The 57,671-nt window shown below is 29.2% G+C and carries 42 protein-coding genes, 7 tRNA genes and 1 pseudogene (1 of these 50 running past the window's edge); 26 read left to right on the forward strand and 24 right to left on the reverse strand.

All coding sequences use genetic code 11. The features are described 5' to 3' along the window. Positions 1–80 precede the first annotated feature (80 nt). Entirely contained in the window at positions 81–1,970 is a 1,890-nt protein-coding gene (gene mnmG, locus CINFORN2912_RS00005; RefSeq protein ID WP_075433630.1) for a tRNA uridine-5-carboxymethylaminomethyl(34) synthesis enzyme MnmG, read from the forward strand. A 117-nt stretch (positions 1,971–2,087) separates the two neighbouring features. On the opposite strand, the gene gyrB is transcribed toward mnmG, so the two are convergent. The 3 genes and pseudogenes from gyrB to dnaA form a co-directional block, all read right to left on the reverse strand. Further along, entirely contained in the window at positions 2,088–4,499 is a 2,412-nt protein-coding gene (gyrB, locus tag CINFORN2912_RS00010; RefSeq protein WP_075433631.1) for a DNA topoisomerase (ATP-hydrolyzing) subunit B, read from the reverse strand. 103 nt (positions 4,500–4,602) lie between these two features. Further along, positions 4,603–5,709 (reverse strand): DNA polymerase III subunit beta, encoded by a 1,107-nt coding sequence (gene dnaN / locus CINFORN2912_RS00015; RefSeq protein WP_075433632.1) that lies wholly within the window; start codon positions 5,707–5,709, stop codon positions 4,603–4,605. Positions 5,710–5,712: 3 nt separating this feature from the next. Then, positions 5,713–7,069 (reverse strand): annotated as a pseudogene (dnaA, locus tag CINFORN2912_RS00020) (chromosomal replication initiator protein DnaA). Between the two features lie 304 nt (positions 7,070–7,373). Here dnaA and rpmH point away from each other — a divergent pair. The 4 genes from rpmH to mnmE all read left to right on the forward strand — a co-directional run bounded on the left by rpmH (position 7,374) and on the right by mnmE (position 11,020). Beyond that, complete coding sequence (gene rpmH, locus CINFORN2912_RS00025; protein WP_075433633.1) at positions 7,374–7,508, forward strand: 50S ribosomal protein L34; 135 nt, start codon at positions 7,374–7,376, stop codon at positions 7,506–7,508. Then, entirely contained in the window at positions 7,499–7,894 is a 396-nt protein-coding gene (rnpA, locus tag CINFORN2912_RS00030) for a ribonuclease P protein component (protein ID WP_075433634.1), read from the forward strand. Before rpmH ends, rnpA begins: the two co-directional genes overlap by 10 nt. A gap of 80 nt (positions 7,895–7,974) precedes the next feature. Next, positions 7,975–9,576, forward strand: a complete 1,602-nt coding sequence (gene yidC / locus CINFORN2912_RS00035) for a membrane protein insertase YidC (RefSeq protein WP_172800922.1) — start codon at positions 7,975–7,977, stop codon at positions 9,574–9,576. 79 nt (positions 9,577–9,655) lie between these two features. After that, on the forward strand, positions 9,656–11,020 hold the full coding sequence (gene mnmE, locus CINFORN2912_RS00040; protein WP_075433635.1) for a tRNA uridine-5-carboxymethylaminomethyl(34) synthesis GTPase MnmE: 1,365 nt from the start codon (positions 9,656–9,658) through the stop codon (positions 11,018–11,020). A gap of 43 nt (positions 11,021–11,063) precedes the next feature. On the opposite strand, the gene CINFORN2912_RS00045 is transcribed toward mnmE, so the two are convergent. Next, a tRNA-Phe gene (locus CINFORN2912_RS00045) sits at positions 11,064–11,136 on the reverse strand. Positions 11,137–11,450: 314 nt separating this feature from the next. On the opposite strand from CINFORN2912_RS00045, the gene CINFORN2912_RS00050 reads away from it, so the two are divergent. The 3 genes from CINFORN2912_RS00050 (at position 11,451) to efp (ending at position 14,172) form a co-directional block, all read left to right on the forward strand. Next, positions 11,451–11,744 (forward strand): co-chaperone GroES, encoded by a 294-nt coding sequence (locus tag CINFORN2912_RS00050; RefSeq protein ID WP_075433636.1) that lies wholly within the window; start codon positions 11,451–11,453, stop codon positions 11,742–11,744. Positions 11,745–11,791: 47 nt separating this feature from the next. Further along, positions 11,792–13,441 carry a chaperonin GroEL gene (gene groL / locus CINFORN2912_RS00055; protein WP_075433637.1) on the forward strand — a complete coding sequence of 550 codons (1,650 nt, stop codon included), beginning with the start codon at positions 11,792–11,794 and terminating at the stop codon, positions 13,439–13,441. A gap of 161 nt (positions 13,442–13,602) precedes the next feature. After that, the gene (gene efp / locus CINFORN2912_RS00060; protein WP_075433638.1) at positions 13,603–14,172 is read left to right on the forward strand and encodes an elongation factor P; all 570 of its coding nucleotides are present in this window, start codon (positions 13,603–13,605) and stop codon (positions 14,170–14,172) included. A gap of 30 nt (positions 14,173–14,202) precedes the next feature. Here efp and dnaC read toward each other — a convergent pair whose 3' ends face one another. Together dnaC and rsmD are read right to left on the reverse strand one after the other, a co-directional pair. Then, positions 14,203–14,940 (reverse strand): DNA replication protein DnaC, encoded by a 738-nt coding sequence (dnaC, locus tag CINFORN2912_RS00065; protein ID WP_075433639.1) that lies wholly within the window; start codon positions 14,938–14,940, stop codon positions 14,203–14,205. A gap of 306 nt (positions 14,941–15,246) precedes the next feature. Next, on the reverse strand, positions 15,247–15,810 hold the full coding sequence (gene rsmD / locus CINFORN2912_RS00070) for a 16S rRNA (guanine(966)-N(2))-methyltransferase RsmD (protein ID WP_075433640.1): 564 nt from the start codon (positions 15,808–15,810) through the stop codon (positions 15,247–15,249). A 176-nt stretch (positions 15,811–15,986) separates the two neighbouring features. Between rsmD and ftsY the strand changes: the two genes are divergently transcribed. The 3 genes from ftsY (at position 15,987) to metE (ending at position 21,137) form a co-directional block, all read left to right on the forward strand. Continuing rightward, positions 15,987–16,928 carry a signal recognition particle-docking protein FtsY gene (gene ftsY / locus CINFORN2912_RS00075; protein ID WP_172800923.1) on the forward strand — a complete coding sequence of 314 codons (942 nt, stop codon included), beginning with the start codon at positions 15,987–15,989 and terminating at the stop codon, positions 16,926–16,928. A gap of 82 nt (positions 16,929–17,010) precedes the next feature. Then, positions 17,011–17,877: an RNA polymerase sigma factor RpoH gene (gene rpoH / locus CINFORN2912_RS00080; RefSeq protein ID WP_432416204.1), complete on the forward strand. Its 867-nt coding sequence runs from the start codon at positions 17,011–17,013 to the stop codon at positions 17,875–17,877. Positions 17,878–18,860: 983 nt separating this feature from the next. Further along, complete coding sequence (gene metE, locus CINFORN2912_RS00085) at positions 18,861–21,137, forward strand: 5-methyltetrahydropteroyltriglutamate--homocysteine S-methyltransferase (protein ID WP_075433643.1); 2,277 nt, start codon at positions 18,861–18,863, stop codon at positions 21,135–21,137. Positions 21,138–21,313: 176 nt separating this feature from the next. Here the strand turns inward: metE and rpoC are convergent, their stop codons facing one another. From rpoC to CINFORN2912_RS00145, 12 genes are all read right to left on the reverse strand, one after another. Continuing rightward, entirely contained in the window at positions 21,314–25,549 is a 4,236-nt protein-coding gene (gene rpoC, locus CINFORN2912_RS00090) for a DNA-directed RNA polymerase subunit beta' (RefSeq protein WP_075433644.1), read from the reverse strand. Between the two features lie 89 nt (positions 25,550–25,638). Further along, on the reverse strand, positions 25,639–29,670 hold the full coding sequence (gene rpoB / locus CINFORN2912_RS00095; protein WP_075433645.1) for a DNA-directed RNA polymerase subunit beta: 4,032 nt from the start codon (positions 29,668–29,670) through the stop codon (positions 25,639–25,641). A 192-nt stretch (positions 29,671–29,862) separates the two neighbouring features. Further along, positions 29,863–30,231: a 50S ribosomal protein L7/L12 gene (rplL, locus tag CINFORN2912_RS00100; RefSeq protein ID WP_075433646.1), complete on the reverse strand. Its 369-nt coding sequence runs from the start codon at positions 30,229–30,231 to the stop codon at positions 29,863–29,865. A 53-nt stretch (positions 30,232–30,284) separates the two neighbouring features. Beyond that, positions 30,285–30,770: a 50S ribosomal protein L10 gene (gene rplJ / locus CINFORN2912_RS00105; protein ID WP_075433647.1), complete on the reverse strand. Its 486-nt coding sequence runs from the start codon at positions 30,768–30,770 to the stop codon at positions 30,285–30,287. Between the two features lie 175 nt (positions 30,771–30,945). Then, the gene (rplA, locus tag CINFORN2912_RS00110) at positions 30,946–31,632 is read right to left on the reverse strand and encodes a 50S ribosomal protein L1 (RefSeq protein ID WP_075433648.1); all 687 of its coding nucleotides are present in this window, start codon (positions 31,630–31,632) and stop codon (positions 30,946–30,948) included. 2 nt (positions 31,633–31,634) lie between these two features. Continuing rightward, positions 31,635–32,066 (reverse strand): 50S ribosomal protein L11, encoded by a 432-nt coding sequence (gene rplK, locus CINFORN2912_RS00115; RefSeq protein ID WP_075433649.1) that lies wholly within the window; start codon positions 32,064–32,066, stop codon positions 31,635–31,637. 83 nt (positions 32,067–32,149) lie between these two features. Beyond that, positions 32,150–32,692, reverse strand: a complete 543-nt coding sequence (gene nusG / locus CINFORN2912_RS00120) for a transcription termination/antitermination protein NusG (RefSeq protein WP_075433650.1) — start codon at positions 32,690–32,692, stop codon at positions 32,150–32,152. 3 nt (positions 32,693–32,695) lie between these two features. Beyond that, positions 32,696–33,073: a preprotein translocase subunit SecE gene (gene secE / locus CINFORN2912_RS02145; RefSeq protein ID WP_075433651.1), complete on the reverse strand. Its 378-nt coding sequence runs from the start codon at positions 33,071–33,073 to the stop codon at positions 32,696–32,698. A 276-nt stretch (positions 33,074–33,349) separates the two neighbouring features. Beyond that, a tRNA-Thr gene (locus CINFORN2912_RS00130) sits at positions 33,350–33,423 on the reverse strand. A 53-nt stretch (positions 33,424–33,476) separates the two neighbouring features. Continuing rightward, positions 33,477–33,548: transfer RNA gene (locus tag CINFORN2912_RS00135), tRNA-Gly, on the reverse strand. 3 nt (positions 33,549–33,551) lie between these two features. Beyond that, a tRNA-Tyr gene (locus tag CINFORN2912_RS00140) sits at positions 33,552–33,633 on the reverse strand. Between the two features lie 7 nt (positions 33,634–33,640). Further along, positions 33,641–33,713: transfer RNA gene (locus CINFORN2912_RS00145), tRNA-Thr, on the reverse strand. A 764-nt stretch (positions 33,714–34,477) separates the two neighbouring features. Between CINFORN2912_RS00145 and CINFORN2912_RS00150 the strand changes: the two genes are divergently transcribed. The 4 genes from CINFORN2912_RS00150 to argH all read left to right on the forward strand — a co-directional run bounded on the left by CINFORN2912_RS00150 (position 34,478) and on the right by argH (position 39,040). Continuing rightward, on the forward strand, positions 34,478–35,359 hold the full coding sequence (locus CINFORN2912_RS00150; protein WP_075433652.1) for a methylenetetrahydrofolate reductase: 882 nt from the start codon (positions 34,478–34,480) through the stop codon (positions 35,357–35,359). A gap of 213 nt (positions 35,360–35,572) precedes the next feature. Next, positions 35,573–36,367, forward strand: a complete 795-nt coding sequence (locus CINFORN2912_RS00155) for a hypothetical protein (RefSeq protein ID WP_075433653.1) — start codon at positions 35,573–35,575, stop codon at positions 36,365–36,367. A gap of 26 nt (positions 36,368–36,393) precedes the next feature. Continuing rightward, complete coding sequence (locus CINFORN2912_RS00160; RefSeq protein ID WP_075433654.1) at positions 36,394–37,608, forward strand: argininosuccinate synthase; 1,215 nt, start codon at positions 36,394–36,396, stop codon at positions 37,606–37,608. 46 nt (positions 37,609–37,654) lie between these two features. Beyond that, a complete protein-coding gene (argH, locus tag CINFORN2912_RS00165; RefSeq protein ID WP_075433655.1) occupies positions 37,655–39,040 on the forward strand; it encodes an argininosuccinate lyase in 1,386 nt (461 codons plus the stop codon). A gap of 572 nt (positions 39,041–39,612) precedes the next feature. Here the strand turns inward: argH and rpoD are convergent. The 3 genes from rpoD to rpsU form a co-directional block, all read right to left on the reverse strand. Beyond that, entirely contained in the window at positions 39,613–41,457 is a 1,845-nt protein-coding gene (rpoD, locus tag CINFORN2912_RS00170) for an RNA polymerase sigma factor RpoD (RefSeq protein ID WP_075433656.1), read from the reverse strand. 180 nt (positions 41,458–41,637) lie between these two features. Beyond that, a complete protein-coding gene (dnaG, locus tag CINFORN2912_RS00175; protein WP_075433657.1) occupies positions 41,638–43,392 on the reverse strand; it encodes a DNA primase in 1,755 nt (584 codons plus the stop codon). A gap of 94 nt (positions 43,393–43,486) precedes the next feature. Then, complete coding sequence (gene rpsU, locus CINFORN2912_RS00180) at positions 43,487–43,702, reverse strand: 30S ribosomal protein S21 (protein ID WP_075433658.1); 216 nt, start codon at positions 43,700–43,702, stop codon at positions 43,487–43,489. Positions 43,703–43,924: 222 nt separating this feature from the next. On the opposite strand from rpsU, the gene tsaD reads away from it, so the two are divergent. The 3 genes from tsaD (at position 43,925) to ligA (ending at position 48,765) form a co-directional block, all read left to right on the forward strand. Next, the gene (tsaD, locus tag CINFORN2912_RS00185) at positions 43,925–44,956 is read left to right on the forward strand and encodes a tRNA (adenosine(37)-N6)-threonylcarbamoyltransferase complex transferase subunit TsaD (RefSeq protein WP_075433659.1); all 1,032 of its coding nucleotides are present in this window, start codon (positions 43,925–43,927) and stop codon (positions 44,954–44,956) included. A 188-nt stretch (positions 44,957–45,144) separates the two neighbouring features. Next, on the forward strand, positions 45,145–46,368 hold the full coding sequence (locus CINFORN2912_RS00190) for a CCA-adding protein (RefSeq protein WP_075434217.1): 1,224 nt from the start codon (positions 45,145–45,147) through the stop codon (positions 46,366–46,368). Positions 46,369–46,992: 624 nt separating this feature from the next. Beyond that, complete coding sequence (ligA, locus tag CINFORN2912_RS00195; RefSeq protein WP_075433660.1) at positions 46,993–48,765, forward strand: NAD-dependent DNA ligase LigA; 1,773 nt, start codon at positions 46,993–46,995, stop codon at positions 48,763–48,765. A gap of 50 nt (positions 48,766–48,815) precedes the next feature. Here ligA and CINFORN2912_RS00200 read toward each other — a convergent pair. Together CINFORN2912_RS00200 and CINFORN2912_RS00205 are read right to left on the reverse strand one after the other, a co-directional pair. Further along, positions 48,816–48,888: transfer RNA gene (locus CINFORN2912_RS00200), tRNA-Lys, on the reverse strand. Between the two features lie 17 nt (positions 48,889–48,905). Further along, a tRNA-Val gene (locus CINFORN2912_RS00205) sits at positions 48,906–48,981 on the reverse strand. A gap of 155 nt (positions 48,982–49,136) precedes the next feature. On the opposite strand from CINFORN2912_RS00205, the gene gltX reads away from it, so the two are divergent. Further along, positions 49,137–50,552: a glutamate--tRNA ligase gene (gltX, locus tag CINFORN2912_RS00210; protein WP_075433661.1), complete on the forward strand. Its 1,416-nt coding sequence runs from the start codon at positions 49,137–49,139 to the stop codon at positions 50,550–50,552. Between the two features lie 176 nt (positions 50,553–50,728). Here the strand turns inward: gltX and CINFORN2912_RS00215 are convergent, their stop codons facing one another. Continuing rightward, entirely contained in the window at positions 50,729–51,004 is a 276-nt protein-coding gene (locus CINFORN2912_RS00215) for a hypothetical protein (protein ID WP_075433662.1), read from the reverse strand. Positions 51,005–51,179: 175 nt separating this feature from the next. On the opposite strand from CINFORN2912_RS00215, the gene fliF reads away from it, so the two are divergent. The 7 genes from fliF to fliN form a co-directional block, all read left to right on the forward strand. Beyond that, positions 51,180–52,835 (forward strand): flagellar basal-body MS-ring/collar protein FliF, encoded by a 1,656-nt coding sequence (gene fliF / locus CINFORN2912_RS00220; RefSeq protein ID WP_075433663.1) that lies wholly within the window; start codon positions 51,180–51,182, stop codon positions 52,833–52,835. Then, positions 52,832–53,809 carry a FliG C-terminal domain-containing protein gene (locus CINFORN2912_RS00225; RefSeq protein WP_082253664.1) on the forward strand — a complete coding sequence of 326 codons (978 nt, stop codon included), beginning with the start codon at positions 52,832–52,834 and terminating at the stop codon, positions 53,807–53,809. The genes fliF and CINFORN2912_RS00225 overlap by 4 nt, the downstream gene beginning before the upstream one ends. A 14-nt stretch (positions 53,810–53,823) precedes the next feature. After that, positions 53,824–54,513, forward strand: coding sequence for a FliH/SctL family protein (locus tag CINFORN2912_RS00230; RefSeq protein ID WP_075433665.1), 690 nt, complete (start codon positions 53,824–53,826; stop codon positions 54,511–54,513). Positions 54,514–54,518: 5 nt separating this feature from the next. Then, the gene (locus tag CINFORN2912_RS00235) at positions 54,519–55,892 is read left to right on the forward strand and encodes a FliI/YscN family ATPase (RefSeq protein ID WP_075433666.1); all 1,374 of its coding nucleotides are present in this window, start codon (positions 54,519–54,521) and stop codon (positions 55,890–55,892) included. A 98-nt stretch (positions 55,893–55,990) separates the two neighbouring features. After that, positions 55,991–56,356 carry a hypothetical protein gene (locus CINFORN2912_RS00240; RefSeq protein WP_075433667.1) on the forward strand — a complete coding sequence of 122 codons (366 nt, stop codon included), beginning with the start codon at positions 55,991–55,993 and terminating at the stop codon, positions 56,354–56,356. 67 nt (positions 56,357–56,423) lie between these two features. Beyond that, positions 56,424–57,128 carry a hypothetical protein gene (locus CINFORN2912_RS00245; protein ID WP_154101257.1) on the forward strand — a complete coding sequence of 235 codons (705 nt, stop codon included), beginning with the start codon at positions 56,424–56,426 and terminating at the stop codon, positions 57,126–57,128. A 239-nt stretch (positions 57,129–57,367) separates the two neighbouring features. Next, on the forward strand, positions 57,368–57,671 hold the 5' portion of the coding sequence (gene fliN / locus CINFORN2912_RS00250) for a flagellar motor switch protein FliN (RefSeq protein ID WP_075433669.1). Its footprint extends 80 nt past the window's final position; 304 of the gene's 384 nt are visible here — the first part of the coding sequence; its start codon is at positions 57,368–57,370; the stop codon falls past the right edge of the window.

Here is a 57,671-nt window from a genome sequence, read left to right on the forward strand (position 1 = left end):
TGCATTTATTTATCGAATAATTTTTTAATATTTGAAGTTTATTTTTTTTTAAAAAAAAATACAGATTAATAGGAAAAAATATGGTTTTTTATGAAAAATTTGATATTATTGTAATTGGAGCAGGACACGCTGGTACAGAAGCGGCTTCTGCTTCTTCAAGAATGGGGCATAAAACGCTATTATTAACACAAGATATTACTAAAATTGGTTCTTTATCATGTAATCCAGCTGTTGGAGGCTTGGGAAAGAGTCAATTAGTTAAAGAGATAGATGCTATGGGGGGTTTAATGGCTCGTATTTCAGATTATTCTGGAATACAGTTTAGAGTCCTTAATTTTAAAAAAGGATCCGCTGTACGTTCTACTCGGGCTCAGACTGACAGATGTTTGTATAAAAGAATAATGCAAAAATTTCTTAAAAAAGAGAAAAATTTGGTTATTATGGAGCGTGAAGTATCGGACTTAATTATTAAAAACTTGCAAATAACTGGTGTTATAACAAGTAACAGGGACTGTTTTTATAGCAAAATAGTAATATTAACTACAGGTACTTTTTTGAATGGAAAAATGTATATTGGTTCTAAAATTTTTTCGGGCGGCCGAAGAAATGGGAAGTCTTCTGATAGTTTAGCAAAAAACTTAAAAAAATATTCTTTTAGAATAGGTCGCTTAAAAACAGGTACACCTCCGCGTTTGCTGTTGAAAAGCATTAATTTTAATTTTCTTGAAAAACAATATAGTGATGTACCTACTCCTTTTTTTTCTTTTTTAGGAAATAAAATTAAGCATCCGCAACAAGTGCCTTGTTTTATTACGTATACTAATGCAAAAACACATGAATACGTAAAAAGTAATTTGTATAATGGCCCTTTATACAGCGGTGTAATTAAAGGCATAGGACCTAGATATTGTCCTTCAATTGAAGATAAAATAGTTCGTTTTCCCGATAAAAGTCGGCATCAAATATTTCTAGAACCAGAAGGACTAACTAGTGATATCATTTATCCTAACGGTATTTCAACTAGTTTACCTTTATCGGTACAAAAAAAAATCGTTCGATCTATTTATGGGCTGGAAAATGCAAAAATTGTTCACCCAGGATATGCTGTAGAGTATGATTATTTTGATCCGAGAGATTTAAAAATGACTCTTGAATCAAAAATTATTAAAAATTTATTTTTAGCTGGACAAATTAACGGCACAACTGGTTATGAAGAAGCGGCTGCTCAAGGATTGGTAGCTGGATTAAATGCTGCTTTGTCTATTCAAGAAAAAGATCCTTGGATTCCCAGAAGGGATGAAGCATATATTGGTGTGTTGCTAGATGATCTTTGCAACAAAGGAACTTCGGAGCCATATCGAATGTTTACTGCTAGAGCTGAGCATCGATTATTTTTGAGAGAAAGTAATGCAGATATACGTTTAACAGAAATAGGTTATAAGTTAGGATCTGTACATACTAAGCAATGGAAGATTTTTTCTAAAAAAAACAATACTATTCTTACAGAATGTTGTCGCTTAAATAGAACTATCCTTAAATCCAAATTTGTAAATTCTTTTTTTAAGAAAAAAAATCAGAATATTGTCTTACAGAAAGATTGTACTTCTTTTGAGTTTTTGCGTAGACCAGAAATTACATATGATATTTTAATCGATTTACTTAACGTTTATCAATCTGATAATTTTTTTATAGAAGATCCGAGAATTAAAGAAGAAATTGAGTCTCAAAGTAAATATTCTGGATATATTCAACGACAAAAAAAAGAGATAAACAAACAAACGCGCAATATACATACTAGATTGTCCGTCATTCAAGATTATAAAAATGTTACCGGTCTTTCGAATGAAGTTATTTGTATTTTAAATAAATATCGTCCAGAATCTATAGGGCAGGCTGCTTGTATTCCGGGAATTACACCGGTTGCGATTTCTATCTTGCTTGTATTTTTAAAAAAACAACATGTTAGATAATAACATTTATTTTTTTTTAAATAATTCTCTTTTTAAGAGCACTTAAAGATATTTTTGGCAGGCGTTGAGATTTATTTCCTGCCGAAATTGGTATAATTATTTTTAATTTTTTACATGTTATACATCAATATTTTTTGCATATAATGCATTTTTTTTGATAAATTTTCTTCGAGGTTCTACAGCATCCCCCATAAGAGTGCTAAATAATTCATTGGCTGAGAGAGCATCACTCATAGTGACTTGTAACATTTTCCTTGTTTTTGGATTCATTGTAGTAGTCCATAATTGTTCTGGATTCATTTCACCTAATCCTTTGTATCTTTGAATAGAGGTAAAATTTTTCGTTTCTTTGATTAATAATTCAATCATGTTGTTTAAAGTATTAAATATAAATTTTTTATTATGATATTTTATATATGCTTTTGTTTTACGCATATAGTAAATTTTTTTAATAAAGCTAATAAGTTTTTTATATTTTGAAGATAAAAAAATTTTGTTTTTTAGGTGATATGCCAAAAAATTTTTCTTGTTGCTTACATTAATTATGGGTTCATAATTACTATTATGTTTTTTTATTTGATATGAATATATAGTTAGTATATTTTTACATTGTTTTCTTTGTAATTCTTGAATTAATTTTTTTACCCATAACTTTACTTTTTGTTTTTGTTTTAAGTTTTCTAATGGACTAATATCTAGCATGGCTTTATAAATAAAAGTTGGAATACTGTTATTTTCAGAAACAAATATTTTATTTAATTGATGAAATTGATTTATGATAATAGAAAAGTTTTCTTGATTTTTTTTTTGTTTATCGTCAGAAAAATAAGTAATATAACTATCTTGTTGTATTAATTCGTTTTGATATTTATTTAGTGCTTTTGAGTTCGTTAGATATTTTTCAATCTTACCCTTTTTAATTTTAAATAAGGGTGGTTGAGCAATATATATGTGGCCGTTCTCTATAATTTCTGGCATTTGTCGAAAAAAAAATGTTAATAGCAAGGTCCGAATATGTAATCCGTCTACATCAGCGTCTGTCATGATTATGATGTGGTGATATCTTAATTTTTTAGGATCGTATTCGTCTTTTCCGAAACCACACCCCAAAGCGGTAATCAAAGTTATTAGTTCTGGTGACTTTATTATTTTTTCAAATCGAGCTTTTTCTATATTTAATATTTTTCCTTTTAAGGGTAATATTGCTTGATTTTTTCTATTTCGACCTTGTTTTGCAGATCCTCCGGCTGAGTCTCCTTCTACTAAGTAAATTTCTGATAGCAATGGATCTCTTTCTTGACAGTCTGATAATTTTCCTGGAAGACTTGTATTTTCTAAAGCTCCTTTCTTTCTAGTAATTTCCCGTGCTCTTTTAGCAGCTTCTCTTGAACGAGCTGATTGAATGACTTTTTTAATAATTATTTTTGCTTCTCTTGGATGTTCTAATAAAAAATCCATTAAATATTCATTCAAAAGTGTCTCCACAGCTGATTTTACTTCTGAAGACACTAATTTTTCTTTTGTCTGAGAGGAAAATTTTGGATTAAACATTTTAATTGATATTAAAGCAGTTAAACCTTCTCTTGCATCGTCACCGGTAATCGTGATTTTGTTCTTCTTGTTTGTTCTTTCTCGTTCAGAAAAGTAGTTCAAAGTTCTCGTTAAAGCAGATTTGAATCCTGATAAATGACTTCCGCCATCTTGCTGGGGAACATTATTAGTAAAACATAATATTTTTTCTTGAAATGTTGAATTCCATTGCATTGCGATATTTACTTCAATATTTTTTTTTTTTTTATTAAAAATAAATATTTTTTTATGTACGGGGTTTTTTTGATTGTTTAAAAATTTTATGAAAGATTTTATTCCTCCTTTGTGGTAGTAACGGAATTTTGAATGATTTCTCAAATCTTTTAATTTGATTAATAAATTGGCATTTAAAAATGATAATTCTTGCAATCTTTTTTGTAAAACTTCACGTTGAAAAATATTATGATTAGTAAAAATATTTTTATTTGGCCAAAATCGAATTTTTGTCCCTCTCCTCTTTGTTTGTCCTGTACATATTAGTTTTTTTTTTGGATTCCCAAATAGATATGTTTGTTGATATTTTTTTTTATCACGATAAATATACAGTTTTAGTCGTGATGATAACGCATTGACGACTGAAACACCTACACCATGTAGTCCCCCGGAAACCTTGTAAGCGTGTTCGTCGAATTTTCCGCCTGCGTGTAAAACGGTAAGAATGACTTCTGCTGCAGATACCCCTACTTCAGGATGAATATCAATCGGAATCCCTCTTCCGTTATCGCGAATAGAAACAGAATTATCAGTATGTATTACTACTGCAATTACATTGCAGTATCCAGCTAAAGCTTCATCTATTGAATTATCCACAACCTCGAAGACCATATGATGTAATCCAGTGCCGTCGTCAGTATCACCGATATACATGCCAGGTCGTTTTCTCACCGCATCTAATCCTTTTAAAATTTTTATATTAGATGAGGTATATAAATTAGACATTTTTTTTCCTATTTTATAAAGATATTTTTATTATCTCAATTTAGAAAAAGAATATTTATTCTTTTGTTTGTTTTATTATAATAAATTGATATTTAATGTGCGTTTATAAGTTTAAAGGCATGATTATATATAATATTTCTTTTTTTGTATTGGTTTGAATTTGAATGCTTGAAATAGGTATTTTAAATACTATGTTAATAGTATCAGCATGTAATGCGTTTAGTGAATCTAATAAATAAAAAACATTTATAGAAAATGAAATTTCTTCATGCTGATTATTGATATCAAATGCATCGGATGATTCTTCATCTTCTTGATTATTTGATGTTATTGTTAATTTATTTTTAGAAAAATTTAAACATACTCCTTTGAACGTAGTATTACATAGAATTGATGTTTTTAATAATGATTCTTTCAGTTTTTCTCTAGAAACCGATATACAAAAAGTATCGTGTTTAAGCAGCACATCTTGATAGTTAGGAAAATTATTATTGAGTAGCTTTGTTTGTAATAAAGTTTCTTGAACGTGAAAAGCGGCATAATGATTACTAATAGTTATCTGTATTTTTTCTGTTGTATCAGTAAGTAGTCTTGATAATTCTGAGATACTCTTTTTATTAATAATAAATGATATACAAGATATGTCTAAATATATTTTTTTTTTGTACATAGATAATCTATGTCCATCCGTCGTAACACTAAATAAATAATTGTTTTTGTACTCAATAAGCATTCCGTTTAGAGCAGTTCGTATATCGTTACGAGCTATTGAAAAACTTGTTAACGAAATAATTTCTTTAAGTATGCTCTGAGATAAAAAAAAAGTTTTTGTCCCTTTAATAATTTGAAATTTTGGAAAATTTTTATCGGAGCTTGTGTTTAACTTAAACAAGCTATCGAGTGCTCGAATATGTATTTTTTTCTTTATGATCTGAAAATGTAATTCGACGTTATTTTGAATATTACGACAAATGTTGAGTATTTTTTTTCCAGATATTAAACAGGATCCAGGGATATAACAAAAAAAGAATTCTTTTGCAATATATGCGTTTAATTCTATCTCTAAATTTGAGCTTGTTAATATTATTTTGTTTTTCATTACATTTAAAATAATATTTTCTAATATTGGGAATATTGGATTTTTTGTAATAATTCTATGGATTTTTTTTAAGGGATTTAAAAAATCATTTTTTTTTATTTTGAATTCCATGTTTTATGAGCTGAGTTGGTTAAATAGATATAAAAAATCATAATAGATTTCCGTTTTTTCTTTCCTTAACTGATTAATTTTTTTATAAGCATGTAACACAGTAGTATGGTCTTTTTTTCCAAACGCTTTTCCTATCTCTAAAAAGCTGCACTTGGTTAATTTTTTTGTTAGAGTCATTGCTATTTGTCTAGGCTGAACAATAGATTGAGATCTTTTTTGTGATATTAAATCCGATACAGAGATTTGAAAGTATTTAGAGACTATTTGTTGAATATTATTAATATCTATATTTTTATTTTTTCGTCCTATGATTTGATTTAACGTTTTTTTAACTAAATGTATTGTTATTTTTTCTTTTTTAAATAAAGAAACAATATGAATTTTTTTTAATATACCCTCTAGCTCTCTTACGTTAGAGTTTATTTTTTTTGCAATAAATAGAGCGACTTCATCTGACAAATTAATCTTGTTTTCTAACGCTTTGTGCAATAAGATATTGATTCTTGCGCTTAATTCAGGGGGATCAATTGATATAGTCAAACCCCATTTAAATCTAGATTTAAGTCTTTCCGCTATTCCTTTGATGTCATTTGGATAACAATCTGCTGTTAAAATAATTTTTTGTTTTTTTTCAAACAATGTATTAAATGTATTAAATAATTCTTCTTGTGAACGTTGTTTGTAAGCAAAAAACTGAATATCATCTATTAAGAGCACATCAATAGATCGATAATAATCTTTAAATTTTTCAATACAATGATTTTTTAGCGCGTTAACCATATTTTGAACAAAATTTTCTGAGTGCACATAAATAACTTTTTTTTGATAGTTTTCTGCTAAAATTTTATTAGCAATAGCATGCAGCAAATGCGTTTTACCTAAACCAGTATTGCCGTATAAAAATAATGAACTATAGAAATCATTAAAATGATTAGCAAATCTATATGATGAATAAAGAGCTAGTTGATTAGATTTTCCTTCAATAAAATTATGAAATTGGTATTTTGGATTAATTTTTGTGTGTGGACAAAAGAGCATGTTAGATTTTTTTTTTTTTAATATTTTTTTTTTTTGTTTTAATGTATACGGTATGATTATTTTGTAGAGAGGCAAAGCTTTTATGTAAGACTTGTAACATAATTAAGGGTGGTTGCGAATTACATAATTTATATAATAACTTTTTAAAATTATTGATATATTTTTTTTTCACCCATTGTAATACAAAAATATTGGGGGCATATAAATTGATTATATCATTTTTTATTATAGCTTTTAGCGGCAGTATCCACATACTGAATTCTTTCGGAGGTAATTGCGATTGTAAGCATGTTAAACATTCTTTCCAAATTGAAAATAACATATTATTAATTTCCATAAAAATATTTAAATATTTTTCTCTTGTGACGCAGCTATAATAATTATTATGTTTTTGTAACATTTAATATATATTGTTTTAAATATTCGATAATGAATTTTCTATACATTTTTTTTTAAAAACAATATAATAATGGCGTATTATGTATTTTAAGTAATTTCATGCAAATAAACTATTATTGTTAATTGCTATTTTATTATAAATTAAAGAATTTGTTTAGTTTTAAAACAATCTGTATTTAACTTTTTTAGTATTATTATCAACATGTTCGTAAAAAGGAGTAGTTTATATGAAGCGTACTTTTCAGCCATCTAACATAAAACGTCACCGGAATCACGGTTTTCGGGCTCGTATGTCTTCTAAAGGTGGACGAGCTATTTTATCTCACCGACGTTTTAAATCGCGCTCTATATTATGTGTTTAAAATGTCTTTCTACAATAAAAAATACACCTTATTTTGCTTTTAGCAAAAAATTACGCTTACTATCAAATATTGCATTTCAACGTTGTAATGACAAGAAAAATAAAGCGCATACCACGGAATTTATTAGGTTAGTTTCATTAAATCATTTGAATTTTCCTCGATTAGGTATTTCTATTTCTAAAAAAAATATAAAAAAATCTCATGAGCGTAATAGAATTAAGCGTTTAATTCGGGAAAGTTTTCGTCTATCCCAGTACACTTTGGTATCTATGGATTTTTGTATTATTGTCAAAAAAAATGTGCAGTTATTAACTAACAATATAATTTTTTCTGTTTTAAAGAAATTGTGGGTATACAAACATTACAATAAAGCTTTATCTATATAAATAGATGATAACTCAAATTAAAATACAGTATAATGATGCTATATTTTATTTTTTATTTCTTAATGACTGAGAAAAAGTTTATGATATATTTGCAACGCATTTTTTTTACAGTTTCCTGTATATTTTGTTCCTTTTTTATGTGGAACTTTCGGTATGTACGTTTTTTTACTCAAGTAAATATGCAAAACATACATAGTAACGTGAATGAAGCTTCTCGCTCAATTCACAGTGATAATAAAGATCAATTTATTAACATCAAAAATGATGTTCTATCTTTGGATATTAACTTATTAGGCGGAAATATTGAACGTGCAGATTTATTGAATTTTTATCAAGACATAAATAAGAAATCTGAGCTAACTTTGCTTAATTGGACGCCAGAACTTATGAATAAAGCGGTTAGCGGTATTTTATGCCATACCCCAACTTATCGTTTTTCACATACACACCAGCCATTATATTCAGTTAAGCATATTGCGCCTGAATTAAAACTGGAAAAAGATACAGTTCAGGCTTGTATTCAATGGACGTCGCGTGATAATATTATATATACAAAAATTTTTTCCTTGAAGAAAGGGTCTTATAATGTTAATGTAGAGTATTTAATTCAGAATAATAGTCATCGGCCAGTAAATCACTCTGTATTTAATGAATTGAAGACAACTCAAGCGCCTGTACAGGAAAAAAATTTTTTAAAAAATATTTTTAAAGCTAAAACTGCTCAAAATATCGTCTGGTCTAGCGATCAAGAAAAATATCATAAACATATCTTTCATAAAGTAAATCATAAACAAAAAACAATGGTGGTAACAAAAAAAGGCTGGATTGCTTTGTCTCAAAGATATTTTTTAACAGCTTGGATTCCTAAATTTGATGATAATTATACCATATATTCTCGTCGATTAAATGATTCAACCAGATTAATCGGTTCCGTATCTCGAGTTAAACGTATTGCTCCTAATTCTGTGGCTAGATTTCGTTCTAGTATATGGATTGGACCAAAAATAACGAGTCAATTAGAGGGTGTTGCGAAAAATTTAGAGTTAACAATAGATTATGGATTTCTAAGAGCGCTATCTCGACCTTTATTTAGATTATTAACCTTTTTTTATCTTTTTTTTCATAACTGGGGCGTAACAATTATTTTTATGACTTTTTTTATTAAAATGATGGTATACCCGCTCATAAAATTACAATATACATCCGTTTTACGGATGAACGCGTTGCATCCAAAAATAAAAAAAATAAAAGATAAATACTCAAATGATTCGAATAAGATTCAAAAAAAAATTTTATCCTTATATCAATTTAATGATGTGAATCCCTTTTATGGTTTCTTTTTAGTTCTCGTTCAAATGCCAATATTTTTAGCATTTTATCACGTATTACTCTGTTCTGTTGAGTTGCGTCACGCACCATTTTTTTTATGGATTAAAGATTTATCTAGTCAAGATCCTCATTATCTATTACCAATATTCGCTGGTTTGAGCATATTATTCGCGCAATTATATGAACCTAAGAAGAACGTTTCAAGGGCACAAAAAATATTTTCATTAGCAATCCCGTTCTTATCAACTGCTTTTTTTCTTACTTTACCATCCGGATTAGTTTTGTACTATATTACAAATAATTGGTGTACTTTTTTTCAACATTGGTTTATACGCTGGAATTTTGTTGGTTAACATAAGTAACTTACAGTAAATATAAATTTTTTTATTTTTTATTTATAGATTAATGATTGTGTTTATATGGAATATCAATATGATATTTGATAAAACGATTGTAGCCCCAGCTACGGCACCGGGTCAATCTGGTGTTGGAATTATTCGAGTGTCCGGTTCCGCTGTTATAAAAGTTATTGAAAAATTTTTAAGAATTTCTATGAAACCAAGATTTGCGCATTATACATCATTTTCAGATATAACGGGAAAAATTCTTGATTATGGTATTGCTTTGTTTTTTCCTGCCCCTTTCTCTTTTACAGGAGAAGATATATTAGAGTTTCATGGACACGGAAACTCCGTATTATTGGATTTATTAATGAAGAATATTTTATTGATTAAAAATGTTCGTATAGCTCGCCCTGGTGAGTTTTCAGAAAGAGCATTTTTAAATAATAAAATGGATTTAGTGCAAGCTGAAGGAATTAATGATTTAATAAACGCTCAGTCTGAGCTTTCAATTCAAGCATCTTTGCGTTCATTAAATGGTGATTTTTCGAAAAAGATACGAGATATTATTAGTTTATTGAAAAAATTATATGCTAGAATTGAGGCGGTTATTAATTTTCCAGATGAAATAAATGAATCATCGTTAATATCGGATATAAGAATCTGTCTCAGCGATGCCATTTATTTAATGAAAAAACTAATATTTAAGGGTTGTCAAGGTAATCTTTTATACAATGGTATTAGTATTGTAATTACCGGACCGACTAATGTCGGAAAATCGAGTTTATTTAATTACTTATCTAATCAAAAGATTTCTATTGTTACTAATATTCCTGGAACTACACGTGATGTCATGTGTAAAAACATTTGGATTAATGGAGCGCGCTATGAGCTTGTGGATACTGCGGGATTACGTAAAAGCAATGATGTTATCGAGTTAATTGGAATAAAGTTAGCAAAAAAAAATATTCAGTCTTGTCGACATATATTTTTAATATTAGATGCTTCACAAGATAAATATAGTAATAATATTTTAGTAAAAAAATATATTGATGGTTTAAGAAAAAATCAAAATATTACTATTATTTTTAATAAAATTGATTTGATTCATAAAAAACCCTGCTTAGATATTGTATTTAATCAGTTTAAATGTATTTATTTATCCATTAAATATAAAATGGGGATAAATTTTTTAAAAGATAGGATGCATGAAATATCTAGCGAGTTAAACGCAGGGGAGGATGTTTTTTTAGCTCGAAACAGACATTTATCTGCATTGAAGGCATCATTAAAATATTTAAAGCACGGAAAAGAATGGTTGAACAAAAATCTGTGCATTGAATTATTTTCGGAAGATGTTCGTTTAGCTATAGAAGCTATGCTAACGATTACAGGTAATTTTAGTAGTTCTGATTTATTAGAAAAAATTTTTTCTGATTTTTGTATTGGCAAATAAATATTTTATTACCATTTTTCTAATAAGGAATAAGTACTACTTATGCCCGGAGGCGGAATTGAACCACCGACACGGGGATTTTCAGTCCCCTGCTCTACCGACTGAGCTATCCGGGCAATAGAATTATTAAACAGTAAAATTTTAATTTTGTCAATATATTATTAATTTAACATTCTCTGTTGTGAAAAAAAATATTTTTTTTTGTGTATATATTATCTTTTCTATTTTTTGTATAGTATCTAGTTTAGCATTGTATCCATAATACATAATAAACAAAAAGTTCCTGCAAATAGTTAAATAAAAATATAGATACCCTTGAAATTTAGTGTTAAGATCCATATATTCTTAAAATAAAAGAGAACATTTAAAATATTTTTTTCTTTATTATTTAAACCTGTATTGCGGTGTTATACTTAAAGAGGGTCATTGTATGAAACTTCGTCCATTACATGATAGAGTTATTGTAAAGCGTAATGAAGTAGAATTAAAGTCAGCTGGCGGTATTGTTTTAACCGGTTCTGCTGCAGGAAAATCTACTAGAGGAGTGGTTTTATCGGTTGGAAAAGGTCGATGTTTGGACAATGGTAACATTAAGAAATTAGACGTTAAAGTAGGAGACGTTGTAATTTTTAATGAAGGCTATGGAGCTAAAACTGAAACTATAAATAACGAAGAAGTATTGATATTAACTGAAAGTGACATTTTAGCAATTGTAGAAGAGTAAAAAGATTTTTTATTTATTTTCAACGCAAATTTTGGAGGACTTTTCAAATGGCAGCGAAAGATGTAAAATTTGGTAATGAAGCTCGGATTAAAATGCTTCGAGGAGTTAATATTTTAGCTGATGCTGTAAAAGTTACCCTAGGACCTAAAGGCAGAAATGTTGTTCTAGATAAGTCCTTTGGGCCCCCTAGCATCACTAAAGACGGTGTCTCAGTCGCTAGAGAAATTGAATTAGAAGATAAGTTTGAGAATATGGGCGCGCAAATGGTAAAGGAAGTGGCGTCAAAAGCAAATGATGCTGCTGGAGATGGCACAACTACAGCTACATTATTAGCACAATCAATTGTCAATGAAGGTTTAAAGGCAGTAGCTGCTGGAATGAACCCCATGGACTTAAAGCGAGGTATTGATAAAGCTGTTATTAGCGCTGTAGATGAATTAAAAAAATTATCTGTTCCTTGTTCAGATTCTAAAGCAATTACTCAAGTGGGTACTATTTCAGCTAATGCTGACGAAAAAGTGGGTAGTTTAATTGCTGAGGCTATGGAAAAGGTTGGTAATGATGGAGTCATTACGGTTGAGGAAGGTACTGGCCTTCAAGATGAATTAGAAGTGGTTAAAGGAATGCAATTTGACCGAGGTTACTTATCGCCATATTTCATTAATAAACCCGAAACAGGTTTGGTAGAATTAGATAATCCTTATATCTTAATGGCAGATAAAAAAATTTCTAGTATCCGTGAATTATTGCCTATTCTAGAATCAGTAGCTAAATCTAGCAAGCCGTTACTAATTATCTCTGAAGACTTAGAAGGCGAAGCCTTAGCTACTTTAGTGGTTAACTCAATGAGAGGCATTGTTAAAGTTTCTGCAGTTAAAGCTCCTGGTTTTGGAGATCGCCGAAAAGCGATGTTGCAAGATATTTCTATTCTTACAGGAGGTTCTGTTATATCTGAAGAACTAGCTATGGAATTAGAAAAGTCTTCTTTAGAAGACTTAGGGCAAGCAAAACGCGTAGTAATTAGTAAAGATGCCACTACTATTATTGGTGGAAATGGAGATAAAATTTCTATTAAAAACCGTATTCAACAGATTAGACAAGAAGTGCATGAAGCAACATCAGATTATGACAAAGAAAAATTAAATGAACGTTTAGCAAAATTATCTGGCGGCGTAGCTGTTTTAAAGGTAGGGGCAGCAACTGAAGTAGAGATGAAAGAAAAGAAAGCCCGCGTTGAAGATGCATTACATGCAACTCGCGCAGCTGTGGAAGAAGGCGTTGTTCCCGGAGGGGGAGTAGCATTAGTTCGCGTAGCCGAAAAGATTTCTCGTCTTAACGGCCAAAATGAAGATCAAAACGTTGGAATACGAGTAGCATTGCGCGCAATGGAAGCTCCTTTGCGTCAAATAGTTGCTAATTCTGGCGAAGAACCATCGGTAGTAACTAACAATGTAAAAGATGGTCATGGTAATTATGGTTACAATGCAGCTACTGACGAGTATGGTGACATGATATCCTTTGGTATTTTAGATCCTACAAAAGTGACTCGTTCTGCGTTACAATATGCTGCTTCTGTAGCCGGGCTTATGATCACAACAGAATGTATGGTCACAGATTTACCAAAAGAAGAAAAATCTGCATCTGATTTAAGCTCTCCGCCAGGCGGTGGAATGGGTGGAATGGGCGGAATGATGTAGTTTTATTATCATTGACCAAGACATTTGGATTGTTATCACCGAAATAAAAAATTATTTATACTATTAAGTAATATATATTTTGCTGATCTCCTTGTTCTCTGTCTAAATTATGTTGAGAACAAGGGGTTGTTTAATAAAAAATACATTTTGAGATATACTTTATGACTGCTTATAGTGGAAATTCTTTAAAGTCCGGAATAAAAATTTTAATAAAAAAACAGCCGTATGAAGTTTATTCCAGCGAATTTATTAAACCTGGCAAAGGACAAGCTTTTGTACGGATTAAATTAAAGCAATTATTAACTGGAAAATTATTTTTTAAAACCGTAAAAGCAACAGATCTTTTTTATTCAACTGATGTTGTAGATATTGAAGCATCTTATTTATATAATAATGGCTCTATTTGGTTTTTTATGCATAAAAAGACTTTTGAACATATTTCTGTATTGAAAACGTTTTTATTTGGATACGAAAAGTGGTTAACGAATCTTTCTTCTTGCGTAATTACTTTATGGCGCGAAGCTCCTATTTCTGTTCGAATTGATAATTTTGTTCAATTAAAGGTATATGATGTGGATGCCGTTATATCGGGGGATACAATAAATTCAGATAATAAGTTAGTCACATTAGAAACAGGAGCAATAATTCGAGCTCCATTATTCATTAAAAAAGGAGATTATCTAAAAATAGATACTCGCAATGGAAAATATATTTCTCGTATAGTTAAATAATATATTTGGATAACTTAGCTATAATAATTGTTAATATTCATTTCCACGTATATTTTTTCGGTAACTCTCCCAGTCGAATGTTAACCACAGACCATTACCCAAGCGCATGCGATCGATCACTCTTTCGCCTAGAAGATTTTTCATTCCTTTAAGAGTTAAGTTAGACAACATTCCTGTAGACTTTTTAGAAGATGATCTTCTGTCTACAATTTGATTAATAATAATTTTTTCATATCTTGATTCCAGCTGCATACCAATCTCATCTATCATTAATAAGTCTACTGAACTGAAGTTATGTAATAATTTTTCTTCTGTCATCTTTGAGAGCGAATAATCATTAAAAGTTCCTTTAATGCTAGACATAAGATCAGCTACAGTAATTAGTAAAACACTATTTCCATGTAATATTAAATAATTTCCAATTGCTGATGCTAAATGGTTTTTTCCTGTTCCGGGCCGGCCAGTAAATATAAAGCTCGCAATATTATTTTTAAAATTTTCAGCATATCGACGCGCTGCATGCAATACTTTTTGATGCCCTTCGTGATTAATGCGGTAATTTTCAAATGAACAATTCATGTATAGTTCTCGTATTCCCGATCTTCCGAGAGTTCTTTGCATTTTCATAGCTTTATTTTTTTGAATAATAGATTTTGAAGATTTCTTTCCTTGTTCTTGATTCCATATTAATAGTTCTTTGTCATTATAGAATTTTGGCTGTATGTAAGAAGGTATAATTTTTTTTAGCTTGTTTAAAAAATGATTCATATATTTTTTTTCCTTGTACATATTTATACAATTAAAAAATTAATTCGATACCTTTTTAAAAATATTAATAGTATAAATATATATATTTATTTTTTAAATATGATTTATAACAATTAGAGATCAAAAATAAGCTATCAGAGATAATCCTTAGAATATTACAGTAAAAAATTTTATATCTATAATTATTGTTAAATATGAAATACGCGCCTAATTTTAGAAATTTTATTTAAAAAAAATACAATTATATATTGATATATGATATATTATTTATAATAACTACAATCGGTGCATCTAAAGATAAAATTTTTATTTATAAAATAATGAAAATGAAACAATGCCTATTTTTTTTTTTTTCATTAGCTTCCAATTGTTGGGTATATAAATATTATTGTCGATATGTTCAATATATATAATCGAATTTTTATGAACCCAATTATATTTTTCTAAATGTCTAATCGATTGATTTAATAATAATTTATTGGAAAATGGTGGATCTAAATAAATAATATCATATGGATAACCAATTTTTTTTAGCCATCGTAGTGTATGTACGCGGAACACAGAAATATTATTAATAGAAAATATTTTTAATGTATTTTTTAGTTTTTGAACTAATGTATAGTTTTTTTCTAATGCCGTTACAGATTTTGCCAATCGAGATACCGATTCTATGCTTAAACTACCGCTGCCTGAAAAACAATCTAAGCATATAGAATTTTCTATATATTGCCCTAACCAACTAAACACTATTTGTTTAATACGGTTTCTTGTAGGCCGAATATTAATCTTGTTAACTGAATGTAATACTCTGCCCTTATATAAGCCACCAATAATTCTAATTTTTTTGTTCTTATTTTTTACTTTATTCATATTGATTGATTAATAATAAAATTATTGTATTTTAATAAATTATAATATATTTTGTAATATATTTACGGGGTGTATATGGATATTAAAAAAAACAACCTTTTTTCTAGTTTCAATATTTTTCCAAAAAAAAAAAAATTTTAAAAACGGATGTTAAAGAAAAAAAAAAAAATATTTTGTTGAATAAGGATAAAAAGCATACGAAAAGTAGTATTTTTTCTTTTTTAAAAAGCTCTTTTAGCTCTGCAAAGAATATTTTTATTCATAAATTAAAAACTATATTTTCTAAAAATTGTGTAGATAAAAAAACGTTTCAGGATTTAGAATATTTATTATTATCATCAGATTTTGGTGTACATGCTACTGAAAAAATTTTACTTCAATTTAAGAGAGATATAGATAGAAAAAATATTTTTAATTCTGACTTAGCTCTTTCTTATTTTAAGAAACAGTTATTAAATATGTTAACGCCTTCTAGGCAGCCCGTTGCGCCGAATGTTTCTGCGCTACCTTTTGTTATTTTAGTTGTTGGGGTTAACGGAGTTGGAAAGACAACAACTATCATTAAATTAGCTCATTATTATAACAACTTAGGACAGTCTGTTATGCTAACAGCTGGTGATACGTTTAGGGCCGCTGCTGTTGAGCAGTTAATAGAATTGGGTGTAAAGCATCATATTCCAGTATTTTCGGGTTCGCTTGGCGCTGATTCTGCTGCTATTGTATTTGATTCTTGGAAAGAGTCAACAAAATTGAAAAAAAATATTTTAATCATTGATACAGCCGGTCGTTTGCACAACAAAGATCATTTACTTCGAGAATTACAAAAAATTAATCGAGTGATTACAAAATGTTCTCCTGCCGCACCTCATGAAATATTTTTAGTTTTAGATGCTAGCATCGGTCAAAATTCAATACAACAAGCTAAGGTTTTTTCTTCTAAAATGAATATCACGGGAATTATTTTAACAAAATTAGACAGTACAGCGAAAGGGGGTGTAATTTTTTCTATTGCTCATAATTTAATGATTCCTATTCGTTACTTATCAGCTGGAGAAAAAATAACGGACTTAGAAGTATTTAATAGCAAACGTTTTGTTGATAATTTTGTAGACATTTAAAACATCTGTTTTTTATTATTATTTTTCGATATATTTTATCAGATCAAATATTGTATATTTTACTTAGGGTCAAATGAAAAAGATAAAAAATAAAATTCATGCCATTAGTTTTCTTAATATCGGTAGTTTGGATTCATATATTCGTATGGCCAATTCTTTTTCTATTCTTTCCTTTGAAAAAGAAAAATCCCTTGCAAAAAAATTATTATTTTATAGAGAAATAGAATCTGCAAAATTATTGATTTTATCAAACTTACGATTTGTAATACACATTGCTAGGAATTATTCGGGTTATGGATTGCCTCAGGCGGATTTAATTCAAGAAGGAAATATTGGATTAATGAAAGCTATTCGGAGATTTAATCCAGATATTAACGTGCGATTGATTTCTTTTGCAGTACATTGGATTAAATCTGAAATTCACGAATATGTTTTAAAAAATTGGCGTATAGTAAAAGTTGCAACTACGAAAGCTCAACGAAAATTATTTTTCAATCTAAGAAAATCAAAAAAAAGATTAGGCTGGTTTAATCGTCAAGAAATTGAAATTGTCGCTAGTGAATTAGGGGTTAGCAGACAAGATGTAAGAGAAATGGAAGCCCGTATGTCAGCACAAGACATTACCTTAGACATTGAGGCAAAAGATTCGTTTCCAGATCATTCTACTTGCAATATTCGTTCTTCTTTTTATTTAGAAGATAAAAAATCGAATTTTGCTATAAATATAGAGCGAGATAATTGGGCCTCTCATGCTACAGCTAAATTAAGTAACGCGCTTCTTGTTTTAGATGAAAGGAGTCAACAAATCATTAAAAGACGTTGGTTAGCTCATAATAATGTAAAAATTACATTACAATCTATTGCTCGAGATTACGGAATTTCAGCAGAAAGAGTTCGTCAATTAGAAAAAAATGCTATGAAAAAGCTTAAAATAGCAATTGAAACATAAAATTATTTATTTTTTTATTTAAAATACAATTCTGAATTATTTTAATACGTTGTTATTATTTTATAAATAAACATGCAATTAATTATCTGTAAGATATCACATAGAAGAAAAAATATTTTTTTCTTTTTTTTATAAGAGCTATATATTTTATCTTTAGTTTGCCGAGTCTAAGAATCTTTTTTAATTTGTAAAATTTTAAAAATTTTCTGTCCTGATCGGTTATTTAATAATCAAAATATATTGAAAAGATATACTTTAATGAAATTAATTTTTAAAGTTTTATAATTTTTATTTCGTTTAATCAATATATTATATTAAAATATTTTTCTGTATCCACATAAAACGAATAATTCAATACAGATATAAAACTTTTTTATTTTAATATAATTTATTTAGCTTAATCGATAGAAATTTTCTTTTTACAAAGAAACCTTTTTTAAAAAAATGTTTATTATTTCTATTTGATGCAAATGAGTTGGCTTGTAAAACTATAAATATTAATAAAGTTGTGTATAAAAAGTTATTTTTATTTATATCAATGATCATAAATATATGTTTCGTATACGCGCTCTGCGAGTAAGCATTGATCTTTGTCTAGTGCTTGATTAAAATATCGAAAAAATAGAATCGTATCATTACGACATTTTAAGCGCAAAGTTGTTACAGCGGTTAATGCCTAATAAGTATATTTATATTCTGATAATGTGTATAATATTTGTTATATATTTTTTTATTTTCTTTCGTTCTTTATTGATCTTTATGCTTAAAAAGATATTTTTTAGTTTTGCGTTACTATGAGCTTTTGTTTAGTTATATAAACATTTATATTTTTAAGGTATATCGATTGTGTTAATGATGCTAGCGAACAAATAGTTCTGGAAAAACTGGTTAGCCATTGTAATACTGATAAAATAACATTGTATATATATTAAAAATTTCAAAAAAAAACATTTTAGTTACTATGACTATGGGAAAAAGTATGTATGAATATTAAAAATCATATACTAGGATTTCCTAGAATTGGTTTGCATCGTGAATTAAAAATTGCTCAAGAGAAATATTGGTCTAAAAAAATTACTTTAAGTGATTTATTATCTATAGGAAAAAAGATTAGAAAAAGTAACTGGAAGCATCAAGCTAATAGCGGATTAGATTATATAACAGTAGGTGATTTCGCTTGGTATGATCATGTTTTAAACATTAGCATGATGCTTGGCAATATACCAGATCGACATCGATTCAACGATCCAGAGGTTAATATAGATACCTTGTTTCGTGTCGCTAGAGGAGCTACTTCTACTGACAAAAATTGTTCAGCATCTGAGATGACAAAATGGTTTAATACTAATTATCATTATATTGTTCCGGAATTTACTCGCGACCATAAATTTAGTTTTTCATGGAAGCAAATTATTGAAGAAACTGACGAAGCTCTATCCTTGGGGTATTCAGTAAAGCCGGTTTTATTGGGTCCGTTAACTTATTTATGGTTAGGAAAAGTAAAAGGAAGAACCTTTAATAAATTAGATTTGTTAAATAAAATATTACCAATTTATAAACAAGTATTAGCTGAACTATATTCTAGAAATATTGAATGGATTCAGATTGATGAACCTATTTTAGTTTTAGATATTCCAGAAGAATGGAGACAAGCTTTTAAAACAACATATAGTACATTACATGGTATTATAAAAATTTTATTAACTACATATTTTGGTGATATACATCATAATTTAGATATAGTTAATACACTTCCGGTGGATGGTTTGCATCTTGACCTAGTATCCGGGAATTATAATATACCTCAATTACATGATTACATAGATAAAAAATTTTTATTATCATTAGGGATCATTAATGGACGTAATATTTGGAAATCTGATTTATTAAAGTGGTTTACTCAATTAAAGTCCTGTATAAAAACTCTCGGTACTTTTTGGCTCGGTACTTCTTGTTCTTTACTCCACACTCCTTTAGATCTCTCGTTAGAAGATAATTTAACAGATTTTGTAAAATCATGGTTTTCTTTTGGAATACAAAAATGTTTTGAATTGTCTCTTTTGTCTCAGGTTTTAAATAATAAACTTGATCAACAAGAAATATATAATTGGGTTAAACCGATTAAGGCTTATAAGTCTTCCAATCTTGTACATAATAGTCTTGTTCAGGAGCGTTTATTACAAATTTCTTCTCGGCAAATTAGAAGAAATAATGAGTTTTCTATTCGCTCTAGTATTCAGAAAAAAGCATTTAATTTTCCTATTCTCCCTACTACTACTATTGGCTCGTTCCCACAAACACAAGAGATTCGAGATTTACGTAAAAAATATAAAAATAAACAAATCAGCCAATTAAATTACGAAAAAGAAATCAAAAGACATATTAAATATAATATCGTTCAACAAGAAAAAATAGGTTTAGATGTTTTGGTTCACGGAGAGCCTGAACGTAATGATATGGTAGAATATTTTAGTGAATATTTAGAGGGTTTTGTGTTTACGCAGTATGGTTGGGTTCAAAGTTATGGGTCAAGATGTGTGAAGCCGCCAATTATTATTGGGGATATTAGTAGAATCACTCCCATGACACTAAACTATTCAAAATATGCTCAATCATTAACTCAAAAACCCGTGAAAGCAATGTTAACTGGACCTGTAACTATTTTGTGCTGGTCGTTTCCTCGAGAAGACGTTTCTAAAGAAGAGATCGCAAATCAAATTGCTTTAGCATTAAGCGACGAAGTTTTAGATTTGGAAAAATCAGGAATCCAGATTATTCAAATTGATGAACCGGCGTTAAGAGAAGGATTGCCTTTACGTAAAAAAGAATGGAATGATTATTTGCGCTGGTCTGTAAAATCATTTAAATTATGTTCTTCGGGAGTCAAAGATAGTACGCAAATTCATACTCATATGTGTTATTGTGAGTTTCATGATATTATGCCGGCTATTGTGGAGCTAGATGCAGATGTTATTACTATTGAAACATCTAGGTCAGATATGGAGCTATTAGAATTTTTTAAAACCTTTAAATATCCGAATGATATTGGTCCGGGCGTATATGATATTCATTCTCCAGGTATACCTACTGTCCAATGGATAGAATCGTTATTAATTAAGGCTTTAAAATATATTGATGCAAAACAACTATGGGTGAACCCAGATTGTGGACTCAAAACGCGTAACTGGAAAGAAACAGAGTTAGCGTTACGTCATATGATACAGGCTGTTTTAAACATTAGAAAAAATTTTAAAAAATAAATTTAAGTATTTATTCCACTCAATGCAATCTTTGTATTCACGGATTGTGTTTAGTGGCGGTATATTGCTAGTATTTGACTAGTTTTTTTATACTTTTGTGGTTGGCGTAATCATTTTTTATATTTTTTATATAAAAGTATATCGAGCTGTTAATAGTATCAGCTCGAATGGTATTTTTATATCCGATTGTTTATTTTTTCGGTAGAATTTAATAATTCAGATAAATTAGCAGCCGCTTCTTCTGCGCTAATAGAGGTAGATTTATTTTTCTTATTTAGTAAATGGTTCATTCGATTTTTAATTCTTTGCTTATGGTATTGATATCCAGTTCCTGCAGGAATTAATCTCCCTACAATAACATTTTCTTTTAATCCACGTAATTGATCTTTTTTTCCTGCTACCGCCGCTTCTGTTAAGACCCTAGTAGTTTCTTGAAAAGATGCTGCGGAAATAAATGATTCTGTAGCTAGAGATGCTTTAGTAATGCCTAATAAATCTCGAGAAAAAGTTATTATCTTTTTTTTATTTTTTTTTAATTTTTTGTTTGCGAGCATGATGCATGAGTGTTCTAGTTGTTCTCCTTGTAGGAAATTAGAATTACCCGGATTGACTACTGTAACCTTTCTAAGCATTTGTCTTATTATGACTTCAATATGTTTATTATTTATTTTTACGCCCTGTAATCGATATACCTCTTGAACTTCGTTAATGATATAATTTGTAACAGCTTGAATTCCTCTTAACCTTAAAATATCATGCGGTGATTCTGGTCCGTCTGAAATAATATCGCCTTTTTCTACTCGTTCACCTTCAAAGACATTAATCTGTCTCCACTTAGGAATCATTTCTTCATAAGCATTGTTTCCGTCAAGCGGCGTAAGAATTAGTCGTCTTTTACCTTTTGTTTCTCTTCCAAACGAAACTACTCCACTTATTTCTGCCAAAATTGCTAGCTCTTTAGGTTTTCTTGCTTCAAATAAATCAGCTACCCGAGGCAGTCCTCCAGTAATATCTTTAGTTCCTACTGATTCTTGAGGAACTCGGGCCAATATATCTCCCGAAGATACTTTCATACCGTTATCTAGTTGTAAAATAGATTTTCCGGGTAAAAAATATTGAGCCGGCATATCTGTTCCTGGTATAAATACATCTATACCAGCTTTATTAATAATTTTTAAAGATGGCTTTAAGTCTTTTCCTTGCAAGTTTCTTTCAGAGATATCCAAAACAACTATAGAAGACAAACCAGTGAGTTCATCATTTTGTTGCGTTATACTTTGGCCGTCAACCATGTCAATAAATTGAATGTATCCGCTGACTTCAGTAATAACGGGAATAGTATGCGGATCCCATCTTGCAATGATTTCTCCAGACTGTACTTTTTCTCCTTCTCCTTTTGCTAAAATTGATCCGTATGGAATTTTATAGCTTTCTTGAGTTTTTCCTAATTCATCTAACATTTTTAACTCAACGTTTCTAGAAATAATAACAATTTTTTTGTTTGAGTTTATGACTGATTTTGCTTGATTTAGATAAATAATTCCATTTTTACGAACTTGAATACTAGATTCAGAAACTATTTTTGACGCAGCTCCACCAATATGAAATGTACGCATGGTTAATTGTGTTCCAGGCTCACCAATGGATTGAGCAGCTATAACTCCAACAGCCTCTCCTTTTTTAACCAACTGCCCTCTAGCTAAATCTCGACCATAACAACAAGCACATACCCCAAAGTTGGTTTCACAATGAACTACGGATCTCACAGTAACCGCGTCAATTGAATTATACTCTAAGATATCGCACCAATTTTCATTTAATAGCGTATTTTTGGGTATCATAATTTTTTTAGAAGAGCCTGTATATAAAACATCTTCTACCGTTATTCGCCCTAAAACACGTTCTCTTAATGGCTCTTTTACATCTCCGCCTTCTATTAAAGAGCTCATAATAATGCCTTTACGAGTTTTACAATCGTTTTCTGTTACGACTAAATCTTGAGCAACATCCACTAATCTTCTAGTTAAATAACCAGAATTAGCTGTTTTTAATGCGGTATCAGCTAATCCTTTTCTGGCACCATGCGTTGAAATAAAATACTGCAGTACATTTAACCCTTCTCTAAAATTAGCCGTGATAGGAGTTTCGATAATAGAGCCGTCTGGCTTGGCCATTAAACCTCGCATGCCAGCTAATTGTCTGATTTGAGCTGCCGATCCTCTAGCCCCCGAATCAGCCATAATAAAAATGTTATTAAAAGACTTCTGTTTTTTTTTTTTATGATCACAATCATACCAGATGTCGTAAGATAAATTTTTCATCATAGCGAGCGCAATACGTTCATTGGCTGCCGCCCAAATATCTATTGTTTTATTGTATCGCTCATCTTCAGTGACAAGTCCTGTCTGAAATTGTTTATGTATTTCCTTGACATCTTTTTCGGATTCTACAATAATATCTGTTTTTTCCTTTGGTATAATGATATCATCAATTCCTACAGATACACCAGATTTTGCTGCATACGAAAACCCTATGTACATAATTTGGTCCGCTAAGTGTACAGTGTCTTTTAAGCCTAAAATCCTATAACAGGTGTTTAAAATTTTAGATATATCTGATTTTCTTAAAGTTTTATTAATAATTTCAAATGGCAGCCCCCGCGGTATAATCGTCCAAAAAATTGCTCTTCCAATTGTAGTTTGTATTATTTTAGTGTGTTTAATTAAGGTATTTTTTTCATTTTTTTTGTATTCTTTTATGCGCACTTTAATAATGGAATGTAACTCAGCTGCTCCTAACATATACATTTTTTCTGCTTCTTTTGGGTGCTTTAGCAACATGCCTGTACCTTTTCCATGATGTTTTTTTCTGGTCATGTAGTATATACCCAAAATTACATCTTGAGAAGGAACGACGATTGGCTCGCCACTTGCTGGTGAAAGTATATTTTTAGTTGACATCATTAATTTTCTTGATTCTTGTTGAGCAGATTTTGTTAAAGGAACATGAATAGCCATTTGATCGCCATCAAAATCAGCATTATAAGCAACGCATACTAAAGGATGTAACTGTATTGCTTTTCCTTCAACTAAAATAGGCTCAAAAGCTTGTATACCTAGGCGATGTAATGTCGGCGCTCGATTTAATAAAACAGGATGCTCGTGAATAATTTCATCAAGGATATCCCATACAATTGGCTCTTCTTGTTCAACCAGTTTTTTAGCGGATTTTATAGTTGTTGCTAGATTTCTTTGTTCTAATTTTCCGTATATAAATGGCTTAAAAAGCTCTAAAGCCATTTTTTTAGGTATTCCGCATTGATTTAAGTGTAAATAGGGGCCTACAGTTATCACGGATCTTCCCGAATAATCTACCCTTTTTCCTAATAAATTCTGCCTAAATCTACCTTGCTTACCTTTAATCATGTCAGCTAAAGATTTTAACGGTCTTTTATTAGAACCAGTAATAGATCTTCCTCTTCTTCCGTTATCGAGTAACGCATCAATAGCTTCTTGGAGCATTCTTTTTTCATTTCTAACGATAATGTCTGGAGCAGACAGTTCGATAAGACGTTTTAATCGGTTATTTCGATTTATAACCCGTCGGTATAGGTCATTTAAATCTGATGTTGCAAATCGCCCCCCATCTAACGGTACCAAGGGTCTTAAATCAGGAGGTAATATCGGAAGTACGGTTAAAATCATCCACTCAGGTTTATTTTGGGATAACAATAATGATTCAAGTAATTGGATTCTTTTTGTAACTTTTTTTCTTTTAGTTTCTGAGTTTGTCTTTAATATTTCTTGCTTTAATTGCTTGCATATTTTTTTTAATTCTATTTTTTTTAATAGTGCTTGTACGGCCTCAGCGCCCATTTTAGCTTCAAATTCGTCTCCACATTCATCTAAAGCTTTTATATACTGATCTTCTGTTAATATTTGACATTTTTCCAAACGCGTCATTCCAGGATCCAAAACAACATAGGACTCAAAATATAATACTCTTTCTATATCACGCAAAGGCATGTCTAATAATAAACCTATTCGTGATGGTAGGGATTTTAAAAACCAAATGTGAGCTATGGGAGCAGCTAATTCAATATGTCCCATTCTTTCTCTTCTCACTTTACTTTGAGTGACTTCAACTCCGCATTTTTCACATACTACCCCTCTATGTTTTAAGCGCTTATATTTACCGCATAAACACTCATAATCCTTTATAGGTCCGAATATACGCGAGCAAAATAACCCATCTCTTTCGGGTTTAAATGTTCTATAATTTATTGTTTCAGGTTTTTTTACTTCTCCGAAAGACCAAGATCGAATAATTTCAGGTGAGGCTAATGCAATTCTAATAGAATCAAATTCTTCAATTTTTGTTTTTTTTTTAAAAAAATTTAATATTTCTTTCATGCATCACTTCTTATAAACATACAACGGTTAGTAAATTAAAGCCTGTATATGGATTTGTATTATCAATCTTTTTATAATTGATTTATGTCTTAATCGCTATTTAGTTCAATATTTATACCTAATGAGCGTATTTCTTTGATTAACACATTGAAGGACTCCGGCATTCCGGGCTCCATTTTATGCTGACCGCTAACGATATTTTTATACATTTTTGTTCTTCCCGCTACATCGTCAGATTTTACAGTCAACATTTCTTGTAGTGTATGTGAAGCGCCATATGCTTCTAATGCCCACACTTCCATTTCACCAAACCTTTGTCCGCCAAATTGCGCCTTTCCACCTAAAGGTTGTTGAGTTATTAAGCTATATGACCCGGTTGAACGAGCGTGCATTTTATCGTCGACTAAATGATTTAGTTTTAACATATACATGTACCCTACTGTTACATCTCTTTCAAATTTTTCCCCAGTCCTGCCGTCAAATAAAGGAATTTGTCCAGATGAAGGTAGTTTACCCATTTTTAATAGTTCTTTGATTTCCGTTTCATGCGCTCCATCAAATACTGGGGTAGCCATAGGCATTCCTGAGCGTAAATTCTCAGCTAACTGGATTACTTCTTGATCAGAAAAATCGTTCAAATTGATTTTTTGATGCGTGTTATTTCCAAGGTCATATGCTTTTTGTAAAAATTGACGTATTTTATACGTTTTTTTTTGTTTTGTTATCATCTTATCGATGATATTTCCAATTCCTTTTGCCGCTAGTCCTAAATGTGTTTCTAGAATTTGACCTACATTCATACGAGAAGGAACTCCTAATGGATTTAATACTATATCAACTGGTACTCCTTCATGATCATACGGCATATCTTCTACTGGGTTAATTTTTGATACCACGCCCTTATTTCCATGACGTCCGGCCATTTTATCTCCCGGTTGTATTTTTCTTTTTACAGCAAGGTATATTTTGACTATTTTTAAAATTCCAGGAGCTAATTCGTCACCTTGGATAATTTTTCTATTTTGTTCTTTTGTTTTCTTTTTGAGTGTTTTTTTTAATTTTTTATATTGTTGTTTCAATGGATGAATTTTGTTTTTTATTTTTATAGAAGGATATACATTATTCTGAAAGTATTGGTCTAAAGAATGATTTTTAAAATTGTGCGGAGGGGCGTTCGATGATGTTAATATTTTATTTATACGCATAAAAATATTTAATTCAAAAATTTTAAATTCTTCCATTAAGTTTTTTTTAGCTTGTACTAATAACATTTCTTCTATTTCTAATGTTCGCTTGTCTTTTTTAACGCCGTCTCTAGTAAATATTTGTACATCGATGACGGTTCCGTGCACTCCGTTAGGAACGCGCAGCGACGAATCTTTTACATCTGATGCTTTTTCCCCAAAGATAGCTCTTAATAGCTTTTCTTCAGGAGTTAGCTGTGTTTCCCCTTTTGGGGTTACTTTACCTACCAGTACATTTCCGCTTGAAACCTCTGCTCCTACATAGATGATTCCGGAATCATCTAATTTAGATAGCATTGATTCACCTACATTTGGTATATCGGCTGTTATTTCTTCTATCCCTAATTTTGTATCCCGACATATACAGGACAATTCTTGAATATGAATTGTAGTAAAGCGATCATCTCTCACCACTTGCTCTGAAATTAATATAGAATCCTCAAAGTTGTATCCGTTCCAAGGCATAAAAGCTACACGCATATTTTGACCTAATGCTAATTCACCTAGATCAGTAGACGGTCCGTCCGCTAAAACATCACCTTTTTTTATCAAGTTGTTTAATTGAACGCATGGAATCTGGTTAATGCAAGTATTTTGATTTGATCGGATATATTTTTTCAAGTGATAAATATCAATCCCTAATTGGTTTTCAAATATCTTACTATCGGTAATCTGAATAACTATTTTTTCTGCATCAACATACTGAACTATACCGTCTCTTTTAGCGATAATAGTAACTCCAGAATCTACGGCTACAGATCTTTCCATGCCAGTGCCTACTAATGGTTTTTCTGACCTAATCGTCGGTACCGCTTGTCTTTGCATATTTGCGCCCATTAAGGCTCTATTAGCATCATTATGTTCTAGAAACGGTATTAAAGAAGCGCCTACAGACACGATTTGCTGAGTCGACACATCCATGTAGTGAACTTTTTTTTTGTGAAATAAACCAAATTCTCCGTGGTGCCTACAGGTTACAAATTTTTTTGAGAATTGACCGTTTTTATTGATTTTTGTGTTTGCCTGGGCAATGATGTAATTGCCTTCTTCAATAGCAGATAGATATTTAATGTCTTTAGTAACTACAGTATTAATGATCTTTCTATACGGGGTTTCTAAAAAACCATATTTATTGGTTCTTGCGTATATAGATAATGAATTAATCAATCCTATGTTAGGTCCCTCAGGAGTTTCAACAGGACAAACACGACCATAGTGCGTGGGATGCACATCTCTAACTTCAAAACCAGCTCTTTCTCTAGTTAACCCACCAACTCCTAGCGCAGAAATTCTACGTTTATGCGTGATTTCTGCCAAAGGATTGTTTTGATCCATAAACTGAGATAATTGGCTAGAACCAAAAAACTCTTTTATTGCAGAAGAAATAGGCTTGGCATTAATAATGTCTTGAGGCATAAGAGAGTCTAATTCACTAAGTGATAATCTTTCTCGTACAGTGCGCTCTACTCGGATTAATCCAATTCTAAATTGATTTTCTACCATTTCACCTACTGATCGAACGCGACGGTTACCTAAATGATCTATGTCATCTATTTCGCCTTTTCCGTTTCTGATATTAATTAATTTTTTTATTACATCGACAATATCTTGCTTACTCAATGTTCCCGGACCACTCACTTCTTTACGTGTTAAAGATTTATTAAATTTCATTCGGCCGACAGGAGAAAGATCATATCTTTCGCTAGAAAAAAATAAATTATTAAATAAATTTTCTGCAGCTTCTTTGGTAGGAGGTTCACCCGGCCTCATCATTCTATATATTTCAATTAATGCTGTAATTCGATCTTTAGTATTATCTATTTTTAATGTATCAGATATGTATGATCCGTGATCAAGATCATTGGTAAATAAAATGGATATTCTGCCATGCTCCAATTTTTTTATTTTTTTAACATCTTCTTTGGTTAACCGTGTATTTGCAGCAATTAACACTTTTCCTGTTCTGGGATCAAAATAATTTTTGCTAATTATTTTTCCATAAATATATTCTTCCGGAATAGTAATAGAAGTTATATTTTTTTTTTTTAATTCCTTAATGTTCTGAGCTGTAACCCGACTTCCTTTCGTTATATAGACTTTTTTATCTTCAATAATATTGAATGGTATGATTTCACCATGTAATCGCTCAGGATTGAGGGCCATTGTAATATTTTTTTTTTTAATACAAATAGCGTCGTGTTTAAAGAAAGTATCAAGAATTTGTTCTGTATTAAAGTTTAAAGCATGTAAGATTACGGTAACTGGAATTTTTCTCCTACGATCTATTCGTATAAATAAGTGATCTTTAGGGTCAAACTCAAAATCAAGCCACGATCCTCTATATGGAATAATTCTGGCATTATATAGTATTTTTCCTGATGAATGAGTTTTTCCTTTATCGCTATCAAAAAAAACGCCAGGACTTCTATGTAACTGTGATACTACTACCCTTTCTGTTCCGTTGATAATGAATGTCCCGTTTTTTGTCATTAACGGCAATTCACCCATATATACTTCTTGTTCTTTTATGCATTTTACTATGGAATTATTTGAATCTTTTTCATAAATGACTAATTGTAACTTAACTCTTAAAGGGATTGAATAAGTTATACCGCGCGTGTGAGATTCTTGAACGTTAAAAGTTTTTTTACCTAAAATATATGATACATACTTCAATTCAGCGCTTCCGTTATAGCTGCGAATAGGAAACACTGATTGAAAAGCGGATTCTAATCCTTGATGATTATTTTTATTAGACTGAATAAATTGCTTAAATGAATTGATTTGAATAGATAGCAGGTAAGGAATATCTAATACTTGCGGTTGTTTTCCAAAATTTTTGCGGATACGTTTTTTTTCGGTGTGAGAGTAAACCATTAGCTCCTCAGCGTTTTTCATGACAAATAAATTATATTTTTTAAAATTTTTTTGAATCTTTATTCGGTATTCAAAATAAATGGTGAAAATTATTTTTAAATATATATGTAGCTATAAGAAACTGGTGATCTGATAATCACCAGTCACTAATATATTTGTATATATTAAGATAATTTTTTAAAAAATTATGTTTTATACAATCTCTGCGGTAGCTCCGGAATCTATCAGAGATTTTTTTAAGCTATCTGCATTTTCTTTGGTAAGATTTTCTTTAACAATTGTCGGCGCTGATTCTACGAGATCTTTAGATTCTTTCAATCCTAGCCCCGTAGTACTGCGTATTATTTTGATGATTGATATCTTGTTAGGTCCTATATTTGTTAGTTTAACAGTAAATGAAACTTGTTCTTCTTTTTCAGGTTCTTTATTAGTTTGTGTAGTATGTGTTGGTGCAACAGATGAAACATTAAATTTTTTTTCTATATCCGAAATTAGTTGCATAATTTCTTGTACTGACATTTCAGAAATGGCGTGTAGCATTTCTTCTTTAGTCATAGGCATAATGATTATTCCTAAAAAGTCAAAATATATATAAAAACAATTGATTAGTTATGCTAATTGTGCTTGAGTTGATATAAAGCGCGCAGTAACTTTCCTAAAGTTATTTCTTTTAATATCCAGATAAATTTGATTATAGCTTCTTGGTGCGTTGGTAGATCAGCAAGATCATGAATTTCGTCGAGATTAAGTAATCTTCTTTCATAGACGGCATTCTTTATTTGAAATTGATTATTTTGTTTATTAAATAATTTAAATAATCTACTTGCGCTACCGGGATGGTTCATAGAGAATGCAATTAATGTAGGTCCGCTTAATACTGGCTGCAAAGTATCAAAATGAGTGTTTTCTAGAGATTTTTTTAGTAATGTATTACGTATTATATGCATTTCTACATGGGATATTTTTGCTTTCTTGCGTAGAGTATTGATTTCATTTACGGTAATTCCAGATGGATTAGCTGTTACAACTGACAATGCTTTTTTTGCAACATGATGCATTTTTTTAATTATATCTTGTTTTTTAGTGCGAGTTAATGCCATTTTTTTATCCTAGTTATGATGATGTGTACCAATAATCATAAAATTATAGATTTTGTAGATTTTACAGGATAGAAGGCGGTTAAATTAGATAGATGATATTATTTACAATGGATTTTTTTTTTAAAAAATATTATACCAATATGCGATATATATTTTTTAAAGGTATTTATCTTGTTTATAAAGATAAATAATCAATATTTATTCCAGGACTCATTGTTGTTGATATATTAATATTTTTAAAATACATTCCCTTTAATTGAGCTGGTTTAGCTTGTTTAATGGAGTTATATAATATTAAAAAATTTTCATATAAATCATTATCAGAAAAGTTTATTTTTCCGAAATTGCTGTGAATAATACCGCTTTTATCGCTGCGATAAGTTATTTTCCCTCGCCTTGCTTCTTCTACAGATTGTTTTATGTTAGTAGACACGGTGCCGAATTTTGGGTTAGGCATAATACCTCTAGGTCCTAATATAGGTCCTAACTTTTTAACAATTTCCATAGTTTCTGGTGACGCAATAACAATATCAAATTTTATTGTTTGTTTGGTTATAATATCGGCTAGATTTTCTGTGCCTACAAAATCTGCTCCTGATGTTTGAGCAATTTTAACATTATCGCCAGTAGTAAAGACTGCAATTTTTATTTTTTTGCCTGTTCCATGTGGCAATAATATAGATCCCCTAATATTGTGTTCATGTTTTTTAGGGTTAATATTTAAAGAAAAGCTGGCATCTATACTTTCTATGAATTTAGCTGGTTGTAATTTTTTTAAAATTTTTATAGCATTTTTAATGTCATAGAATTTTTTTTTTATTTGATTTTGATTTAATTGCATTTTTCTAGATTTTTTTTTCACTTTTATTCCTTGGTTACTGTTATTCCCATAGATCGTGCAGTGCCTTCAATAGTTCTAGCGATTCTTTCAATATTGGATCCGGTCATATCAATCATTTTTTGTTTTGCAATATCATATATTTGATTTTTTGTGATGTTTCCAACAATTTCATGATTTGGTCTTTTAGATCCGGTTTTAATGCCTAGACATTTTTTTAATAATATAGCCGCAGGAGGGGTTTTGATAATAAAAGTAAAGGTTTTATCGGTATACACCGTAATGATAACAGGAGTAGGAACTCCTTTCTCTAAATGGGATGTTTGTGAATTAAAGCTTTTACAAAACTCCATTATATTTATTCCTTTTTGCCCTAAAGCTGGTCCGACCGGAGGACTTGGGTTAGCCATGCCAGACAGTACTTGTAACTTAATATAAGATTGAATGTTTTTGGTCATTATATTCCTTGATTTTTTGGTATATATAATTTTTTAATTGACAAGGGTGGTAATGCAAGAGTTTATTTTTCTGTAAAGCGCTATTAGTACTTTTCTACTTGCCGAAAATCTAGTTCAACAGGGGTAGAGCGTCCAAATATAGACACGGAAACTTTTAATCTATTTTTTTCATAATCGACGGTTTCTACAATACCGTTAAAATCTGAGAATGGACCATCTTTAACGCGTACATTTTCTCCTGGTTCAAACATTTTTTTAGGTCTAGGTTTATCTCCAATTTTTTTTAGTTTTTGTATAATAAAATTTATTTCACGATCGCTAATAGGAGTTGGTTTTTCGGATGAATTACCTATAAAACCTAAGACTTTAGGCAAGCTTCTAATTAAATGCCAGCTATTATTATTCATAATCATATGAATTAAAATATATCCTGGAAAAAATTTATAATCACTTTTTTTACGTTTACCTTTTCTTATTTCAATGACTTCTTCAGAAGGAACAATCACTTGTCCAAATATATCGTTCATTTTTTTTATTTTTTCATTATTTTGTATGGATTGAGCGACCTGATTTTCAAAACCTGAAAAAGCTTGAATAACATACCATTTTTTTTTATCTACACACAATTTTTATAGCCTCGATATAAGTATTTGAGATATTATATGCAGTATAATTCCGTCTAATATCCATAAAAATATAGTTGTTAATATTATTAAAAATAATACGATGCCAGTGGTTTTTGTTGTTTCTATGTAATTTGGCCAAATAATATTAGATAATTCTGATTTAATACTTTTTATATAGGATAGAGTGTTTTTGCCTATATTAGTTCGAAAAAATATATTTAATAATATTGTCCCAAATAAACAAAAAAATATGATTTTTTTGAGAATAGAAAGTTCTTTAATAAAAAAAAAATGAATTAATGTTATTGATAAACATATTGTAATTATGCAAAACCATTTTATTTGTTTTATATGATTCATATATGTAGTATATATATGCATAATTTTCGGTTCTCTGATAAAAGAAAAATTTTTAAAAGCTACTGATAAAGTTTGTTATTTTCTTTACTCTAAATTAGTTACGATCACTGTATCCCTAGATAACAAGCAAAATAGTTAAATCTTTTTAACGATATATTTAATAATATTAATAGATATACATTAGATTGTTTGAAATAATCAAGGAAGAAAGTATTGTTTAGAGTTTTTTAATGCTTGTTAAATAAGTGAAGTTAAATTATTTTTTTTCTAAGCGAATATAATTTAAAATATCTTTTTTGCTGATACCTAGATTTGAACTAGGGACCTCATCCATACCAAGGATGTGCTCTACCGAACTAAGCTATATCAGCAGTATAATTAGAATGATTAATGATAGATGTCTATTAGACATTTTTATACATTAAGCGGTCAGCGGGAATTGAACCCGCATCATCAGCTTGGAAGGCTGAGGTAATGTCCTTTATACGATGCCCGCAGTTGGTGGGAGAAGGATTCGAACCTTCGAAGTCAATGACGGCAGATTTACAGTCTGCTCCCTTTAACCACTCGGGAACCCCACCTCTTTTTTGCCGGCTACCGGAATTGAACTGGTGACCTACTGATTACAAGTCAGTTGCTCTACCTGCTGAGCTAAGCCGGCTTTTGTTCTATTATAGAGCCAATAATCAAGATAATTAAAAAAAATTGAATTAACTTTTTTTTGATTATTATTTTAATAAAATATATAATAATATATTATATTATATATATTTATAATATTAAAAGTCAACAAATTATTTTTTAACAATTATTGATTTCTTTAGAATAACATATTTTTTATGAAAATAAAATTTTTTTTAATGTTGATTGTTCTATTACGACAAGAGCTTATTTTTTATATAAACTGGATGTTTTATATAAATTAATAAAATTTTATTTTAAGTACAAAAGACTAATATATTTGTAGAAAATGAATTAGCTGATGATTTTAATAATATTAGTTTAGTGCTATAGTTTTCAGTTTTTTAATCTTTTAATAAATGTTATACTAATGAAAAATAGTTTTTTTTAAATAAATTCGTTAGTTATCAATACTATTTATATGAAGGTATTTTTTGCTTTATTATTTTTTTGTATTGAATTTTTATAGTTTTTTATTCACAAGTGTTTATAAATTTGTTTAGTATTTGTTTTTCAGTTACTTATCTCAGCTATTGAGCTTGTTTTTCATTTTTCTAAAATATTTGTTTTTATATTTGTATGATAACTAATATTATATTGTATATAATTTGGTTTCAAATAAAGATAACGAAAATAAAATATTACTTTAATTGTATAGACGAGTCATTACTAAATAGTTACAACATTATATGTTTTTTGATTTATCGCTAGGCTATATTTGGTAACTATATTTAGGATATATATATGGTAACAATAATTAATAATGATCACGGAATATATAATACTGAATCATATAATTTAAAAAATAAAATAAAAATTTCTTTTGAAGTTTTCCCGCCAAAAGATATTTTTTTAGAAAAAAAGTTATTTAATTCAGTTCAGGTATTAAATTCTTGTTATCCTGAATTTTTTTCAGTGACCAATAGCACTCATCCTGAAAATCGCTATAAAACATTTTCTGTCATTAAAAAAATACGTTCTTTAATTAATTCTCCAGTATGTGCTCACTTGACTTCTATTGGATTTGATGAAGTCACAATAAAAGAGATTGCTGCAAAGTATTGGAAATGCGGAGTTAAGAAAATTATTGCGTTAAGAGGAGACTTACCAAATCAGTATTCTAATAATATTATATATGCAGTAGACTTAATTAAGTTGTTAAAATCTGTCAATAATTTTGAAATATTAGTTGCAGCATATCCTGAAATACATCCGGAATCACGTAGTTTACAAGAAGATTTAATAAATTTAAAAAATAAAATTCACGTAGGTGCGAAAAAAGCTATTACTCAATTTTTCTTCAGTATTGATAAATTTCTTAGTTTTCGAGATTCGTGTTTAAGCTTTGGAATAGAGATAGACTTAATACCAGGTATATTACCTATATTAAATATTGATCAGTTAAAAAAATTTGCTGCTATGACTCGAGTTTATATTCCTCGGTGGATTTTTGATGCGTTTGAGAAAAATAAAAATGATCTTGAGCAATGTCAGAACTTAAGTGTAGGAATTGCTATGAACTTAATTATTAGTTTATATCGCCAAGGCGTGACATGTTTTCATTTATATACATTAAATCAGTCATACTTAAGTTTACAAATTTGTCAAAGACTAGGTTTAGTTTAATTTTTAGGTTCTGTCGCTATAATGTAAAATTTTTATTATTTTTAATAATCGCGCATGCATTATTTATTGTTTTTACTAAATATATATGCGTTATATGTTGTTTCTATTTTTTATATTCTTATCATCAAGGTTTGTATAACATATAGAAAAATTTTGAAGCAATATATTTGATATGTCTTTACTATTGATGTATTTCCAAATAAGGCTTTAATAATGGAAAGTTTATTGATTATTAAAATAGGCGGTATTTTATTAAATAATAATGATGCCGTAAAACGTTTATTTAAAGAACTCAGTCGCCATAAACGATTAACTAGACAAAAGGTTATATTTGTTAATGGTGCCGCTTCTTTTGGCCATGAGCTTTTTAATCGAGTTAACGGCTTGGATGCAGATAAAAATTTTTTATCAGTGACCCAACTAAATACTAAAAAGATTTTATATTCCGTTTTACCTAATTTAGTAAATATTCGTTTATTAGCTTGGTCTAGGAAATATAATATTTTTGGACAGGGGTGCTTATTATCAGATTTTTTTAGCAAATTAATTGATTCTTGTTTCGATATAGATATTACTAGATCTTTTTTAAAAAAAAATGAATTACCAATATTAAAATACTCAGAATTGATTAAAGCGTTGCTAAAAAAACATATTACCCCGTTCATATGTTCTTTGGGTATAGACACTAAAGGTAATATTTTTCATATTGACTCTGATATTGTTGCAGCAATATTGGCTATTATATTTAATTGTCGTCTAATTTTTTTAACGGATGTGAGCGCTGTATTAAATAATAAAGGTCAATGTATTAAAACTATCTCTAGCAAACAAATCAATAATCTAATTTGTTCTGGGGTAGTTTCAAACGGCATGATTACTAAAGTACAGGCTGCGTCCGTAGTTTTAAGATTACTAAAAAAATCGGTTGAAATTGCTAGTTGGCATAATATAAATAATATAGCAGATTTATTTCAAGGCAAATCATCTGGCACGAGAGTTATAGAATAAAATAAAAAGGTATATAAAAAAATTTAATGAAAAGTAAAAATGTAAAGAACTCAGTTGTTTTAGCTTATTCCGGCGGTTTAGATACTTCAGCTATTATACCGTGGATTAAAGAGAATTATCAACTTAATGTAGTAGCTTTTGTAGCTGATATAGGTCAATCTCGCAAAGATCTGAAAAATATTAAAGAAAAAGCTATTTCTTCTGGAGCTTCTGATTGCTACATTGCTGACTTAAGGGATTCTTTTGTAAAAAATTACGTGTTTCCTATGCTAAAAGTAGGAGCTATATATGAAGGGCGTTATTTGTTAGGAACAGCTATTGCAAGGCCTTTAATAGCTAAGGCTCAGGTAGATTTTGCTCATACAATCCATGCTATCGGATTAAGCCATGGAGCGACAGGGAAAGGAAATGATCAAGTTCGTTTTGAATGCGCATATTCTGCTTTAGATCCTTCTTTGCTGGTTATTGCTCCCTGGAGGGAATGGAGGTTTCGGTCTAGAGAAGATCTATTGGAGTATCTAAAGAAGAAAAATATTGTTACCAGTGTTACTAAAGAAAAAATTTATAGTCGAGATGAAAATATATTTCATGTTTCAACAGAAGGAGGGGTTTTAGAAGATACCTGGCGCGCCCCCGAAAATCATTGTTGGGTATGGACAAACAGCCCTCATGAAGCTCCTAATGAGTCAGAAAAAATACACTTATATATTGAAAAAGGTTGTGTTATAGAAATTAATCATAAACCGGTTAGTCCCTATACATGCCTGAAGCAGTTAAATAAAATAGGTAGAAGGCACGCTATTGGACGCATTGATATTGTAGAAAACCGTTTAGTAGGTATGAAATCAAGAGGTTGCTATGAAACTCCAGGAGGGACAATTATATACCAGGCTTTAAGGGCGTTAGAGCAGTTAATACTTGATCGAGAAAGCATGTATTGGAAAAATAAAATTGCATTAGATATGTCGTCTGTAATATATGATGGTAAATGGTTTACTCCTGTACGTAAGTCTCTTCAAGCGGCCTCTGATGTATTATCTGCTGATATTTCAGGAGAAGTGGTTGTAGAGGTATATAAAGGGTCAGTAAATATTTTACAAAAAAGATCGCCAAATGCATTATATTCAGAAGAATACGCGACCTTTAGTAAAGACAATGTATATAGTCAAACAGATGCTCATGGTTTTATTCGTTTATTTTCTTTATCGTCACGTATTCGCGCATTAAAAAGCAAAAAATAACAACATATACAAGAAGTATTTATTCGTGATTTTTTGAGGTAATCATATGTCTCTTTGGGGTGGAAGATTTACTAAAGCATCTAATGTACAATTTAAAAAATTTAATAATTCGTTAAGTATAGATTATCGGTTGTTGAAAGATGATATTAAATCCTCAATCGCATGGTCAAAAATATTAGTGACTTCTAATATATTAACTCATCAGGAGCAAGAGTTAATAGAAAAAACGCTGCGCTGGATTCTAAAAAAATATATTAATGATTTCAGTCAAATAATATCTTCAGAAGAAGAGGATATTCATAGTTGGATAGAAACGGTTTTGATTAAACAATTAGGTGATGTAGGAAAAAAATTATATACCGGAAGAAGCCGTAATGATCAAATTGCGACTGATTTAAAGTTATGGTGTAAAAGAAAATCTATCAAAATTCATAAAAAAATTGTTGATCTTCAGAGTAATTTTTTAAATATCGCTTATTTGTATAAAGACGCCGTTATTCCAGGGTATACTCATTTACAAAAAGCTCAGCCCATTACATTCTCATATTGGTGTTTAGCTTATATTGAAATGCTGGAAAGAGATCGATTACGTATATTAGAAGCACAAAAACGTTTAAATAGCTCCCCTTTGGGATCAGGGGCGATTGCAGGTACGTCTTGGGATGTTGACAGACAAAAATTAGCATCAATGATGGGATTTGCAAAACCTACCGAAAATGCATTAGACAGCGTATCTGATCGGGATTTTATTATTGACCTCTTGTATGCAGCATCAGCTAGTATGATGCATTTGTCTAGATTTTCTGAAGATTTAATTTTTTATAATTCCGGAGAGGCAAATTTTATCGAATTATCAGACTCGATCACTTCCGGGTCTTCATTAATGCCTCAAAAGAAAAATCCAGATATTTTAGAGTTGATTCGCGGGAAATGCAGCGGTGTATATGGTACATTATTTGCTATGTTAACTTTATTAAAAGGTTTACCTTTATCTTATAATAAAGATTTTCAAGAAGATAAAAAACATTTATTTCACGGGGTCGATAATTGGATTGCGTGTCTAGAGATGAGTAGTATAGTATTAAGTAATATGAAACTAAATAAGTTACGCAGCAGGCAATTAGCTCAAGAAGGCTACAGTAACGCTACTGAACTAGCGGATTACTTGGTAACTAAAGGGATATCATTTAGGGATTCTCATCATATTGTAGGCAGAGTTGTAATGGAAGCGATTAGTCGCAATAAATATATAGAGCAATTAGATTTGTCTGATTTACAAAAATATTGTTCTCTTATTAATCAGGATGTATATCAGTGTCTAACATTGGACTCTTGTCTAGAAAAGAGAAACGTTATTGGAGGAGTTTCTTGTTTACAGGTTAATAAGGCGTTAAATACCGTAAAAAATCGTTTACGTGATTTATATTCATAAAAATATATTGGGTATAATTATATTGCGTGGTAATAGTATTTTATCAATCACGCGATATTTTTTATATCGCGTGATATTTTAAATTTAAATACATGTCTAGCACAGAAGATGTTTTTTATGAAAAATACAATCTATTTATTTATACGAGAGCTGTAAAAATCTAGTATTATTTATCATTTAATGTTCTGAAAAGTTACATAGATAAAAATTTTTAATTTTTTTATATAATGAATGTTTTATTAATGCCCTCAATAGTAGAGTTATTTTTCTTTTTTGTGCATTACGGTTAATTAGTAGATTAAATTTTTATTTAAAAAATAAATATTTTTTATATGTATGATACGATTCAGGTTGAAAATATTTTTTTATTAAAAAAATTTGTTAAATATATGTCATGCCTATTTAAATATTTAGTTCTTGAAAGAAAATTTAATTTTTGGTATAGGTTGTACGATGGATATTAATACGTTTTAGTGTGGTGCTTATTTGTAAAGCATTCGTTGGTAACGATTTTAGGGATTTATTATTTTTTTTATTAGTTATTATTCATCAGCTTTAGCTATTACTTCTTGTTACGAGTTGTCTAAGAATCCTTTTAATATCTCTGAACGACTCGGGTGACGTAGTTTTCGTAATGCTTTAGCTTCAATTTGACGTATTCTTTCACGAGTCACATCAAATTGTTTTCCGACTTCCTCTAAAGTATGATCAGTATTCATATCAATTCCAAACCTCATCCGTAGTACTTTTGCCTCTCTTTCTGTTAAACTAGCGAGCACATTATTGGTTATGGCTTTTAGGCTCTCTGAAGTAGCTGATTCTAATGGCAATTCTAAGTTTGTGTCTTCGATAAAATCGCCCAGATGCGCGTCATTATCTTCTCCAACCGGGGTTTCCATGGAAATTGGTTCTTTGGCAATTTTTAATACTTTTCTAATCTTTTCTTCCGGGATTAACATTTTTTCTGATAGTTCTTCTGGAGTAGGCTCTCTTCCTATTTCTTGCAGCATCTGTCTAGATATTCTATTTAGTTTATTAATCGTTTCAATCATATGAACAGGAATTCGTATGGTCCGAGCTTGATCAGCTATTGATCTAGTAATGGCTTGACGTATCCACCAGGTAGCATAAGTAGAGAACTTATATCCTCGTCGATACTCGAACTTATCAACAGCTTTCATTAACCCAATATTACCTTCTTGGATTAAGTCTAAAAACTGTAATCCGCGGTTAGTATATTTTTTTGCGATTGATATCACCAACCTTAAATTAGCTTCTACCATTTCTTTTTTTGCACGCTTAGCTCTTTCTTCTCCTAAAGAAATGCGTCGATTGATAGCTTTGATTTGCTGGATTGTTAATCCTGTTTTTTTTTCAAGAGCTCGTAAATTTTTCATACCGTTTGATATATTTTTTTTTGATTTATCTATTTTTTCAGACCAAAGTTTTTTTTTTTTAATCACTAAAAAAAATTGTTTTTGATTTATTTCGTTGCCTTGAAAGATCTTTAAAAAAATTTTTTTAGGTACTTTACATGTCTCTACACATAAGCTCATGACGCGTCGTTCTTGTAGCCTTACTTTGTGGATGATTTTTCTCATATTTGATACTAGATACTTAAATTGTTTCGGAGCTAGTCGAAATTGTTTGAATATTTCTGATAATTCATGGATGGCTTGTATGGATTTAATATGATCTCTTTTTTTAGTACGTAGAGTGTGATGTGTAATATAATATTGTTTTTTTAATGCTTCAAATTTCCTTTTAGCTAACTCGGGGTCAATGGAATGATAATCGTCTACGGATGTTTCTGTTTGATTTAAGTTTAATGGGTTTTCTGTGTTGCTGTCATCGGATATATTGAGAAATATTTCTTCTTCTAAATGAGGTAATTTTTTTTCTAGATCGGAATCTATAAAACCAATAATTAATTCTGATAATCTTATTTCTCCTAATTGAACGCGATCATATTGCTCTATTAGATACAAGATTGTCTCAGGGTATTCGGACACTGAGCTTTGTACCAGGCTAATGCCTGCCTCAATTCTTTTAGCTATTTTTATTTCCCCCTCTCGAGTTAGCAGCTCTACTGATCCCATCTCCCGCATATACATTCTTACTGGATCCGTGGTTCTACCTAATTCAGTTTCTACGTGAGATAAAACCTGACTCGCCGCTTCTACTGTATCTTCCTCTGTGTCTGCAGGGACTTCATTGATAATTAGTTCTTCTACCTCTCTTGCTTCTTCTACAACTTGAATACCTAAACTTTTTATCATTTGTATGATTTTTTTAATTTGATCAGAACCAACAAATTTTCCAGGTAAGTGATCGTGTACTTCCGAGTATGTTAAATACCCCTTTTCTTTTCCGTGAGAGACAAGTAATTTTAACTGCGATTTGTTTTTTTTTTTCATAAAACGATATCCGTTGATATTTAATTAATTTGCTTTTTAAAAAAAAATACTATATTTTAAAATTATAGTATGTTTAAAGAGAATTATATAAATATTTTTTTAAATCAAGTTGCTGTTTATTTTATTAGACAAGCATTTACCTGGATGAAGAAGTCGTATGTGCTTTTAGACTTGCAGGGATTAAATATTTTTATGTTTCATTAATTTTTTATTAATATTCCATAATTTTTTTTTTTCTACTAGTAGTAATCCGTTTTTTTTTTCTAAATCTATTAGTGCTTGATATTGATTTTCTAAATGTTGTATTTTTAGATTATTTACCAGCTCCTTAAATATGTGATTTACTTCACATTGCGAAATCATATGATCCCAGGTACTCAAATAGTTAAATATTTTTTCCCATCTAGTATGTCTATAAAACTCAATCAAATGTCCTGTTTTTAAAATTTTTTTTTGAATAATTAACTGTATTAATTCAAGAAAAATTGTTTTTCCTATAACGTTAAGTTTTTTTATTTTATCAATATCTTTAATTTTTTGAGCTAATTCCGGGTTTTGTATTATTAAACTCACTAATAGTCTCATAGTAGTAATTTTAATTGGTTTGCTTTTATTAAGGCTCGGTGTATTTGGAGTTATAGAAAGAAGTTCATGTAATTGATATTTGTCAGAGATACCAATTTTTTTGCCGAGCATATTTCTTAAATAAATTTGTATTATTTTGTTAGGAATTTTTTTTATTAAAGGAACAGCAAGATTACTAAGTTTAATGCAACCCTGAATAGTATTTAAGTTTATTTTATCAGAAATCATAGCGAATAAAAACGAATATAATGATTCAGCTGATTTAATTCTTTTTTTAAATTTATCTCGACCTTCTTTAACTAATAAGCTACTTGGATCTTCATTTTTGGGCAGCAAGATAAAGTGGATCGTTTGATAGTCATATAAAAAGGATAGAGATAAATTTAGTGCAATCCAGTTTGCTTTTTTTCCAGCGTCATCACCATCAAAACAAAATATGATTTGTTGACTGGTTTGAAATAATTGTTTTATTTGGTTTTTAGTTACCGTGCTTCCTAATACTGCAACTGAATTATTTATATTAAACTGGGCTAATGTAATGACGTCTAAATATCCCTCGACTACCAGTATTTGTTTGGGCTTAGGGTTTTTACAATATAGTTCATATATGCCATACAGGTTATTTTTTTTATGAAAAGTAATTGTTTCGGATGAATTTATATATTTAGGATATATTTGTTTGTTAAAAGCCCTGCCTCCAAATCCTAAGGTTTTTCCATACTTGTCTCTAATGGGAAAAATAATTCTTTCTTTGAATAGATCGTACGGTGTTTTATGTGTGCGCGTAACGCTCACGCCGCAATCTATTATGACTGATTGATTTTTGCTTTTTTTTTGAATATAATTTGTAATTTGGTAGTGATCTGACGTCGCAAACCCTAAAGAAAACTTTTTCATTATTTTTTTTTTAATACCGCGTTGTCTGAGGTATTGATATGCTGCGTTTGGTTTAACAAATAAGTTTTTTTTATAAATTTTTTTTATTTCATTCAAAATAAGATAAATATTTTTTTTATAAATATATTTTTTTTCTAATTCGCGGTCATTATTATTTTTTAGTACTTTTATTCCATGTAATTCTGCTAGTGTAGTAATGCTTTTTATAAAGTTTAATTTTTCGTATTTCATCAAGAAGTCTATGGAATTTCCATGTATTTGGCATCCAAAGCAATAAAAAAATTGTTTTTCTGAGCTTACTATAAACGAAGGTGTTTTTTCTTGATGAAACGGGCATAATGCTTTATGGTTATTACCGGTTTTGTGTAAGGTAATATAACTGCTAATTAGTTCAACTATATCGGTTCTCTCTATTAGCTCATGAATAAAGTTTTGAGGAATTTTTTTATACATTTTTTTTAATTATCATATATTTTTAATCTGTTGACCGCTATTATTATGAAAAATATACGGTCTCAGTATTTTAGAATATAGGAACTGTTATTTATTAGTACATGCGTATGCGTTTTGATGTTTCGCGCGCTAGTTTTTTTGATAATCTCTTTATCGCAGAAGCTTTGGCTCTTTTTCGTTCTGTAGTAGGTTTTTCATAAAATTCTCTTCTTCTTATTTCTGATAGTATACCAGCTTTTTCACAGGATCGCTTGAATCGTCTTAACGCTACATCGAAGGGTTCGTTGTCTCTAATTTTAATTATCGGCATAGTGTTTTCCATGAGAAGTATATTTTTTTAAATTATTGTTTTATATGTTAAGATAACCATATAAATGTTAGTATATAGTGTATATAGGTTATTTTTATCTTTTTTATGAGTATAAAAGTTTTTATTTTTATAATTATATCATATTTAGATCAGATAAATTATGAGTTCAATGGTCGCTATTAAATAAATTTTTATTATACTAATCTTATTTGCGGAATAGTTATGCGTATATTGGGTATAGAAACATCTTGCGACGATACTTCAGTAGCTATTTATGACGAACAACGTGGATTGGTTTTTCATTCAACCTTACATCAAAATCACGTTCACGCCAAGTTTAAGGGAATAGTCCCTGAATTAGCGGCTCGATCTCATTTAAATCAATTATTATTTTTGATTAAAAAAATTTTTCTTAAATATCCCTTGAAACAAAATACTAATGTTAACAACAATGGTTTTCATGCCATCGCATACACTATTGGGCCGGGTCTTGCTAGTTCATTGTTAGTAGGAGCGACAATAGCTGGATCAATATCTTTAGCGCTGAATATTCCGTGTATTTTTATCAATCACCTGGAAGGACACTTATTATCTGTAATGCTATCTTCTTTAGAAGATCCTTTTCCTTGTTTGGTTTTATTGGTTTCGGGAGCGAATACGCAATTAATTTGTGCGCAGAGTTTGGGTCAATATATAATTTTAGGAAATACCCGTGATGATTCTGCAGGCAATGTATTTGATTACACGGCAAAATTACTAGATTTAGGGTTTCCTGGTGGAAAAAAGTTATCAGATTTAGCTCAAAATGGTCAATCTAGAAAATATATTTTTCCCCGCCCGATGACTAAATATGCTAGTTTAAATTTCAGTTTTTCTGGATTAAAAACGCATGTAAGGAAAATAATTTTAAATAGTTCAAAATCTTTACAGGAAAAATCAAATATAGCGAGGTCTCTTGAAGAAGCAATAGTCGAGACATTAATTGTCAAATGTGAATTAGCTATTCAGAAAACCAACTTAAAAAATTTTTTAGTTTGCGGAGGAGTAAGTGCTAATCACTTGTTGAGAAAAAGAATAAAAAATTTAATTCAATCTTATGGGGGGAAGTGTTTTTTTCCTAAAAAAAAATTTTGTACTGATAATGCGGCAATGATTGCCTATACAGGCTTTTTAAAGTATAAATCAGGGGTTTTTTGTCGTCACCCTACTATTGTCGTGAATCCTAATTTGTTGATTAATGAAACAATAATTTAATTTTTTATTTTTTTTAGCGCAGATTGGATTATATATACAGATATTATATAGTATAATTAAAAAAACAAGATTTGCTTCTTGATGAAAAACTATTAATTCCTTATGCTCATATTCATGATCTTTTGTGATGAGGTTTCTGTTACATACACGAATATTTCTTTTATTTTTTATTTAAAATGGATGCGGTTTTGAAAATTTACTTGGTAGGGGGTTATATACGAGATCGTTTATTAGGTTTTCCAGCAAATGATCGCGACTGGGTTGTTGTTGGTTCTACCCCTAAAAAAATGTTACAACAAAAATATCAGCAGGTAGGTCGAGATTTTCCTGTTTTTATACATCCGGTTACGCATGAAGAATATGCTTTAGCTAGAACAGAAAAAAAAAGCGGAGTAGGATATTCGGGTTTTTTATTTAATTTTTCTCCTAAGATTACTTTAAAGGAAGATTTAATTAGGCGGGATTTAACTATAAATGCTATTGCCCAAGATGAAAATGGTAAAATTATTGATTTATTTAATGGTCAACAAGATTTAAAAAACAGAGTCTTACGACATATTTCGGATTCTTTTAAAGAAGATCCGTTAAGAGTCTTAAGGGTTGCTCGGTTTGCGGCTGCTTTATCGAATCTAGGTTTTTATATTGCTCATAAAACATTATGCTTGATGAAAAAGATATGCAATAGTGGAGAGTTATTATATTTAACTCCTGAAAGGGTGTGGAGGGAAACTTGTAAAGGTTTAAGTGTTTCTCGTCCTCATGTATATTTCCAGGTATTACATCGCTGTAATGCTTTAATATATTTATTCCCAGAAATAAATTTTTTTATAAATAACTGTTATATATTTAATTATAATGCCCGACGCCTTTCTATTATAAAATACAGCTTTATGGAGTTGTCTAGAATTTCCAAGTTTACTAGCAATATACATATAAGGTTATCTTATTTTTTACAGTTTTTTAGCCATATTTATTATATTTCAATATTTAAGATACAGAATACTTTTTTTGATGATAAACCGGTTTGTTTTTTACGAAGTTTATTAAAAAGATTAAGGGCTCCATTAGAAACACAGAGATTATCATTTGCTCTATGTGGCTTTCATAATTTTTTACAAACTATTGAACATCAAAGCTCGGAGTTAATAATTAATTTTTTTAATATTATTGATGTTTGGCGAAATCCAAAGAGAGTAGATCAATTAAAGTATTTAAATTTTTATTCAATCGGAGTTTATAAAAAAATCAAGAATCATATTTTATTAGGTCGATTATTGCAGTCTATGTTTTTTATTGTAAAGGATGTATCTATTCATTCATTTAAAGTCAAAAATGCTTTTCAGGGTATCAAAATAAGAAACGAGTTATATCGTTTGAGAGTGAAACTTTTAAAGCAATGGAGAAAAAGGTAAAACATATACTCTTTGATAGTTTATAGGGTTAATATATAGAAAAATTTTTCATAATTATTATGTTTTATTGTTTTTATTACTGTTTAATGGTAAGGTTTTTTAAAAATAATTCTCTTTTTTAGAAGCCAATAAGCTTATTATTTTTTTTATTGCTTTTATCTGTATATAAATAGCGTTTCTTAAAAATTCATCTTATATTTACATTAAATATTATGAACAAAAGTTCATTACAAAATATATGTAAATATTTTTTTTATATAATTCAATATTAAGAGTTTGTATATTTTCTTGCAATATATTTTTATAAAAGAATATTATCAGAGTATAAGATGTTAGGTAGTTTTTTAAAAGGTATTTTCAAAGAACTGAAGCAAGGTATTGATGAGAAAAAGTAACAAAGAGCTTATTAAGAGAATTAATAATAATTTTATAACGACTGAAGTGTTTTTTAATACAGTTTAAGTTATCGGTGCGAAAAACGCATGATATTTTTCTAAATATTTTTTATTTGATATTTTTTCTAAACAGTTTCATTTTATGTACAAGTAATGCACTCTATTTTTTGGATAATTAAAAATAAAATAATTATTTATTGTTTTTTAAATTATTTTTTATAGGTTTTTGATGAAATCAATTTATGATAAAATTATAAAATTACGATCGCAGATACGGTACCACAATTATATGTATTATACACTCGATTCTCCGATTATTTCAGATCTGATGTATGATAAGATATATCATCGATTAGTTCAATTGGAACAGAAATATAAAGAAATTAATTCTTTAAATTTGCCACAATCATTAGAAACAGAAATTGGTAGCAAAAAATTATATATTTTTTCTGAACATAAACATAGAAAGCCTATGCTTTCTTTAGAAAGTTCAAATAAAATTCCCCATTTAATACTTTTTGATAAACGAATAAAAAAACGATTGAATAACATTCAGAATATTGAATATTATTGTGATTTCAAGTTTGATGGATTGGCCGTTAATTTATTTTATGAACAGGGCCATTTAGTATCTGCAGCTACCAGAGGCGATGGGTATGTGGGAGAAGATATTACAAAAAATATTTTTGCAATTCCTTCCATACCCAGAAAAATTGTCGGAAGTAATATTCCTAAGAGACTAGAGGTACGTGGAGAAGTATTTATGAGAAAATCTGATTTTGGTTTCTTAAACCAGTCTCGTGTATTAAGTGGTCAAAAAGTTTTTTCGAATCCCCGCAATGCCGCTGCAGGCTCTTTGCGACAACTCAATCCAGAAGTTACTAAAAAAAGAAAATTGATGTTTTTTACATATGGGTATGGATTATTTCGTACCGATATACAACTTGACAGTCATTACGATAGGTTAACTAAATTACAACAATGGGGTTTTCCAATACACAAGCAATATATACGGTGTAATCAAATTAAGGATATTTTAAATTTTTATCATCGCGCATGCATTAATAGGTCAAAATTAGATTTTGAAATTGATGGCATTGTCGTCAAAGTCGATTCGATTTTATTGCAGGAATATTTAGGCTGTGTAGAAAAATATCCCCGATGGGCTATAGCTTTAAAATTTACAGCTATGGATGTAGAAACAAAAATTATTAACATTTCTTTTCAGATTGGCAGAACAGGTGTTATTACCCCGATAGCTCATTTTTTACCTATTAGAATTTCTGGTGTAAAGGTTCGTAAAGCTTCTTTGCATAACATGGGTATGATAGAAAAACTAGATATATATATTAACGATTACGTGAATGTATACCGCGCAGGAGACGTTATTCCTAAGATTAGAAATATTTTAGTTCATAAGAGAAATTCGTCAGCTCAAAAAATTAATTTTCCGTCCAGGTGTCTATCTTGCAGAACCCCTCTAGTACGCCTTAATGACCCCGTATCTTATTTTTGTCCGTCCAGCTTCTCATGCCCCGAACAGAATTTCAGGCGATTAATTTATTTTGCTTCTAAACGCGGAATTAATATTACTGGTTTAGGTAAAAAAAATATTATTAAATTAATTAATCATGGTTGTTTATCTACTCCAGTAGATTTTTTTACTTTAACTATAAACACGTTAACGCTAATACCAGGAATAGGTTCTAAATTATCAAAAAAAATTATTCATAATATTTCTTGCTCTAAAAACGTATCATTAGATAAATTTATTTGTTCGTTGGGTATTTTAAATGTAGGCGCATCTATTTCGAAGCGTCTAGCAAATCATTATCAGTTAGTTGAAAGTTTTTTGAAAACTAATTATCACGATTTATCTATAATTAGCGGAGTTGGCCCAAATATTGCGAATTCAATAATAAATTTTATAGAAAACAAAAATAACAAAAATATTATTTTTCAATTAATTGGGATATTAAAGATTTTTTATATACCTAGATGAGGTAAAAGAATATGCTGAATGAAGTATGCTGACATAGTTTTTATAGTTTTTGGGTCGTGCAGGATTTGAACCTGCGACCAATTGATTAAAAGTCAACTGCTCTACCGGCTGAGCTAACGACCCGATGGAATATATATTTCTGGTAGGTGATGACGGATTTGAACCGCCGACCCTCTCCGTGTAAAGGAGACGCTCTGCCACCTGAGCTAATCACCCTTTTAATCTCATGTTATATTATATGATTAGACGGACTATCCGTCAATACATATTTAATACATAATCGCTCCTTCAGTTAAAAATATATAAATATTCGATTATGAGGGTTTTTACAGTTTTAATAATATTAATTTTTTTAAACCGAGAGCGTGCATATGAAAGTTAAAACAAGATTTTCTCCTAGTCCGACAGGTTTTTTACATATAGGCGGTGTACGAACCGCTTTATATTCATGGTTATTTGCTCGTCAAAATAGCGGGTCATTTATTTTACGTATTGAAGATACAGATGATAAACGAGTCAATAAAGATTCTGTTCATGATATTTTATCCGGATTAAAAAATTTAGAATTATTATGGGATGAGGGGCCTTTTTATCAGAGCCACCGATTAAAAATATATCAAGATATGATTAAATATTTATTAAGAAAAGGTAAAGCATATAAATGTTATTGTTCTCCAGAGCGTCTAGAGTTATTGAGAAATCGTCAAATATTAAAAAAAGAAAAACCTAAATATGACCAAAAATGTCGTAATTGTCATTTTTCTTTTAAAAAATCTAATGTGCCGTACGTGATCCGTTTTAAAAATCCTAACACAGGTTTTGTAGAGTTTATTGATCAAGTGAGAGGAAGTGTATGTGTTCAAAATAAAGAATTAGATGATTTAATTCTTCAGCGATCTAATGGAATGCCCACTTATAATTTCTGTGTAATTGTCGATGACTGGCAAATGAATATCACTCATGTTATCCGAGGAGAGGATCATATTAATAATACCTCTAGACAGATTAATTTACTAAGAGCATTGGATGCCCCAATTCCTATTTATGCGCATGCATCAATGATTTTAGATGCTCGGGGGAAAAAATTATCTAAACGAAATCATGTAATGAGCGTTACAAAATATTTTCAAGAAGGGTTTATTCCAGAGGCAATATTAAATTATATTTTACGGCTAGGCTGGTCTTATAAGGATAAAGAAATTTTTTCTATTGCAGAAATGATAGAATTATTTGATTTAAAATCTATTAATAGGGCTCCTAGCGTTATTAATGAAAAAAAATTATTGTGGTTAAATCATCATTATTTAAAAATCTTACCAATTGAGAAGGTAAACTCTTATTTTGATTTATACTTGATGCGTAAGAATATTATTTTAGACAAGACAATAGATACGAAGAGTTTATTAAAAAATTTTTTGTTTCATCATAACACTTTTGAGGAATTTTTACGATTAAATTATTATTTTTATACAGATATATATCCAGATGATGTCAAAGATATTCAGTTATATGTTAGTGTAATGAACATAAAGATTTTAACTTACTTGTATAAGCAATTTTTTTTATTAAAAATATGGGACACAAACAATATTTCATTAGCAATAAAACAATCTGCATTAAAGTTTAATTTATTATTTAAAGACATGGCAATTTTGCTGAGAATTAGTATAACTGGACAAAAAAATACCCCTAACATTTCTTCTATAGTTTTTTATATAGGAAAGCGCCTAGTCTTATCTCGTATTAATAATTGTATTAGGTATATGAAGCATAAGCTTTCAGTTTAAATATATACATCATTATCAATAATAATGATGTATATTTAATCTTGTTAATGCAAATCAATGTATTGTTAATCTGCGATTAGTTATATGAAATTTTTATAAAATATTTTTAAATGTATTTTTGAGGTATGCGATGAAACAATTTTTTTATTTACTATTTGGTAATATTAAAGAAAACATTATATATTTATATTCATAATTTCTTGAAATATTTGAACTATTTTTTCTTGTACTTGTTGCAGCATTACGAATTGGTGGGTTTGGTTTATTTTTTTTGTTGATGGATTTTGTTTAACATTAAGGTGATTATCTTTTTTTATTTTAGTTGGAATTATTGGTGTTTCTTGTAATGTTTTGTTCAGTATTTTAAAAAAATTATTATTTTTCTGTTGATTGTTTCTTTGAACAGAATGCATCCATTTTATTGGTGAGCCGTGTGTACTATTTATTTTCATAGTTTTATTCCTTTTATCGGAAGATAAATTACATAATATATATTTTATATTATTATATAAATATAGTATATATTAAGACATACTTATATATTTCTAGGCACTACTATGTTTCTATTTTCATAGAGCTTTGTTATTCATTAATTGAATATCGCATTACAATTTTTAGGATAAAATTATGGATTTTTTTAAAATATTAATTATGAAAATTAAGTGCGCGCGGAATTTTTTTATATCTGTTGTATCGCATCGATTAAAATACGTTCTTTTAATCACCTTTATTCTCCTCTCTTCTATCTTTTCTCTTATGTCATGGTCTAGAAAAGTTGATTATGTAGTTTTATATGATTATTTATCGGATGCAGATAGTGCATGGGTAATTTCAAAATTAAAAGATATGCATATTTCTTATAAGTTTCATAACTCTACTCGGACTTTATTAGTTCCAAGAGAAAAATTTGATGAATTGCGACTTTCTTTGATTAGTAATAATAATATTTTGGAAAAAAATAATGGTTTTGATTTATTGGATAAAGAAAAATGGGGTTTGAGTCCATTTCGAGAGCATATTAATTATTATAGAGGACTGGAAGGAGAGCTGTCAAAGACACTAGAGCGTATTTTTCCTGTTCAGCGCGCGCGGATACATTTAGTATGCAAGAAAGATACTGATTTTTTTCACAATACTGATGCTTCTTCTGCTTCTATTGTTGTAACTTTATTTCCTAACACGCAATTACAGCAAGAACAAGTAGATGCTATTATTTTATTGATATCTAGTAGCGTACCGCATTTATCAGCTGAGAATATTGTTTTAGTTGATCAATTTGGACATATTTTAAATAAATTAGATTTAAATCAGATTCAATTTTTTAAAAATCACCCGCATAAACAAATTTATGCTTTAGAAGAGTATTATATTAATCGAATTAATAAAATTTTAGCTCCAGTTTATGGAATAAAAAATTTTATCGTCAATGTTTCTGCAGCTGTGCATTCGCATCACATAAATACTAAAAATGCTAATATAGAAAATTCCGATGCAAAAGTTTTTTTAGAGCATTTAAGCAAGCATAAACTACAATCTTTTTTGTTTCATAATAGTTTTATTAAGTTTTTTGATTTAGTAAAAAAATCTTTTTTACATTTTTTAACGCGTTTTTTTGGCATCGATCTAATTGAAAATAAGATAGTAAAGTATTTCAGTGCTAAGGATAATAGCGCATATAGCAAACAAATAATGTCTGTAAAGTATTCTCATTTACTAAATTTTAGTTCTTTTGTTGGAGAAGATAAAAAAACCTTGAAAGAAGCTGAATTAGCACATACGGATGATATTATTTTTTCTTCAGGTTTTAAAAGAGCTGATATTAAGAATTTAACTGTTACAATATTAATTAATTATAAACGAGATAATTTAGGTAAATTGATCCCTTTATCTACTCAAGAGTTGTTAACTATAAAAAAATTAGTCGCGTCTGTTATCGGTTTTTCGAAAGCAAGAGGTGATTGTATCAATGTGACTAATTATATGTTTTCTAGTGTAGTTAGTGCTCCTCATTCTTTCATGTTCCAAAAAAATGACAATCGCTGTATATATTACATACTAGGATTTTTTTTGTTTTTTGGAATGAGTATATTATTTTTTCTTGTGCGATATCAGTATGATTTTAGTTTTTTTAAGACAAATAATATGTCGCGCAGCACGAATAAATTGCATATTGATAAATATGATTTTTTAAATAAAAAGAATTTTTTTATAAAACAAAATATGTTAAACAAAAGTCCGGATATTATTGAAAAAGTTATACGTTATTGGATAAGAAAAAAATGATGGATTTAAATGGTGTACAAAAAAGCGCTTTATTGTTAATATCTATGGATTTAAAAGAAACTATTTCTGTATTAAAAAATTTTACTGATTTAGAAATAAAATTACTCTTAGATACTATTATTGCGTTTGATAATGATATTTTTAAATATTCTGATATTATTGTACATGAGTTTTACGATACTTTGAGAAAAAACAAAATTTTTAATTTTGATGCTAATACGCGTATATTAAAAATTTTAGCAAAAACTATAGGTGAAGATAAATCGCATAGATTATTAAAAGATAGTTTACTTCAGCGTTCCTTTTTATATAATATTTCTATGCTCGAGTTATTAAGCGCAAAAGATATTTTTGTGTTACTTCAGCAAGAAAATTTATATATTGTTTCTGCTGTATTAACATATATAAAAGATAATTTATCTATACAGATTTTAGCTTTATTTCACAAAAATCTAAGAGACGATATTTTACAAGCTTTAGGTAATTTTTCTGGTTTAAATTATTCTGGTTTTTTTGAATTAAATAAAATAATTTCTGGTTTTCTCTACCAACATGATTTTATTTCTGTAGAAGAAAAAAGAATTAATAAAATTTCAAAAATATTGTTTACTTTTGAGAGTAACAACATTATACAGCTTGTCAGAAAAATAAAGACATCATGTCCGTTTCTTGTCAAGAAAGTAATCAGTCGATATTTTCAATTACAACATATTGCGTGCATGAGTAATGATGATGTAAAATTTATTATAAACAATGTAGACATATGTCAAATATATATATTATTAAAACACATGCATAAAGAAGTAAAAAATAAATTTATTTCAAATATGTCTCCAGCAGAATACAAAGGTTTTCAAAAATATTTTTTAAAAGATCGAAAAATTACTTTTGCAAAAATATACTTACAAAAAAATTTGTTACTTACAAAAATTAAAAATTTTATAAGAAATGGTAAAATATTTAGAGATAAATAGAGGATATTCTAGGCATGAAAAAAAATATAGATCTTGATATTTGGAAAAAATGGCAACCCAATCTGTTTAGTAAGAGATTTCGCGTTTTTGATTCCGATAATACAAAAGGGTCCCAGAAATTATTTCCTGCTTTTACTGCAGAAAAAAAAAAAAATAATGAAACGAATACGTATTCTCAAATATATAAAAAAGGATACGATCGGGGATTAAAAAAAGGATATCAACAAGGTTATCAAATTGGCTGGTTACAATGTTTTTCTTGGTCGGAAAACCCTTCTTTAGAGAAACACATAAGCCTTATTTATCTTCAGTACGCTAGTGTACTAAAAAAATTTAAATCTGCTATATATGACTTTAGTAGCATTTTTTCACAACATTTAATGCGAGTTGTACTAAATATATCGAAAATTTTAATAGATGATCTTTTTTTGATTAATAAAAGTTATTTAATTAAAAAAATCGAGCACCTTGTTCGACAGTCACGATACGCGTTTCAAAAGTTACAGTTACACGTTCACCCCAAGAATTATCATATAATCAATAAAAATTTTGGAACATTAATGGGTTCGTATGGATGGACAATTATTTTAGATAAAAATATTGACGTTAATAGTTATCGCGTTATTACGGAAGAAGGAGAGGTAGATTCTACGCTTCAATCTTTTTGGAAGAATGTACATAATATAGCCAATTTATCGGATTAAGATATATGAACTTGTTGTTAAAAATATGGTTTGATAAAATTAATCAATTTGAGAAAAATATGCCTTTAATTTCTTGTGATCAATATATTGGTCGAGTTTTGGGAATAAATAATTCTGTTATTGAGGCGACTGGGATATATTATCCGATAGGCAGTTTCTGTCTAGTCGAGCAGATATATAAAAAAAATTTATCTTTTATTGCCTGCAAAGTGATTAGTTTTAAAAAAAAGTCAGTATTTTTAGTTCCCATTCAAAATCTAGATGGTATTTTTCCAGGAGCTAGGGTTTTTTCTCAATATTATGTGAATCATAATACAGCTGTTTACGACTCATTGCCGTTTAGTGCTGCTTTATTAGGCCGAGTTCTGGACGGTTTTGGTCGTCCATTAGATGATTTAGGAAAAATTTATGCAAAGAAAAAGACTTTTAATTTTTTTACAAAACCTATCAATCCATTAAAAAGGAAGCCTATTACAGAAATTTTAGATACTGGAGTTCGAGCTATTAATAGTTTATTAACTGTTGGCAAAGGTCAAAGAATGGGTATCTTCTCCTCTCCCGGAATCGGTAAAAGCACGCTTCTAGGCATGATGTCTCGGCATACTGATGCAGATGTTATTGTTGTTTCTTTAGTTGGAGAAAGGGGCAGAGAGGTAAAAGATTTTCTTAATAATGTTTTGGGCGAGAAAAGCTTAAAGAGATCAGTAGTTATTGTTTCTCCCGCGGATGCTTCATCTATGTTTAAAATCCAATCAGTGCAGTACGCAACTGCAATAGCAGAATATTTCTGCAAAAGAAATAATCATGTATTATTAATAGTTGATTCATTGACGCGATATGCTATGGCGTATAGAGAATTATCTAATTCTATGAGCGAAATTCCTGTATTAAAAGGATACCCGGCTTCTATTTTTTCCAATATCCCGTATCTAATTGAGCGAACTGGCAATATAGTTTCCGGAAAAGGCTCGATTACTTCTTTTTATACAATTCTTACTGAAGGAGATGAATATAATGACCCCATATTAGATATAGCAAAATCTGTATTGGACGGGCATATTGTTTTATCAAGCACTTTATCGGAATCAGGCCACTATCCAGCTATTAATATTGAAAAATCAATTAGTAGATCAATGCACTCTATAGTGCATAATGTTCCTTATACTAACGCAATATATATTAAAAAATTAATTTCATGTTATTATAATAATTATGATTTGATTAATTTAGGCGTTTATTCTTCCGGTAATAACCTGTTATTAGACGATGCGATTAAAATATGGCCTAAAATAGAAAAATTTTTACAACAAAAATTTTTAGATCGCTGTACATATTGTCATTCTATTTTAGAGCTAGAGAAATTAATAAAAGAAATTTAATTTTTATTGGAGAATAATATGAAATTTAATATGTCTAAAATTGCTATATTTAAAAAAAAATAGAAATAAATATTCAAGAAAATGCTAATAAAATTTTAATGTATAAGAAACAACAAGAGATAATCAAAGAACATTTGTTGCAATTGCAAAAATACCAAGAGCAGTATAATTTTTTTTTATATCAACGATATTCCTCTGGTTCTGAGCAATATTTCATTCAACTATATATAAATTTCTTATTAATGCTTCAAAGATTAATCATGAAGCAAAAGTTTTGGATAAATGATTATCAACGTAAAATTCAAAGAAAGCTATTAATATATCGTCAGTTATATCGAAATTTACAAAAGTGGAAGATTTTAGAATCACGTTATTTGAAACGTATTGAACAGACACGTAGATTAACAGAGCAACGCGAAGATAATATTGCATGTTTGAATATTTATAACTTCTACAAAATTTAATAAATTTTATAACCAATATATTTTTTTTATTTTTTGTGTTAGCGATAATACGAAATGCGAACATCATATGTTCATAGAAAAATATATTTCAACTTATATGTATATGAAACGAAAGAAATTAATGAATTCATCTCATGAGTTAAAAGATTCGCTTAAATTATCTCGGAAAAAAATTTTTAATCGCATAAATTTTATTAACTTTTTCTTAAAAAAAAAACAATCTTTTTTTCAAGATTTATTTAATGATTTTTGTTTATCTTTTAAAAAAAAATTTGAAAGTTATTTTTCTAGTTATATTTCTATAAAACTTTTACAGGTTTGTGTAGATTATTATTATAAGAATAATTGTTGTGAACGCTTGCAATATAGAGGTAAACGTTTTTTTTTCAATGACGACATAACTCCAGGCTTATTGCTTATTAAAAATGATTTCTTTTTTATGTTTGTCCAACGACTATTTGGAAATCATGCAGATAATTTGTATAATCGAGATTCTAGCAAACACTTGACATTAAACGAAATGAATATTTTAGAGCTTTTGTTTGAAAACATTTTTTTTATCCTGAACAAAACAACTAAAAATGTTTTTGGAATATTTCAGTTTAATCGAGAAAAATGTATAGAGCTGAATTACTTGGTATGTCAGCAATTTTTTCATTTTTCTTATGCTTGTTTTATTTTTCAAATACATTCACAAAATAAAGAGCATTTTTTAAAAATTTATATACCCTATAAGAGAGTGATGGATTGTTATAAAAATTTTAGTGAATAAGATTTTTTAAAAAAATTTTTGATAGATTAAGTCATACGTGCGCGATATTGTTGGTTTTTTAATTATTTTTCTTTGACAGTTTAAGGATCTGTTTTATACCCCGCTGGGTACTAAGGGGATCGTATTCATAGATATTAGCAAGGAACCTAAGTCTTATTAACTTTTTTTTGATTTTTATAATATAGATTAAAACATAAAAAGGTTTTAAATTTTTAATCAACCCTTATAGGAGCTGAATAATGCAAGAACAAAATAAATACATTGATAATCATATTAAAGATAAAGAGTTGAATAATAGTTCTTTAAAAGAAAATATTAGCGGTATTCAAGAAAATAATGTAGAAAAAAAAAACCTAGATGTTAAGTGTAATAATAGAATTGAGAATAATTCTTTATTATATAATGCATCGGTGATGTCTATTCCAATATATATTACAATTGAATTGGGTAAAAAAAAACTTACTATTCAAGAATTATTAAAATTATCGAGAGGATCTATTTTAGAGCTAGAGGACAAGGTAGATGAACCATTAAATATTATTG

Source organism: Buchnera aphidicola (assembly GCF_900128725.1).
GTDB classification, from domain to species: Bacteria; Pseudomonadota; Gammaproteobacteria; order Enterobacterales; family Enterobacteriaceae; genus Buchnera_F; species Buchnera_F aphidicola_K.

Coding starts and splice junctions, on each gene's coding strand:
- mnmG (WP_075433630.1), top strand. CDS start 81: ATGGTTTTTTATGAAAAATTTGATATTATTGTAATTGGAGCAGGACAC.
- gyrB (WP_075433631.1), bottom strand. CDS start 4,499: ATGTCTAATTTATATACCTCATCTAATATAAAAATTTTAAAAGGATTA.
- dnaN (WP_075433632.1), bottom strand. CDS start 5,709: ATGGAATTCAAAATAAAAAAAAATGATTTTTTAAATCCCTTAAAAAAA.
- rpmH (WP_075433633.1), top strand. CDS start 7,374: ATGAAGCGTACTTTTCAGCCATCTAACATAAAACGTCACCGGAATCAC.
- rnpA (WP_075433634.1), top strand. CDS start 7,499: ATGTGTTTAAAATGTCTTTCTACAATAAAAAATACACCTTATTTTGCT.
- yidC (WP_172800922.1), top strand. CDS start 7,975: ATGATATATTTGCAACGCATTTTTTTTACAGTTTCCTGTATATTTTGT.
- mnmE (WP_075433635.1), top strand. CDS start 9,656: ATGATATTTGATAAAACGATTGTAGCCCCAGCTACGGCACCGGGTCAA.
- CINFORN2912_RS00050 (WP_075433636.1), top strand. CDS start 11,451: ATGAAACTTCGTCCATTACATGATAGAGTTATTGTAAAGCGTAATGAA.
- groL (WP_075433637.1), top strand. CDS start 11,792: ATGGCAGCGAAAGATGTAAAATTTGGTAATGAAGCTCGGATTAAAATG.
- efp (WP_075433638.1), top strand. CDS start 13,603: ATGACTGCTTATAGTGGAAATTCTTTAAAGTCCGGAATAAAAATTTTA.
- dnaC (WP_075433639.1), bottom strand. CDS start 14,940: ATGAATCATTTTTTAAACAAGCTAAAAAAAATTATACCTTCTTACATA.
- rsmD (WP_075433640.1), bottom strand. CDS start 15,810: ATGAATAAAGTAAAAAATAAGAACAAAAAAATTAGAATTATTGGTGGC.
- metE (WP_075433643.1), top strand. CDS start 18,861: ATGAATATTAAAAATCATATACTAGGATTTCCTAGAATTGGTTTGCAT.
- rpoC (WP_075433644.1), bottom strand. CDS start 25,549: ATGAAAGAAATATTAAATTTTTTTAAAAAAAAAACAAAAATTGAAGAA.
- rpoB (WP_075433645.1), bottom strand. CDS start 29,670: ATGGTTTACTCTCACACCGAAAAAAAACGTATCCGCAAAAATTTTGGA.
- rplL (WP_075433646.1), bottom strand. CDS start 30,231: ATGCCTATGACTAAAGAAGAAATGCTACACGCCATTTCTGAAATGTCA.
- rplJ (WP_075433647.1), bottom strand. CDS start 30,770: ATGGCATTAACTCGCACTAAAAAACAAGATATAATTAAAAAAATGCAT.
- rplK (WP_075433649.1), bottom strand. CDS start 32,066: ATGACCAAAAACATTCAATCTTATATTAAGTTACAAGTACTGTCTGGC.
- secE (WP_075433651.1), bottom strand. CDS start 33,073: ATGCATATATATACTACATATATGAATCATATAAAACAAATAAAATGG.
- CINFORN2912_RS00150 (WP_075433652.1), top strand. CDS start 34,478: ATGGTAACAATAATTAATAATGATCACGGAATATATAATACTGAATCA.
- CINFORN2912_RS00155 (WP_075433653.1), top strand. CDS start 35,573: ATGGAAAGTTTATTGATTATTAAAATAGGCGGTATTTTATTAAATAAT.
- CINFORN2912_RS00160 (WP_075433654.1), top strand. CDS start 36,394: ATGAAAAGTAAAAATGTAAAGAACTCAGTTGTTTTAGCTTATTCCGGC.
- argH (WP_075433655.1), top strand. CDS start 37,655: ATGTCTCTTTGGGGTGGAAGATTTACTAAAGCATCTAATGTACAATTT.
- rpoD (WP_075433656.1), bottom strand. CDS start 41,457: ATGAAAAAAAAAAACAAATCGCAGTTAAAATTACTTGTCTCTCACGGA.
- dnaG (WP_075433657.1), bottom strand. CDS start 43,392: ATGTATAAAAAAATTCCTCAAAACTTTATTCATGAGCTAATAGAGAGA.
- rpsU (WP_075433658.1), bottom strand. CDS start 43,702: ATGCCGATAATTAAAATTAGAGACAACGAACCCTTCGATGTAGCGTTA.
- tsaD (WP_075433659.1), top strand. CDS start 43,925: ATGCGTATATTGGGTATAGAAACATCTTGCGACGATACTTCAGTAGCT.
- ligA (WP_075433660.1), top strand. CDS start 46,993: ATGAAATCAATTTATGATAAAATTATAAAATTACGATCGCAGATACGG.
- gltX (WP_075433661.1), top strand. CDS start 49,137: ATGAAAGTTAAAACAAGATTTTCTCCTAGTCCGACAGGTTTTTTACAT.
- CINFORN2912_RS00215 (WP_075433662.1), bottom strand. CDS start 51,004: ATGAAAATAAATAGTACACACGGCTCACCAATAAAATGGATGCATTCT.
- fliF (WP_075433663.1), top strand. CDS start 51,180: ATGGATTTTTTTAAAATATTAATTATGAAAATTAAGTGCGCGCGGAAT.
- CINFORN2912_RS00225 (WP_082253664.1), top strand. CDS start 52,832: ATGATGGATTTAAATGGTGTACAAAAAAGCGCTTTATTGTTAATATCT.
- CINFORN2912_RS00230 (WP_075433665.1), top strand. CDS start 53,824: ATGAAAAAAAATATAGATCTTGATATTTGGAAAAAATGGCAACCCAAT.
- CINFORN2912_RS00235 (WP_075433666.1), top strand. CDS start 54,519: ATGAACTTGTTGTTAAAAATATGGTTTGATAAAATTAATCAATTTGAG.
- CINFORN2912_RS00240 (WP_075433667.1), top strand. CDS start 55,991: ATGTATAAGAAACAACAAGAGATAATCAAAGAACATTTGTTGCAATTG.
- CINFORN2912_RS00245 (WP_154101257.1), top strand. CDS start 56,424: ATGTTCATAGAAAAATATATTTCAACTTATATGTATATGAAACGAAAG.